The organism is Dokdonella sp. (assembly GCF_035511235.1).
Lineage (GTDB): Bacteria > Pseudomonadota > Gammaproteobacteria > Xanthomonadales > Rhodanobacteraceae > Dokdonella.
The window spans coordinates 173,015-213,846 of sequence record NZ_DATKFQ010000012.1 but is presented as its reverse complement, the minus strand read 5'-3'; the positions used below and the strand labels follow the sequence as shown (position 1 = coordinate 213,846).

Below are 40,832 nucleotides of genomic sequence, written 5' to 3'. Positions count from 1 at the left end.
GATCTGGCCGCCGGACCACAGGGCTTCGTACAAGGCATCGCGCGGGATCACGCGGCGCGGTGCGCGGCACAGCAGCAGGAGCAGGTCGAACACGCGGCGGGGGACCCTGCGCTCATGGCCGTCGACGAAGACGCGCCGGCCCCTTGTTTCCACGACGACATTGCCGAAGCGGTAGCGCTGACTCGGCTCCGCGTTCCAAATTCGATCCATAGATAACGCTATCGTCCCCTGGCGCCAACGACCGATCTTTCCCGCAACGCGCGCACCGGCCAAGAAGCCTCCGCTGCCGGTGCATGCCGGAGAAAGTTTAAGCGGCAAGGCCGGCGCAGTTCGAGCATCGGACGGCCGCGTAGCGGCTCGATCGCATGCGTCGGGCTTGGTGCAGGAGCCGTCTTCGGACCAGGCAGGTGGCGGGGATCCCGGCAGGCGGGCGGGGTGCGTGGCATACACTCTTCGCAGGCAAACCGCATGCTCCAAGTGCAGCGTGACCGGATCACCGGCGAGGCCACTCGGCTTTTGTTCGGAGTAGAGGCCGATGCCGAGGCGCAGGTGCAGCAACGTTCCGATCTGGCGCAGATGATCGAAGGCGAGCTCCGGTGCCTTCGCGGCATCGTTCACGTGGTCATTCTTGACATGACGCGGAAACTGCAAGCGGCTTGAAGCGATCGGGACGGTCCGCTGACGCTGGAATTAAGTCTTTCAGACGGCTCTCGATGGGGAGGCTTGCGTGCTACCTCCTTTCTGAACACGAGGAGCGCGGCGAGGGTTGGGTCTGAATCGTCCCGGGACAGTCCAAAGAATGAACCAACAAATATTTCGTCAAGATTGCCAATGAAGATTTGCTTCGAACCCGTCTCCAAAAACCGACTCGTATTGAATGCTAATGCTGAGCCTCGAGAGCTCTTGCTCCATGCGTATATTCTGGTTGCCGAAAATATGGATTAGCGAAACACCATCCGGCAGCGTCAACGCAATAAGGTCAGCTTCGTCCCCTGGTCGTATCCAGTCGCCCCTCCTAGGAAGGGCATGCCTGTTGTGAACCAGCTCAACGTCGCCGATCATCGTGCGCAAGCGTTCGAGGGCAACTCGCCCCACCTCTGGCGGCTCCCCGCGTATTTCTTCCCTATCAAATCTCACCGTTACCGCTTTAACAACCGCCGGCCCGAGTCCATTATTTCTGAGGGCTATCCTAATGTTTGGCGCGGACATCCCGATGTGCGGAACCATGGATAGATTTGGTCGCAGCGAATCACGTTGCATCTTCTTGGCCTGTCGCGCTTGGCAATACCAAACACCAAGTGACGCGATTATCGCCACCACAGACCCCACAGCTTGTGTCCATGCCGCATAGTCAACCATTCGCTCCCTCCTTCACAATCAGGTTTATAGAATCCGCACCTGGTTGCGCACGTTGTCCATCGTGTTGGCTACGGGGTGCAACGCAAGATCTGCCGGTGCCGGAGTATGTGCGATAACGACGGTGTACATCGTATGCGTAGATCGTGCGCGTCCGTCAACCCGGAGCCATCGGCGCCACGCAACTGGATCGCCAAAAAGCCGCCGAGCGCTCAGGTTTAGGCCGGTTACCCGATGGCGGTCGGGAAGCCGGTGGCGCGACCATGGTGGCTAACGTCGTAGTGAGGTGAGAGGATTTCGAGAGCTGCGCAATTGGTCCCAGAACGATGCCTTCCTCACTTCCTGTCCTCTACACCGAAGTCGAGGCTGCCGCTTACCTCGGTATCGCGTCTGTTACCCTGCGGCGAATTCGCAGCGGAGGCGAGATCGCGTACATCGTGCTGGGTAAATCTCCCCGGTACACCGAGAGGCAGATCCTTGACTACCTCGAGCGGCAGATACAAGTAGCTGGCGCTCCAAAGGCTGGCGTGCCGTCGAGCGAGTTCACCGGAGGGGGAGGCAGGAAGGGGAGAGAGGCCCGCAAGGCGTCTGAAGCACTTCGCCTTGCGCAGGACATCTTGACTAGGGCGGCGGGCGATCATCGCCAGCTGCCAGCAGGCACTCTTGTGGCTCGCAAACGCGGCGAGCGCAACGACTGACGCCGTTTGAAACGAGGGCAGTGACGGCAATACCTCGGTTTGAGACGGAAGAAATCCAGCCGCCCAACTGCCGTTTGAAGCGGCGGTTGGCCAGATGACATTTCAAATGTCAGGTGGGTGCTTTTTGATCACCCCACGCGCTGGCCCGGCCCACCAACTGGCATTTCAAATGTCGGTTTGGCGTTAGCGCTGACGCACGTCGACCGTCTCCGCAGAACTGCGGGCGCGGTGAGTTTCGCCGTTTCAAACGGAGAAGGTGTCCGCTCCGTACTTCGGCGGATCCTGCTGCTGATTGTCCGACCGCAGACCGCCGGCGGCGTTGATCAACTCCATGGTCGTCCAACGAATGCCCCCCTTGCCCCGGAAGAGCCGAATGCCCTGGCTGGTCAGGCTGCGCTCGAGGTCGCCAGCCGTCTTGTAGCCGGTGATCTCAAGAAGGCGGTCAAGGGAGACGAGAGTATCCACGGTTCAGAAGCACCTCAGTGCTGGATTGCACGACGCCGTTTGCTGACAGAGTGCTGACACGAAAAAGCCGGCGCGAGGCCGGCTTCTGCGTAGGACGTTGAATTGTTTGGTCGGGGAGACAGGATTTGAACCTGCGACTTCTACGTCCCGAACGTAGCGCTCTACCAGGCTGAGCTACACCCCGAAGCACCTGCCCGAACGAGCAGGGGCGCGAATGTTAACGACTGAGCGAGGGGCGCGCAAGCGTTCCGGTTCGATCCGGATCGGCCGCGGCGGCGCCGCTCGGAAGCGAACGGGCGGGACATCGGCCAAGGACGCTGCGGTCGACGCTTCTGGTACGCTTTCCGGCTGCGTGCGAGGCGGGTGCCGCCCGCGCGCGACGAACTTCGAGGAACCCGATGGCCCTGACCTCCGCCCGCACGCCGCCCGGCGTGCTCGAACTGCTGCCGCTCGATCAGATCGCCTTCCAGGGCATGCTCGACACGATCCGGCGCAACTACGAACGCTTCGGCTTCCTGCCGGTCGAGACGCCGGTCATGGAGTATGCCGACGTCCTGCTGACCAAGTCCGGCGGCGAGACCGAGCGCCAGGTCTATTTCGTGCAGTCGACCGGCGCGCTCGAGAAGAGCGAACGGCCGGAGCTGGCACTGCGCTTCGACCTGACCGTGCCGCTGGCGCGCTACGTCGCCGAGCACGAGCACGATCTGAACTTCCCGTTCCGCCGCTATCAGATGCAGCGCGTCTACCGCGGCGAGCGCGCGCAGCGCGGGCGCTTCCGCGAGTTCTACCAGTGCGATGTCGACGTCGTCGGCAAGGACGCCTTGTCGGTGCGCTACGACGCGGAGATTCCGGCCGTCATCTACAGCGTGTTCCGCGATCTGGCGATCGGCCCGTTCACGATCCAGCTCAACAACCGCCGGCTGATGCGCGGCTGGTTCGAGGGGCTCGGCATCGCCGACGGCGAACGGCAGATGCTGGTGCTGCGCGAGGTCGACAAACTCGACAAGCGCGGACCCGACGCGGTGCGCGAGACCCTGACCGGCGACGGCTTCGGCCTGTCCGGCGAGGTCGCCGATCGGATTCTCGCGTTCGTGCGGGTGCGTTCGACCTCGCTGGCCGATGCGCATGCCCAGCTCGACGCGCTCGGCAGCGGCAGCGAAACCTTCGAGCAGGGCCGCGCCGAGCTGCGCGAGGTGCTCGATCTGATCCACGCGTTCGGCGTGCCGGAGTCGCATTTCGCGCTGAACCTGTCGATCGCGCGCGGCCTGGACTACTACACCGGTACGGTCTACGAGACGACCTTGAACGATCATCCGCAGATCGGCTCGATCTGCTCGGGCGGCCGCTACGAGAATCTCGCCGGCAACTACACCAAGTCGCATCTGCCGGGCGTCGGCATCTCGATCGGCGCGACGCGCCTGTACTGGCAGCTGCGCGAGGCCGGCCTGATCGGCACGGCGACCAGCACGGTCAAGGTGCTGGTCACGCAGATGACGCCGGAGCATCTGCCGCATTATCTGGCGCTCGCCGGCGAGCTGCGCGACGGCGGCATCGCGACCGAGGTCGTGATGGACCCGTCCAAGCTCGGCAAGCAGTTCAAGTACGCCGATCGCGCCGGCATCCGCTTCGTCGCCGTTCTCGGCGAGGACGAGCTCGCGCGCGGCGTCGTCACCGTCAAGGACCTGCGCCGCGAGGATCAGTTCGAGGTGGCGCGTGCCGAACTGGCCGCCGCGCTCACGGTCGAGCTCGCGCAGGCCGAGATCACCGGCTGAACGTCGCGGCCGCCGGGCGCGGTGCCCGGCGGCGCGCAGACCTGCGCCGACTGCTGCACTCGCCGAGAATCGGCGTCTTCCGCCCGGCACTCTCTTCAGGACATCGCTTCATGCACGCATCTCCGATCCGCCTCGACGGCACGCGCATGACGCGCGCGGAACTGGTCGCCATCGCCCGCGGCAGCGCCGTCGCGCTCGACACGGCACAGCTGACGCGCGTCGAGCGCGCGGCGGCCTTCCTTGCCGACAAGGTCAACTGCGGCGAGCCGGTCTACGGCGTCACCACCGGTTTCGGCAGCAACGCCGACAAGCTGCTCGGCGCGCATCGCGCGCGCGACGAGCTGCCCGGCGGCAATCCCGAGCCGCGCGAAGGCACGCTGCTCGAGGAGCTGCAGTACAACCTGATCGTGACGCATGCCGTCTGCGTCGGCCGGCCGCTGTCGGCCGAGGTCGTGCGCGCGATGCTGGCGATCCGCATCAATACGCTGATGCGCGGCCATTCCGGCGTGCGCGTCGAGACGCTGCAGGCCCTGGCCGAGCTGCTCAACCGCGGCGTCGTGCCGGTGGTGCCGGAGAAGGGCTCGGTCGGCGCCAGCGGCGATCTGGCACCGCTCTCGCATCTGGCGATCGTGCTGCTCGGCGGCGGCGAGGCCTTCGTCGGCGGCGAGCGCCTGTCCGGCGCCGAGGCGCTGCGGCGCGTCGGCCTGACGCCGCTGCGGCTCTCGTTCAAGGAGGGCCTCGCGCTCAACAACGGCACCGCGCAGATGCTGGCGACGGCCGTGCTCGCGCTCGACCGACTCGAGACTTTGCTCGCGACCGCCGATCTGGCCGCGGCGATGACGCTCGACGCGTTCGCCGGTCGCAGCGGCGCCTTGCGGCCCGAAGTCCACGCGCTGCGGCCGCATCCGGGCCAGGTCGAGACCGCGCGCCGGATGCGCGCGCTGATCGAGGGCTCGACCCTGGTCGACATTCCGTACCACCTGGTACCGCGTTTTCGCACCTGGGCGGCCGATGCCTGGCAGGGTCCGGACGCGCAGGCGCGGCGCTTCGACATCGCCTGGGACTGGGTGCCGAGCAGCCAGCGCCACGGCCGCGAGGCGTTCTATACGCGCTTCCTGCCGTTCCGCGGCGGCAAGAAGCACCAGCCGCAGGACGCCTACTGCCTGCGCTGCATGCCGCAGGTGCACGGTGCGGTCCGCGACGCCTGGATGCAGGCCTGCCGCATCGTCGACATCGAACTCAATGCGGTCACCGACAACCCGCTGATCTTTCCGGACGCCGACGATCCGGTCTACGCCGAGGGCCGGGCGGCCGGGCGGCCGCTGTACATCGAGGACCAGGTCGTCTCGGCCGGTCATTTCCACGGCATGCCGCTGGCGCTGGCGATGAGCTACGTCAAGGCGGCACTGCCGGTGCTGGCCTCGATCTCCGAGCGGCGCCTGGCCAAGCTGGTCGATCCGGCGACCAACGACGGCCTGCCGGCGTTCCTGATCGGCAACGAGGACGCGACCGATTCGGGCTTCATGATCGTGCAGTACACGGCCGCGGCGCTCGTCAACGATCTGGCGACGCGCGCGCATCCGGCCAGCGTCTACTCGGTGCCGACCAGCGCGAACGCCGAGGACCACGTCTCGATGGGCACCAACGAGGCACGCCACGTGCTCGAGATGGCCGAGGATTTGGGCCACGTCCTCGCGCTGGAGCTCTACACCGCGGCGCAGGCGCTGGAGTACCGCCAGGACATGCTCAACGCCGCACGCGATCTCGCCGAGCGCGGCGGCTGGCAGGCGCTGGCGGCCAAGATCGGCAACGCGCCGCGCGAGGGCGAGCCCGGCCGCGCGGCGTTCGAGGCGGAGGTTCAGGCGCTGCGCGATGCGCTCGCCGCCAGCCGCGACTTCCATGCCGGCGCCGAAGTGCGCCGCGCGCTGGCCGCGATCCGCACGCACATCGACTTCATGCAGCGCGATCGCGCAATGGACGGCGACGTGCGCGCGATCTGTGCGCTGATCGCGGCAGGCGACCTCGTCTGCTGAGTGCGGGCGAGATCGCGGCCGTCAGCGCGCCTCGAAGCCGTCGGCGAACAGCCGGTCCTCGCCGATGATCTCGATGAAGACCGCATCGGGCGTGCCGGCGGTGCCGCCGTTGCGCGCATTGACGCCCTGGATCCAGACCAGATGCTTGCCGGGCGCGAGACCGGCGGTCGGAATCGTGACCTGGACCGTCTCGGATGTCGCGTCGAAGCTGCCGTCGCCGGCCTGCGCGGCGATCGCGACCGCGCCGCTGCGCCAGGGCGGAACGTCGACGTAGGCCTGCGCGCCGGTCACCGCGTAGCTGGTCTCCGCGCCGTTGTCCTGGTTGTAGCGCGTATCGTCGATCGTCGCGCGCAGCGTCACCGCGGTGCCGGCGGCGACGCGCACGACGTCGACCGTCAGATCGCGCGCGTCGGGACCTTGCGGCCACTGATACGGCCGGCGCGCCGCGCGTGCGGCGTAGAGCAGGGCGGACAGGTTGTGCGGCAGCGTCGCGTTCTCGAACTCGTTGCAGCTCTCGAAGAAGTCGACGCCGAGCTCGATCGTGAACGCCGCGGCGCCGACGTAGCCGTAGACGGTGTCGACCGTCGTGCCGCGGGTCGGATACAGCTCGACCGACTGCATCGGCCAGTAGCCGTTGAACCAGGCCAGGCGCCGGCCCATGCGCCGCAGCGGCGCGTCGTTGGACGTCGCGGTATCGACGTCACCCCACGGCCACAGCACCAGCTGCGAAAAACTGTGGACGTCGAAGAACAGGCCCGAGTAGTCCTCCGGGGCGGGATCGGCCAGGCTCTCGCCGCGCCGGTCGGGCAGGGCGCCGCCGCTGCAGTTGCCGCTGCCGTCGCAGGTGCCGACGGTATAGGCGAGGAGGTTGCGCGTCTCCGGCTCGGAGCCGGCCGACGGTCCGCGGAAGGTCTGGTCGCAGCGTTCGGTGCTCGAGCCGCCGGTACCGCTCCAGTGGAACGGGAAATTGCGGTTGAGGTCGACGCCGGGCTGGCTGAAGCTGCTCGGCGTGCCGGGGCAGAACGCGTCCTCGACGTTGGTGTTCTTGCGCCAGCCGATGCCGGTCTCGGCGCGTTTGCGGCCGTCCGGATTGGCGTGGACGATGAAACGGAAATCGACGTGGTCGACCAGCCAGGTGCTGAGCGGATCGTGTCCGTAGCCGGCGACGAGTCCTTCGGCCATCCGCATCAGCAGCTCGGCCGGCGTGTACTCGCGGGCGTGGATCGAACCGTACATGACCATGCGCGGACGGTCAGGATCGTCGGCCGCCGTGGCGAGGTTGGTCACGCGCAGCGCGCGCATCTCGTAGCCGGCGCCGGGGTTGCGTTCGCGCTCCCAGGTCGGTCCGATCGTCTCGATCGTGGCCAGCGCCGGGTGCGCGGCGACCAGCGCGTCGAGCGAACCGGCGGTCTCCTCGACCGTGCGATAGCAGGCATAGCCCGGAATCGACTGCGGCGTATCGGCTGCCTCCACCGCGGTGTGAAACGCGCGCATCTTGGCGGTCGCGACCATGTCCACGCGCACCTCCAGACCCGCGTCGCTCAGCGCGGCGATGCCGGCCTCGTCGGTGTCGACGCGGATCAGGCGTCGGGCCGGATCGATCTGCAGATGCTGGAAGCGCGCGCCGAGGCGGTCGACGACGGCGCGGTCGTCGAACTGCGCTTCGACGAACCAGTCCGCGGCGCGGACGAGCGGGCTGCCGCCGGCGGCCAGCAGCGCCAGCGCCAAGGTGCACGGTCTGATCATCGATCGATGGACTCTGGGAAAAAGGCGGCCGACAGCATGGTCCCGCGGGCCGGTCCGGTCAACTGGACGCGCCGGCCGGGCCGTGCAGCGGCACTGCAGCAAGAACCGCTGCCGGCAACCTGCTAGGCTGCCGCCGACCAGCGGCACCGGAGACGGGGACATGCACTATCGTGGGGTACTGGTGGGTATGGCGATCTGGGCCGCCAGCGGGGTGGCGCTGGCCGACAGCGAGCCGACCGTCGAGCAGCGACTCAAGGCACTCGAACAGCGCGTGATCGAGCTGGAGCGACGGCTCGACGCGCCCCAGCCGGCTGCGGCGCCGGCGCCGGCCGCACCGGCACGCGCGCCGACGACGCGTGCGGCACCGGCGGCCGCTGCTGCACCGGCCGCCGCCGAGCCGGTGGCGGCACCGCAGCCGACCGCAGCCGACTGGCAGACGCTGCGCAAGGGCATGACCTGGAGCCAGGTCTCGGCCGCGCTCGGCAAGCCCGGCAAGAAGCGCATCGGCGTGATGTCCGAGATCTGGTTCTATCCGGATGCCGACGGCGGCAGCGTCGAGTTCGATCGCGACGGCCGCGTCTCCGGCTGGAGCGAACCGCCGCGCTGACGCGAGGCCGGCGCGCGCACGGAGCGGGCGCGTTCAGTCGCGAGGAGGCCACCGGTCGCCGGGCGCGGCGGCCGACGTTGGGCGCGCAGCCGCATCGGCGCTCCGGGCGCCGATCGCGAACGGCACGGCCGGGCCCGGTTCGAGCCGCTGCTGCCAGCGTGCGAGCTGCGCCTCGATCGCCGGCGCCGTCGCGATCTGCGGCTCGGACGGCGGGTCGATGCCTTCGGCGCGTTCGCGCTCGGCGACGGTCTCGCGGGCCATTTCGAAGGCGTCTGTCAGCGACGCCGTCCGGTTCAGCGCCTCGTCGAACAGGGCCCGACCGAAATAGGTGATGTCGGCATCGGTGCCGCAGCCGAACGAGGTGCGATCGGCACGCGCCGCGGTGATCACCAGTGTGCCCTCATCGCGCAGCGCGTCGAGGAAGCCGCCCGAATAGCAGGCCGAGACGACCACGACGCGCCAGCGCGGACGCGGACTCGCCTCGAGCGCATCGGCCAGTTGTTCGGGCCCGATCGCATCGAGCGGCAGCGGTGGCAGATCGACCAGCAGGTCGTGGGCTTCGCTGCCGTGGCTGGTCACGAACACGAGCAGGATGTCCTCTTCGGGATCCATCGCGGCGGCGACGCCGTCGATCGCCCAGGTCAGATTGGTCAGCGTCGCCAGCGGCGCGGTTTCGAGCGTGGCCGGATGGTTGATCAGCGTCAGCACGCGGCCAACTGCGCCGAAGCGCTGCGAGAACAGCCGCTCGACGTGCTCGACCTCGTTGCGGAACACCGATTCGGTGCCGTCGCCGGCGAATGCGACGACGTACAGGTCGACGATGCCGGGACGCTGCGGCGCGAGGCGTGCCAGCGCCTCTTCCATGTGCTGCGGCTGCGCGTAGAGCACCTGCTCGGGGCTGATCGCATCGAAGCCGACGATGGCTTCGCCGGCACCGCTCGTTCCGGCCATGTCGATGGTGACGGCACTGCTCAGCGGCGAATGCTGCGGCAGCCAATGCCAGGACACGCCGATCAGCAGGCAGGTACCGATCGCCGCCGGCAGCGCGCGCGGCCAGCGCGCGCCGAGATGGTGCGACAGGCGCCAGGCGAGCAGGAACCACCACGCCACGATCGCCGTGTCGAAGATCTCGACGAGGTGCGCCGCACGGGCTGGGTCCATCTCGAAGAACAGGAACCACGTAGCCGCGCAGATGGCCATCTGCATCAGCAGCAAAGCGGCGGCGAGCCAGGCGGCGACCGGCCAGAGCAGGCGCTCGCGCCGTGCCAGCCGCACCAGCGCCCAGCTCGCCGCCAGCAGCAGCGCAACCTGTGCGAGCCAGCTGAGGATGCCGTCGGCCGAGACGCGCCACGGCGGCGGCCACACGGCGCTCGCGAGCAGGCCGCCGAGCAGCAGATCGGCCAGGCACAGCGCGAAGAACACAGCCGGTCCCTCGTCGGCCGGCGCCGCGATCCGTGCCCGCGAGCCGTACGGCGGGGCCAGCAGCAGAATCCGGCCGCCGGCAGCGAGGCTCGCGAGCAGTGCGCTCATCCGCTCGTGACGGCGTCGAAATCGCTCGCGCAGGGATGGGCGACGTCGGCCGGGCAGACCGCCGGCGCGCGCGCGATCAGTGTCGTGCGCAGACCGGCCGTGCGCGCGGCATCGAGCTCCTCGACGACGTCGGACAGGAACAGGATGTGGCCGGGCGCTTCGCCGATCGCCTCGGCGATGCGCAGGTAGGAATCGGGCACGCGCTTGGGACCGGTCTCGGTGTCGAAGAAGCCGGCGAACAGCGGCGCCAGATCGCCGGCCTCGCTGTGCCCGAAGAACAGCTGCTGAGCCGGCACCGAGCCCGACGAGTAGACGTAGAGCCGCAGGCCGTCGGCACGCCACTGGCGCAGCCGTGCCGGGACTTCCGGATAGATGTGTGCCTTGAACTCGCCGGCCGTGTAGCCCTCTTCCCAGATCAGGCCCTGCAGCGCCTTGAGCGCGGTGGACTTGCGGTCCAGGTCGATCCAGTGCTGCAGCAGATCGATCATCTCCTGCTGGGTGGCCGACACCAGCTCGGCCTCCCTGGCCGCCTCGTGCAGCCAGTGCTGCACGTCGGGCCGGTCGGCATGGGTGCTGACGAAGGCCGGCAGGCGCTTGCGCGCGTACGGGAACAGCACGTCCTTGACGAAGTCGATCGAGCTGGTGGTGCCTTCGATGTCGGTGAGTATCGCGCGGATTTCGGGCATGTCCGATCCTGTCTGCAAGGTCTGTCCGAAGCGTAGCAGGAGCGGGCGAACGGCGGCATGCGCGGACGTGACGCCGTTCACCACGAGCGGCACTCGCGGGTTGTCAGAGCAGGCGCGCCGGCTTAAGGTCGCGCCCCCCCCCACGCAACCGGATAACCCTGATGAACAAGATTCCGTTCGCGGCCGCCTTGGCCGCGTTGGCTGCTCCGTCGCTCGTTCTCGCCGGCCAGGCCGACATCTGCTACAGCGCCGCGACGCCGTCGCTGCCGTCACCGCCGCCGCCCGACAACACCACGGTATTCCATTGCCCGCAGGCCGGCAGCCGTACCGTGCCGGAGCTCGCCGGGCTCGGCTGGCAGATCGTGCAGATGTCGCCGGTGACGACACCCGGTGCCGATCCGACGTTTCCGGACATCACCGTGCAGCTGATCGTGCAGAAGCCGTGACGACGCGCAAGGCTTCGATCGCGGCCGCGCTCGTCGCGGCGCTCGCCGCGGCCGGTGTCTCGGCCGCGCGCGTCGACATCTGCTACAGCGAGGCGACGGCGCCGAACGCCGCGCCGCCGACCTCGGCGACCGTATTCGTCTGTCCGCAGGCCGGCTCCAGGAGCGTGGCGCAGCTCGCGGCAGCGGGCTGGCGCGTGATCAAGATGATGCCGGTGACCGCCGGCAGCGGCGGTTTCGGGGTGCAGCAGCAGCTGTTGATCGGCGACGACACGCTGTTCGCGAGCGGCTTCGACGCCTGAAACACGGCGGTCCGCCGGGTGGCGGGCCGCCGGTTCGAAGTGCGCGGATTCTCAGACGGGCTTCGAATCTGCCGGCATGGCCGCGCCGACAGCGAAGTCGCCCCGGGCGTCAACTCGCCGACGTGCGCTGCGGCGTCATTCGCGGAAAACGCTCGGCGATGTCATCGCCGGTGAAGGCGGCGATCCAGCCTTCCTTGTTCGTGAACAGGCGGATCGCGACGAAGTACGGCGATTCGCTCATGTCGAACCAGTGTCGCGTGCCGTCGGGCACGCCGATCAGATCGCCGGCCTCGCAGAGCACGTCGTAGACCTTGCCGTTCAGATGCAGCGTGAACTGGCCGGCGCCGGCGACGAAGAAGCGGACCTCGTCCTCGCTGTGCGTGTGCTCGCTCAGGAACTTCCGGCGCAGCGCGGCGCGGTCGGGATGGTCCGGCGTCAGGCTGATCACGTCGACCGACTGGTAGCCGTTCTCGTTCTTGAGGCGCTCGATGTCGGCGCTGTAGGCGGCGATGACCTCGTCCTGGCTCGCGCCCGGCGCGATCGGGCGCGAGGCCTCCCAGCGCTCGAAGCGGACGCCGACGGTGCCGAGCTCGCGCGCGATCTGCGCGTGATCGGTCAGCGTGAGGACCGGCGCGGCGCCGTCACGCTCGTCGAAGATGCGCAGCTGGCTCATCGGGACAGTCTCCTCAGATCAAGTTCGCAGGCGAGCAGAAACTCGAATGCCTCCAGATGGCGGCGCGTCTCGGCCATGTCAACGCCCCAGGTGTAGATGCCGTGGCCGTCGATCAGATAGCCGTGCAGCGGCCTGCCGGCGTCGAGCCAGGCGTCGACGCGCGCGACCAGCTCGTCCATCGCCTGCGTGTTCGGAAATACCGGCAGGTCCAGCACGCTCTCGTGCGTCGTGTAGCCGGCGATCGCCTTCTGCAGTTCCCAGCCTTCGAACCGCACCAGGCCTTCGCGCGCGTACAGGCGCGAGGCGACGCTCTGCGCGCGCGAATGCGTGTGCAGCACCGCGCCGGCTGCAGGAAAGCGCCGGTAGATCTGCGTGTGCAGCGCCGTTTCCGCCGACGGGCGATGCGCGGTGGCGACCGGCCGGCCGTCGAGGTCGACGACCATGACGTCGCCGACGTCGAGCCGGCCCTTGTCGCGGCCGGACACGGTGACGGCCGCATGGCGCGCGTCCAGCCGCATCGAGAAATTGCTGCTGGTCGCCGGCGTCCAGCCGAGCGCGGCGAGATCGCGGCCGGCAGCGGCGATCTCGCGCGCACGGCGGTCCAGGATCGCGGCGTCGTAGGGAAGGTCGGTCACGGCGGTCTGCGTACGGATGGCCAAATCGGAGCGCGCACTATACCGGAGCGCCATGTCCGGCGCGTTGCGACGGCATCGGTGCGGCCGGGCGCGCGCGCTCGCGACCGGCGCGCCGCCGCCGGGACGGCGGCACGTCGATGCGGCGTATCGTCCGCTGAGACCGGTTCCTGCGAAGATGGCACCCGGATGAATACCGGAGCGGACGGGTGATGGACGGTGGCGTGATGACGGTGGACGGCACGATGGCGGCCTATCTCGCGCTGGCGGCGATCGCCGGGCTGGCGATCGGCTGCGCAGTGACGACAGCGCTGGCGCGACGCTGGCGCCGCGATGCGTACGACGCCGGCGCGCGCAGCCGCGACAGCGAGGTCGTCGCGCTGGCCGGACAGCGTGCCGCGCTCGAGTCGCGCGCCGGCGAGCTCGAGCAGCGGCTGACGCTGGCGCTGCGCGAGAGCGAGACGGTCGAGCGGCGCTTTCGCGAGACGGCCGCCGACGCCGCCGCGCAGCGCGCCCAGGCCGAGCAGCACAGTCACCGCTCGGCCGAGCTGCGCCGCGACCTGGACGCGGTGCAGGCGCGTCTGGCGGGGGTCACGGTCGAGCTCGCGCAGACGCGCACGGCCGCGGTCGAGCAGGCCCGCCACGCCGAGGAGAAGATCGTGCTGCTCGACCAGGCCGAGCATCGCCTGCGCGAGGCGTTCCAGAACCTCGCCCAGCAGATTCTCGACGCCAAGGCCGAGCGCTTCCGCGAGCAGAGCGCCGAACACCTCGGCGGCCTGCTCGATCCGCTGAAGCTGCAGCTGCGCGAGTTCCGCGAGGCGGTCACGCAGACCCACGCCAGCGAGCAGCGCGAGCGCGGCATGCTGACCCAGGAAATCCGCACGCTGAAGGACCTGAACCAGCGCATCAGCCAGGACGCGATCAATCTGACGCGCGCGCTGCGCGGCGACAACCGCGCCCAGGGCGCCTGGGGCGAACTGGTGCTCGAGCGCCTGCTCGAGACCGCCGGCCTGCAGGCCGGCCGCGAGTACGAGACGCAGACCAGCTTCACGTCCGAGCAGGGCAATCGGCAGCGCCCCGACGTGATCGTGCGGCTGCCCGACGACAAGGACATCGTGATCGACTCCAAGGTCTCGCTGCTCGCCTGGGAGCGTTTCGTCGGCGCGGTCGACGAGCTCGAGCGTGCCGCCGCGCTGCGCGAGCACGTCGCCTCGCTGCGCCGTCACGTCGACGGCCTGGCCGGCAAGGACTACAGCGCGATCGCACGCCTGCGCACGCTCGATTTCGTGCTGCTGTTCGTGCCGGTCGAGGCTGCGTTCATCGAGGCGGTGCGCGCCGACGAGGCGCTCTACGCCTATGCGCTCGCGAAGAACATCTCGCTGGTCAGCCCGAGCACGCTGCTGGCGACGCTGCGGACGGTGCGCCATCTGTGGCGGATCCAGCAACGCAACGACAACGCCACCGAGATGGCGCGGCGCGCCGCACAGTTGCACGACAATTTCGCGACCCTGGTCGGCGAGCTCGAGGATGCTTCGGCTCAGCTCGACAAGGCGCAGCGTGCGCAGCGCTCGGCGCTGCGCCGGCTGACCGAGGGCGGCAAGGGCTCGGTGATCCTGCAGGTGCAGAGCCTGGCCGACATGGGCGCGCCGGTGAAGAAGACGCTGTCGCCGCTGCTGCGCGATGCCGCCGGCAGCGACGCGTCGAGCCCGCCGGGCGAAGCGGACGCGCCGTGATCTGAGGTACGGGCGCGCACCACCTGCATCGAACGCCGAGGCCTCACGGTGACCGGATGCCAGCTGCCGCGGCAGCGTGAGCGGCGGGACCGGGCGGGCGTGGGTTGGACGGCGGTGGGCTCCGGCCCGATCGATCGGGCTTCATCGACCGTGGCGACGCGGCCGCCGGTTCACGATCGGCTTCGCGCCGCGCGCGAGGTGAGGGGATCGGCGCTGCCGCACCCGCGCCAGCGCTGCGATCGCCACGAACCGGAGCCGAGAATCTGCTCGGCATCCTTGCGTTTCGCGCCGCACACGGACATGCGATCAGCTCACGCTGGTCGCGTCTGCTCGTGGCCCGTCGCTGCTCGTCTCCTTAGCGGCGCTCAGCGCGTACGTCGCGCGAACCGGTAGATCGTCCAGGCCAGCGCCGTCAGCACGAGGGCGCCGATCAGCATGCGGCCCGGTGAGGACGCCAGCAGCAAGGCGCAGGCGATCAGCGCGCCGAGGCCGAGCAGGCGGTCGCCGGTGGACGGGCGCCGCGCCGGCGTGCCGACCAGCAGGCTGAGGCCGGCGGCGACGTAGGCCATCGTGACCAGCAGCACGGCCATCTCGATGATCGTCTGGAACTGGCCGCCGACCGTCGGCGCCAGCGTCAGGCAGGCGATCGCGGTCATCGCCGCGGCGATCACGGTCAGGCCCCATGCGGCCGCGCCGTTCGTGCGCAGGCGGCCGAACAGCGCCGGCAGATAGCCGCGCTGTGCGGCGCGCGCGCCCGATTCGCCGGTCACCAGCATCCAGCCGCCGAGCGTGCCGGTCGCCTTGAGCGCCGCGGCGGCCGCGATGATCGGAATCGCCCAGGGCCCGAAGATCCGTCCGGCGACGACCGCGAACGGGGCGCTCGAGGCGGCCAGCTCGGCAGCCGGCACGATGCCCATGACCAGGACCGAGGAGGTCAGATAGACCACGCCGGCGATCAGGATGCCGGTGATCGTCGCCAGCGGCACGTTGCGCTGCGGATCGCGCACGACGCCGGCGACCATCGCACCGGTCTCCAGTCCGACGAACGCCCAGAAGATCGGCGCCAGCGAGCTGAATACGACCGCGGCGTCGGAGCGGCCCGAGACGTTCCAGCCGGCCTCGTACAGCGCCGGATCGAACTGCGTCCAGCCGCCGAGCAGGATCACCGCCACCGGCGTGAGGCCGACCACGACGCACAGCGACTGGAAGCGCGCGACCTGCTTGGGGCCGAGCAGGTTGACCGCGTACATCAGCCAGATCAGCGCGATCTGGCCGCCGACCTGGACCGCCGGTGCGTTGCCGGCCAGCGGCAGCAGCGTGACCAGATAGCCGAACGCCGCGACCGCGATCGCGTTGTTGCCGATCCACGAGGACAGCCAGTACAGCGTCGTCGCGAGAAAGCCCATGTCGCGGCCGAGCGCCGGCTGCACGTAGTCGGCCGGGCATTCCAGGTTCGGATAGTCGCGAGCCAGCCGTGCGAAGGCGCTGCCGAGCACGATCGCCAGGACCGTGCCGAGCAGCCAGCTCAGCGCGGTCACGCCGCCGATCTGGGCCAGCGAGGCCGGCAACAGGAAGAAGCCCGAGCCGATCATGTTGTTGGCGACGACGAAGGTCGCCAGCACCGGGCCGATCTTGCGGCTGCTGGAAGTCATCGTTCAGCGGTCCCCTTGCGCTGGCAGGTGATGGCCGATCGAAGAAGCCGGCCCTGGGGCCGGCTTCTTCGGAATCGTCAGGCGCCGTTGCGCAGCTTGCTGCGGCGGTAGCCGTAGCCGAAGTAGATCAGGAAGCCGATGATGGTCCAGCCGACCATCAGCGGCCAGTGCTCGCGGAACGGCTGCCAGAACAGGTACAGGCAGGCGACCACGCCGAGCGGGCAGACCACGATCGCGGCCGGCACGCGGAACGGACGCGGCAGTGCGGGCTGCGTCCGGCGCAGCACCAGCACGCCGGCCGACACCGTCGCGAACGCGAGCAGGGTGCCCATCGAGACCAGTTCGCCGAGCAGGCCGATCGGGAAGAAGCCGGCCAGCAGGCAGGCGAAGAAGCCGACGATGATCGTGCCGACGTACGGCGTCTGGTGCTTGGGATGCACGCGCTTGAAGATCGCCGGCAGCAGGCCGTCCTGCGCCATCGAATAGAAGATGCGCGGCTGGCCCATCAGCATGACCAGGATCACCGAGCTCAGGCCCGCGATCGCGCCGATCTCGACGACGTGCTTGAGCCACAGCAGCGACGGGTAGGCCTCCAGCGCGGTCGCGACCGGCTTGGGCGTGCCCAGCTGCGCGTACGGCAGCATGCCGGTCAGCACGGCCGAGACGATGATGTAGATGATCGTGCAGATGAACAGCGAGCCGAGGATGCCGATCGGCATGTCGCGCTGCGGATTCTTCGCTTCGCCGGCGGCCGTGGAGACCGCGTCGAAGCCGATGTACGCGAAGAACACCACCGCCGCGCCGCGGACGATGCCGTCGAAGCCGTATTTGCCGGGGCCCTGGTTCTCCGGAATGAACGGCACCCAGTTGTCGGGGTTGACGTACTGCACGCTGAAGGCGACGAACAACAGGATTACCGCGACCTTGATCGCGACGATGATCGAGTTGACGAAGGCCGACTGCGTGATGCCGACGTAGCACAGCCAGCTGATCGCCGCGACGATCGCGACCGCCGGCAGGTTGAACAGGCCGCCGGTGTAGACGATCGAGCCGTCGACGACGTTGAGCGGCGCGGTCGAGAGCGAGGCCGGCAGGCCGATGCCGATGCTGGTCAGCAGGCTGTTGAAGTAGCCCGACCAGCCGACCGCGACGGTCGAGGCCGCGAACAGGTATTCGAGCACGAGGTTCCAGCCGATGAACCAGGCCACGAATTCGCCGAGCGTCGCATACGCGTAGGAGTAGGCGCTGCCCGAGACCGGCAGCATCGAGGCGAACTCGGCGTAGCACAGGCCGGCCAGCGCGCAGGCGACGCCGGCCAGCACGAAGCTCAGCACGATCGCCGGGCCCGAGTGCTCGGCGGCGGCATGACCGGTCAGCACGAAGATGCCGGCGCCGATCACCGCGCCGATGCCGAGCATCGTCAGCTGGCGCGCGGTCAGGGTGCGCTTGAGGGTCACCTCGCCCTGCAAGCTGCCCTCGACCGGCTCGCCGGCATCGACGTGCGGCGATGCCTGGATCGGCTTGGTGATGAATAAGCCTTTGGACATGAAGCTCTCCCCTTCGAGAACGCGAGATGGGCCGGCGACGAGGCGAGCGAAACGGTCCGCGGCCGGCAGCGGCGCTGCAACCTTGCCAAAGCGCACTGCCGAGCACAAGGCCGGGTGCAGCGCGTCCGCGTGCGTTTCGCCGTGCGAGACCCGGCGGACGATCGGCGCGGCCGCACGGCGGCGGGCGAGGATCGCGGCGCGGGACGCGCGCGCCGCGTCCGCACGCGTACCGGTCCGCCCGCATGCGATCATGGCGGCCCGTTCCGGATGACCTCATCGCCCGTGTCGACCGATCTCCTGCTCGCGGCGCTCGCTGCCCATGCCGAGGCCGGCGGCGAGCCGGCGCTGGTCGCCGCGTTCGCGGATTTCGCGCGCGCCCATGCCGACGGCTTCGAGCGATCGTGCCGGCCCGGGCATTTCACCGGCTCGGCCTGGCTGGTCAGCGCCGACGGCCGGCGCGTGCTGCTGACCCACCACCGCAAGCTCGGACGCTGGCTGCAGCTCGGCGGGCACGCCGACGGCGATCCCGATCTGGCCGCGGTCGCGCTGCGCGAGGCGGAGGAGGAATCGGGCCTGTCGGGCCTGACGGTCGAGGCGCCGATCTTCGATCTGGACCGCCACTGGATTCCCGCGCGCGGCGACGAGCCGGGCCATTGGCACTACGACGTGCGCTACATCGTGCGTGCGACCGCATCGGAGGATTTCGCGGTCGGTCCCGAATCGCTGGCGCTGGCCTGGCGCGAGATCGCCATGCTCGCCGCCGACCGCGACGCGGATGCCTCGCTCGGCCGCATGGCCGCGCGCTGGCTGGCACGAACCGGCTGAAGCGCTGCGCCGCGCGGGCGGTGCAGCGATCGCGGCCGCCTCAGGCGCGGCCGGAGAACTCGCCGGTGGTCGTGTTGACGTAGATCTTCTCGCCGGTCGTGATGTATTCGGGCACCTGCACCTCGATCCCGGTCGACAGCGTGGCCGGCTTGGCGCGCTTGGTCGCGCTGGCGCCCTTGAGCTCCGGCGCGGTTTCGGCGACCTCGAGCACGACGGTCTGCGGCAGCTGCAGCGCGACCGGCGCGTCGTCGATCAACTGCACGAAGCAGCCTTCGATGCCATCGACGATGTAGCCGGCCGCGTCGCCCACGGTCGCCGCATCGAGCGTGTACTGGGTGTAGTCCTCGCTGTCCATGAAGACGAACGCGTCGCCGTCCTTGTACGAATAGCTGACCGCGCGCCGCGTCAGCTCGGTTTCCTTGAGCTCGTCGTCGGCGCGCAGCGAGATGTCGAGCTTCTGTGCGCCCGGCACGCTGTACATGACGAAGCGATAGGTCACGTTGCCGCCGCGCCCCTGCGGCGCGCTGCGCTCGATGTCGCGGACCTGCCAGACCCGGCCTTCGTGCTCGACGACGTTGCCGCGCTTGATTTCGTGGGCTCTCATGGGGAACTCGCGGAAAGGAGAGGGGAAACGGATGTCACTTCGGCGCCAGGCGAACCGCGCCGTCGAGCCGGATCGTCTCGCCGTTGAGATAGCGGTTGCCGACGATGTAGGCGACCAGATCGGCATACTCCTCGGGCCGGCCCAGGCGCGACGGGAACGGAATCGACGCGCTCAGCGAGGCCTGTACGGCCTCGGGCATGCCGTCGACCATCGGCGTCCAGAAGATGCCCGGCGCCACCGTGACCACGCGGATGCCGAAGCGTGCCAGCTCCCGCGCCATCGGCAGCGTCATGCCGACCACGCCGCCCTTGGACGCCGAATAGGCGGCCTGGCCGATCTGGCCGTCGTAGGCCGCGACCGAGGCGGTATTGACGATCACGCCGCGCTCGCCGTCCTCGCCGGCGCCGTTGTGCTGCATCGCGTCGGCGCAGGCCTTGGCGACGTTGAACGAGCCGACCAGGTTGACCAGCACCGTGGTCCGGAACTGCGCGAGCGGCATCGGCGCTTCCTTGCCGAGCACGCGGCCGGCACCGAGGATGCCGGCACAGTTGACCGCGACGTTGAGGCCGCCGAGGAACGACTGCGCGGCGGCGACGCTGGCCGACACGGCCGCCTCGTCGGTGACGTCAGTGCGGAAATAGGCGGCGCGCTCGCGGCCGAGCGCAGCCAGCGCGCTCTCGGCCTTGGCGTCGTCGACGTCGAACAGGGCGACCTTGGCGCCGCGCGCGAGGAGATGCTGCGCCGTGGCCAGGCCCAGTCCCGATACGCCGCCGGTGATGACGGCCTTGACCTGATCGAGCTGCATGGAAGTCTCCGGTATCGTGCCGCGGTCGGCGCGGGGCGCGCATTGTAGCGGCGCGGTCCGCGCCGCGCAGCCCGCGGCGCTCAGGTCACCGCGCGGCGGAAATCCAGGTCGTAGCGGGTGCCGGCGGTCAGCGCGTGCAGGCGCAGGTTGGTGATGCGGATCGGCGCGCCGTCGCTGACCGCGGCGGCGTTCGATTCGTCCATCTCGGCCGGGTCGAGCACGGTGATGCCGCCGCTGCCGACGACGTCGAGCACGTTGTCGGGGCCGATCACCGCGGCCGTGCCGGCGTCGATGCCGAGGCCGAGCGCGAACGGATTCAGCGACAGCGCGGTCAGCAGGCGGCCGAGCCGGTCGCCGGCCGAGCCGCCCGGATCGACGACGACGCGGTTGGTCAGGCCGAGGCCCGGCGCCAGCGAGGCGGCACCCTGGCGCGGCGTCGCGCCCTCGGCACCGTGCGCAAGCATGTGCTCGGACAGGATCGCCGCGGCTGCGCCGATCGCGCCGATCGCCACGCCGTCGGCGCTGCGCCGGCGCAGCGTGCGCGCCAGCTGCGTGCCGCCGATCAGCGTGGTCAGCCGCAGCGGCGCGTGCGGTGCGATCACGATCAGGTCGACGTGGTCGATCGCGTCGAGCAGGGTCGGCTGGGCGGCGTCGGCGCGCACGCGCAGCGTGTGCACGCGCACTTCGCCGGCACCGGCGGCGAGCAGGGCCGGCTCGAGCCAGTAGTCGTCGTCGAGCGCCGCCTCCGGCGCGGTCAGCACCGCCACCCGGGGATGGACGCCGACGAACGACATCAGGCGCATCAGCAGCGCCGCCGAACGGTCGTCGGCGGCGACGTCGCCGCAGGCGATGATCAGGCCGCGCGTGCGGTCCGGAGCGATATGGGCGGGCATCGGCGGGCGCGCAGCGGAAGGGTCGCCGATTATACGGCCGGCTCGCCGCGTCCGCTGGCGCGCGCGACCTTGCTCGAGGTCTCGCGCTGCAGCTGGCGCGACAGCCACAGCCCGGTGTCGATCAGCCGGTCCAGGTCGACGCCGGTGCCGAGCCCGAGGCCCTCGAGCATGTAGACCACGTCCTCGCTGGCGACGTTGCCGGTGGCGCCGCGCGCATACGGACAGCCGCCGGTGCCCGACACCGCGCTGTCGACGACGCGCACGCCTTCCTCGAGGCAGGCCAGGATGTTGGCCAGCGCCTGGCCGCGCGTGTCGTGGAAATGCACCGCGAGCGCCGCGATCGGCACCTCGGCCGCGACCGCGCGCAGCATCGCGCGCGCCTTGGCCGGCGTGCCGATGCCGATCGTGTCGCCGAGCGAGATCTCGTAGCAGCCGAGCGCGTACAGGCGCCGCGCGACGCGGACCACGTCGGCGACCGGCACCTCGCCCTGGTACGGGCAGCCGAGCACGGTCGACACGTAGCCGCGGACCGCGATGCCGTCGGCGGCCGCGCGCTCGAGTACCGGCACGAAGCGCAGGATCGATTCTTCGATCGTCGCATTGATGTTGCGCTGGTTGAACGCCTCGGACGCCGCCGTGAACACGGCGACTTCCTCGGCGCCGGCGGCGCGCGCGCGCGCATAGCCGGTCTCGTTCGGGACCAGGACCGGATAGCGGATGCCGGGACGGCGCGCGATGCCGGCGAATACCTCGGCCGCGTCGGCCAGCTGCGGAATCCATTTCGGACTGACGAAGCTGGTCGCTTCGATCGACTCGAGCCCGGTCGCCGACAGCCGGTCGATCAGCTCGATCTTGGCCGCTGCCGGGATGATCGTCTTCTCGTTCTGCAGGCCGTCGCGCGGGCCGACCTCGACGATGCGGACGTGGTCGCCGCCCTCGTCGCGCCGGTCGGAACGGATTGGATCGGAACTGCTCATCGCGCGCCTCACTCGAACCGGACCAGGATCGCGTCGGCCTCGACGAAGTCGCCGGCCGACGCCTGCACGGCCGATATCGTGCCGTCACACGGCGCGCGCAAGGTCAGCTCCATCTTCATCGCCTCCATCACCAGCAGTTCGTCGCCCTCGGCGACCTCGGCACCGGCGGCGGCCTTCACCGCGACGATCCGGCCCGGCATCGGCGCGAGCACGCGGTCGGCGCCGGCGCCGGCGTCGACCGTATAGGCGAACGCCGGTGCCGGCTCGAACGAGACGCGGCGCTCGCCGTCGTGCACCGACAGCCGCTGCGCGGCGTCGAGGATGCGGTGGCGCCGCGCGACGCCGTCATAGCGCGCGCTGAGGACGCCGTCGGCAAGCAGGGCCCCGGCTACCTCCACGGTCGTGTCGCCGGCCTCGATGCGGTAGCAGCCGTTCGCGCCGTGCGCGGCCAGCTCGTGGCGGCGGCCGCCGTGCAGCAGCGCGACGATGCGCTTGCCCGGATGGCCGAGGCGCCAGCCGTCGGCCCGGCGCCACGGCGAATGCGGATCCTGCGCGGCGCCGAGGCCGGCGGCGGCCTGTTCCTCCTCGAGCAGGCGCGCGACAGCGGCCGCGAGCAGGGTCGGCTCGTCCGCCGCCGCCGAGCCGTCGACGAACGCCTCGAGGTGGCGGTCGAGGTAGCCGGTGTCGATGCTGCCGTCGATCACGGCCGGATGGCGGACCAGGCGCTCGAGGAAGGCCACGTTCGACTTGGGCCCGGCGATGTCGACCTCGGCGAGCGCCTCGCGCATGCGCTGCAGCGCGGCTGCCCGGTCCACGTCCCAGACGATCAGCTTGGCGATCATCGGGTCGTAGAAGATCGTCACGGTATCGCCCTGGACGACGCCCGAATCGATACGCACATGGGCCGACGGCGCCGGCAGCCGCAGCCGTTCGAGCGTGCCGGAGCCCGGCAGGAAGCCCTGCTCGGGATCCTCGGCGTAGAGCCGCAGCTCGATCGCGTGGCCATGCGGCACGATCGGCTGTTCGCCGCTCAGGGCGGCCGGCAGGGGCTCGCCGGCGGCGACGCGCAGCTGCAGCTCGACCAGGTCCAGCCCGGTGACCAGCTCGGTGACCGGATGCTCGACCTGCAGGCGCGTGTTGATCTCCATGAAGTAGAAGTCGCCGTCCTGGCCGACGATGAATTCCACGGTGCCGGCGTTGACGTAGTCGAGCGCGCGCCCCGCCGCGACCGCGGCCTCGCCCATGCGTGCGCGCAGGGCGGGCGAGACGAACGGCGAGGGCGTTTCCTCGAGCACCTTCTGGTAGCGGCGCTGCGCCGAGCATTCGCGCTCGTTGAGATGCACGATCCGGCCGTGACGGTCGCCGAAGATCTGGAACTCGATGTGGCGCGGCCGCTCGACGTAGCGCTCGAGCAGGACGCGGTCGCGGCCGAACGCATTGGCCGCCTCGCGTTGGCACGAGGCGAGATTGGCCGCGAACTCGCCGGCGTCGCGCACGATGCGCATGCCCTTGCCGCCGCCGCCGTAGGCGGCCTTGATCATCAGCGGGAAGCCGATGCGCTCGGCCTCGCGCGCAAGATGCGCCGGATCCTGCCGTTCGCCGGTGTAGCCGGGCACCACCGGCACGCCGTGCGCGCTCATCAGCTCCTTGGCGCCGGCCTTGGAGCCCATCTTGCGCATCGACGCGCCCGGCGGACCGACGAAGCGGATGCCGGCGGCCTCGACCGCGTCGGCGAAGTCGGCGTTCTCGGACAGGAAGCCGTAGCCGGGGTGGATCGCCTGCGCACCGGCGCGCCGCGCGACCTCGATGATCGCATCGCCGCGCAGGTAGGAGTCGGCCGGCCGCGGTCCGCCGATCGGATAGGCCGCATCGGCCTGGCGCACGTGCTGCGCGCCGACGTCGGCATCGGAATAGACCGCGATCGTGCGGATCCCCAGGTGCCGGCAGGTGCGGATGATCCGGCAGGCGATCTCGCCGCGGTTGGCTATCAGAAGCGTGTCGAACATGGGCGCTGCATCCTTCATTCGGCCGCGTGGCGGACGGCCTCGACGAGGTGGCCGTCGGGACCGGTCACGAGAGCGGCAGGGGCATCGGCGGGGTGGCGCGTCATCGCGACCGCTCAGGCGGCCGGCGCATGGCAGACCACTTCGACGTTGTGGCCGTCCGGGTCCAGTACGAACGCGCCGTAGTAATCCGGATGGTAGTGCGGACGCAGGCCCGGCGCGCCGTTGTCGGTGCCGCCGGCGGCCAGTGCGGCGCGATGGAACGCATCGACGCCGGCGCGGTCGCTCGACGCGAACGCGACGTGGACGTGGCCGATCCTGGCGTCGCCGTCGCCGATCCAGAAGGTCGGCTTGCCGGCATGGCCGAAGCCGGCATGGTTGCCGGCACCGGTTTCGGCCGCGCCGACCTGCATGACCAGGCCGATGCCGAGCGGCGCCAGTGCGCGCTGGTAGAACGCGAGGCTGCGCGCGAAATCCGAAACCGAACATCCGACGTGGTCGAGCATCGTTCACTCCCGTCCGGCCCAGGCCGGCGCACGTTTGTCGAGGAAGGCGGTCAGGCCCTCCTGGCCTTCGGCCGAGACGCGCAGGCGCGCGATCAGGGCGGCGTTGTCGCGGTCGAGCGCCTCGGCGCCTTCGCGCGTGATGCCGGCGGCGCGCAGGGCCAGGCGCTTGGCCTCGTTCTGCGCGACCGGTCCGCATTTGCCGAACATGTGCAGCAGGCGTTCGACCGCCTCGTCGAGCGCGTCGGCCGGTACGCAGTCGTGCAGCAGACCGATGCGGCGCGCCTCGGCGGCGTCGAAGACCTCGGCTCCGACGAAATAGCGCCGCGCCTGGCGCACGCCGATCGCCGCGCAGACGTACGGCGAGATCACCGCCGGCACCAGGCCGAGCTTGGCCTCGGACAGCGAGAACTTCGCCGAATCGACGCCGACCGCGACGTCGCAGCACGCGACCAGGCCGACGCCGCCGCCGTAGGCCGAGCCGTTGACGCGCGCGATCGTCGGTTTCGACAGGAAGTTCAGCGTGCGCATCAGGCGCGCCAGGCGCAGCGAGTCCTCGCGGTTGTCCGCTTCGCCGGCCGCGGCCATGCCGCGCATCCAGTTGAGGTCCGCGCCGGCGGAGAACGTGCTGCCGCTGCCGGTGACGACGACGGCGCGCACCGCGCGGTCGGCATCGACCTGGTCCAGCGCCTCGGTCAGTTCGGCGATCAGCGCCGCGTCGAAGGCGTTGTGCACGCCGGGCCGGTCCAGGATCAGATGGGCCGTGGATCCGCGTCGTTCGATCTGCACCGCTGTCGGCATGGGCGTCGGGGTCGGTCGGTAAACCGCCATGATAGCGGGCCGCTGCGCCCCGGGGCGCGCGCCGCGCATCGGTCTGCGGCGTCGCCGGGCCATGTCTGTGAGAATGCCTATCGTTTACACTCGTCGATCCGATGTTCGCGCGTGCCGCCGCTGCGCGCAGTCGCCCGCATTCCTGGAGATGAGCACGATGCGAACGATGAGTCGCTTCCCGTGGCTGTGCCTGGCTATCGTCGCCGGCACGCTGTCCGCCGCCGAGCCGGCGCCGCCGAAGACCGGATCGAACGCTCCGACGGCCGAGGCCGTCGTCACGCAATACGCCGCGATCGCGCTGGCCGGCTACGAGGACGCGCTGGCCGGCGCGCGTGCGCTCGGCCGCTCGATCGATGCCCTGGCCGCCGGGCCGACGCCGCGCACGCTGGCCGCCGCGCGCCAGGCCTGGATCGACGCCCGCGTGCCGTACATGCAGACCGAGGTGCTGCGCTTCGGCAACCCGGTCGTCGACGCCTGGGAGGGGCGCGTCAATGCCTGGCCGCTCGACGAGGGATTGATCGACTATGTCGACGCGTCCTACGGCAGCGAGTCGGACGCCAACGCCTGGTACGCGGCCAACCTTATCGCGCAGACGCGCCCGCGCATCGGCGGCCGCGAGATCGACGCGACGACGATCACGCCGAAGCTGCTGTCGGAGACCCTGCACGAGATCGGCGGCATCGAGGCCAATGTCGCGACCGGCTACCACGCGATCGAGTTCCTGCTGTGGGGGCAGGACCTCAACGGCACCGGCCCGGGAGCCGGCCAGCGGCCGGCCACCGATTTCGACCTCGAGCGCTGTACCGGCGGCCACTGCCAGCGCCGCGTCGATTATCTGAGGGCGGCCGTGGCGCTGCTGATCGCCGATCTCGAAGAGGCGGTCGTCGACTGGAAACCCGGCGGCGCGGCGCGGGCGCATGCGCAGCAGGCGGGGCTCGCCTCGATGCTGACCGGCATGGGCAGCCTGTCCTACGGCGAACTCGCCGGCGAGCGCATGAAGCTCGGCCTGATCCTGCACGATCCGGAGGAGGAGCACGACTGCTTCTCCGACAATACGCACAACTCGCACTTCTACAACCAGATCGGCATCCGCAACGTCTACCTCGGCCGCTACCGGCGTCCCGGCGGCGCGGCCGTCGAGGGGCCGTCGCTGTCCGATCTGGTCAAGGCCGGGGATCCGGCGCTGGACCGCGAGATGCGCAGCCGGCTCGATGCCACCGTCGAGGCGATGACCGTGCTGAAGCGGCGCGCCGAACGCGGCGAGCGTTACGACCAGATGATCGGCGAGGGCAATCGCGACGGCCATGCCGTGGTGCAGGCCGCGATCGACCGCCTGATCGAGCAGACGCGGTCGATCGAGCGCGTCGTCGCCGCGCTCGGCATCGGCCGGATCGAGATCGAAGGCTCCGACAGTCTCGACCAGCCGGCGGCCGTGTTCGAGTAGGCCATGCGGTCACGGCGCTGGCGCTACCTATGCTGGGCGGTTCCGGGGTGGGCGGCGATCGTCGCGGCCGCCGCGAGCGGGCCGCGCCGTCCGGATCTGGATGCCGCCGATCGCGCGCGCGTCGAGGCGATCGTTCGGCCGGCCGCCGACTTCGCCGCGGTCGAACCGTTCGAGACGCTGCCGGCCGGTGCCGCGACCGTGCGCGGCAAGCCGCTGACGCGTGACGTGTTCTCGTTTCCGTCGGCGAATCTGGACTTCGCGGCCCGCCAGCGCTTCGCGATCGGCAACGGCCTGTTCCGCAAGGACTGGGTGTCGGCACCGGCGTCGACACAGGCCTCGGACGGTCTGGGGCCGCTGTTCAACGCGCGCGCGTGCCAGGGCTGCCACCTCAAGGACGGCCGCGGCGTCGTGCCGGCCGACGGCGAGCCGGCGGTCTCGCTGTTCCTGCGCCTGTCGGTACCGCCGCGCAGCAGCGAGGAACGCCGCTTGCTCGCCGAGCGGCGCGTTGCGGTGATCGCGGAGCCGACCTACGGCACGCAGCTGCAGAACTTCGCGGTGCCGGGTCTGGCCGCCGAAGGCCAGCTGCGCATCGACTGGGAGGCGGTGCCGATCGCGCTGGCCGGCGGCGAGACCGTCACGCTGCGCCGGCCGGCCTATCGCATCACCGATCTGGGCTACGGGCCGATGCGCGAAGACGTGATGGTCTCGCCGCGGATCGCGCCGCCGATGATCGGGCTGGGGCTGATCGAGGCCATCGACGAGGGCGACATCCTCGCCCGGGCCGGACGCCGCGACGATCCCGACGGCATCGTCGGCAAGCCGAGCCGGATGCGCGATCCGGAGAACGGACGCATCGTGCTCGGCCGCTTCGGCTGGAAAGGCGGCCAGCCCGACGTACGCCATCAGGCCGCGCATGCGTTCTCCGGCGACATGGGCCTGTCGAGTCCGCCGGCAGCGGACCACTGGGGCGACTGCACCGCCCGGCAGGCCGCCTGCCGTGTGCTGCCGCACGGTGCGCAGCCGGCATTCGGTCCGCACGAGGTGTCCGGCGAGCTGCTCGATTTCGTCGCGTTCTATTCGACCCATCTGGCGGTACCGGAACGTCGCGACGCCGACGTGCCGCGGGTGCTGGCCGGCAAACGCCTGTTCTACGAGGCGCGCTGCGCGCAGTGCCACGTGCCCAAATACGTGACGCGCCGCGATGCGGCCGATCCGGCGCATCGGTTCCAGCTGATCTGGCCGTACAGCGATTTCCTGCTGCACGACATGGGCGAGGGACTGGCCGATGGCCGCCCTGAGGGCGACGCCGGTCCGCGCGATTGGCGCACGCCGCCGCTGTGGGGCGTCGGTCTGGCGACGACGGTCGAGCCGCGCGCGACGTTTCTGCACGATGGCCGCGCGCGCAGCGTGCTCGAGGCCATACTCTGGCACGGCGGCGAGGCACAGGCGGCGCGCGATCGCGTCGTCGCGATGACGCCGGCTCAGCGCGCCGATCTGATCCGTTTCGTGGAGTCGCTATGAACGTCGCGCGCGTCTTCGTCCTGCTGTGGGCGGCCGTCGCGGCGATCGCGCCGGCGCGTGCGCAGCCGCTGCCGGCCGATCTGGGCGAGCGCTGGATCACCGGCTACATCAGGCCGGCCAGCGCCGCCCTGGTCGCCGCCGCTTCGAATGCCGGACGGGCGGTCGACGCCTACTGCGCCGCGCCGGCCGACGCGTCCCTGCGGGACGATCTGCGCACGCAGATCCATGCGCTTGCCGGTGCCTGGGGACGGGTCGCGTTCCTGCGCTTCGGCCCGCTGGTCGAGGCGAACCGGTTCGAGCGGCTGTTCTTCTTTCCGGACCCGCGCGGCCTGGTCGTCAAGCAGACCGCCGCGGCGATCGCGACGGCCGGTGCGCAGCCGCTCGACATCGACGCGCTGCGTGCGCGCAGCGTCGCGGTGCAGGGGCTGGGCGCACTCGAATACGCCTTGTTCGACGGCGAAGCCGGCGCGACGATCGCCCGCGGCGAGGCCGATGGACGCGCGCGCTGCGCCTACGCCCGCGGCGTCGCGGCAGCGCTGCAGCGCACGGCCGAGGAGCTGGCGCAGGGCTGGCAGGCGACCAGCGCGTTCGCGCGCGAGTTCGGCCGGCCGGGCAAGGACAATCGCCTGTATCGCACGTCCGCCGAGGTCGCGGCCGAGGCGATCAAGGCGAGCTCGGGCGGCATCCGCTTCGTCCGCGACATCCAGCTGCTGCCGGCGCTCGGGGCCGATGCGGCGTCGGCGCGCGGGCAGCGCCTGCCGCTGTGGCGCAGCGGCGCCAGCGCGGCCCTGCTCGCCGGCACGATCGAGGGTCTGCGCGATTTCGTCGCGGCCGGCCGCCTGACGCCGGCGCTCGCGCCGGAGCAGCGCTGGGTGCCGGCCGCGTTCGCCGACGAGGCCTCGCGGATCGCCGCGCAGTGGCGTTCGCTATCGTCTCCGCTCGACCATGCCATCGCCGACTCGGCGCTGCGTGGTCCGATCGAGCTCAGCGTGCTGCAGCTGAAGAACCTGCAGGACATCAACGATGCGTATCTGGCGCCGGCGCTCGGCGTCTCGATCGGCTTCAACGCCTTCGATGGCGATTGACCGGCGCGCGTTCCTCGGATGGGCGGCCGCCGCGGCCGCCTCGCCGCTGCTCGCGGCGGCGCCGGCCACGGCGCCGGAGCGGTTCGTCGCGGCACGCCGCCGCGACGGCCGCCATGAGGTCGCGATCATCGATGCGGCCGGCCGCGATCTCGCCGCGTACGCGCTGCCGGAGCGCGGACACAGCTTCGCGATCGACGCACGGCGCGGACGCCTCGTCGCGTTCGGCCGCCAGCCCGGCTACTTCGCGCTCGCCTTCGATCGCGACGGTGCCGGCGTGCGCCTGCCGCTGCCCGAGGGCCGCCACTACTTCGGGCACGGTGCGTTCTCGGCCGACGGCGCGGTGCTGTACGCGACCGAGAACGACTACGAGGCCGGGCGCGCGGTGCTCGGCGTCTACGACGCCAGTCCGGGCGGCCGCTGGCGCAGGATCGGCGAGTTCGACTGTGCCGGCATCGGCGCGCACGAGGTCGTGCTGCTGCCGGACCGGCGCACGCTGTGCGTCGCCAACGGCGGCATCCTGACCCATCCCGATTACGGCAAGCGCGAGCTCAACCTCGACTCGATGGCGCCGTCGCTGGCCTATCTCGACGCTCGAGACGGTCGCGTGATCGAGTCGGTCGCGCTCGATCCGGCCCTGCACCGGCTGTCGATTCGGCATCTGGCGCTCGACGCCGCCGGCGCGGTCTGGTTCGGCTGCCAGTACCTGGGTGCGGCGCTCGATCGGCCGCCGCTGGTCGGGCGGCACCGCCGCGGCGAGGCGCCGCGGCTGTTCGCGGTGCCCGATCCGGTCCTGGGCGGACTGCGCAACTACATCGGCTCGGTCGCGGCCGATGCGGCCGGTTCGGTGATCGCGACCTCCAGTCCGATCGGTGGCCGGGTCGCCTACTGGGACGCGGCCAGCGGCCGCTGTCTGGGCACCAATGCGATCGCCGACGGCTGCGGCGTGGCCGGCGCCGGAGCGGGCCGCTTCCTCGTCAGCGACGGGCACGGCGCGATCACCGAGGCCGGCCCGAGCCGGCCGCTACGCGCATTGCGCGAGACCACGGCCGCACTCGAATGGGACAACCATCTGCGCCGCCTCGGCTGACGCCGTCTCAGCGACGCACCATCGTGCGGACCAGGTGATCGAGCGCCTGCGCGGGCAGGGCGCAGTAGCCGGTGTGCACCGCCGAGGTCTGGATCATCGCGCTGCGCGGCGCGACCAGCCAGTGGAAGCGTTCGCGCTGGCCGAGACGGCCGATCGGCCCGGCATCGGCGGTGCCGGCGCAGACCCGCGCGATGCCGTCGAGGTGCGCCCGCAGCACGTCCAGATCCGCGTCCGGATCGAGCGCGCGCACGCGCGCCTCGTCGAGCTCGATCCGCGCCTCGAGGAACTTCAGCGCCGGGCACGAGACGATCACGCCGACGTTGACGAACTCCTCGCGCTCGGGCCGCGGCACGACCCGCACGACGACGTAGTCATACAAGTGCCGATCGCGCACGAATCGCTTCCTCCACGAACGCATGCGGCGGCTGCAGCCGCGCCAGCAGATAGTCGACGTAGGCCTGCCGGTGCGCGGCGGCGCTCGCGAACGGCGTGTCGCCGCAGAGCCACGACTCGGGAATCTGCGCGGCCAGGCCGGCGATGAACTCGGGCGTGATCGGCGCGCTCATCGACGCGTCGACTGCGGCCAGCGCGGACGCGAACGGCAGCAGCACGTGGTCGCGGATCGCCGTGAACGGCAGGCGCGCGCGCGCCTGCGGATCGTCCCAGGCATGGTGGAAGTACAGCGCCGCGCCGTGATCGATCAGCCATAGCCGGCGATGCCAGACCAGCAGATTGGTGTTGCGCGCGGTGCGGTCGACGTTGGTCACGTACGCGTCGAACCAGACCACGCGCGAGGCCAGGTCGGCATCGGGCTGCCACGCGGCCGGGTCGAACGTGGCCGCGCCGGGCAGGTAGTCGAGCGCGAGATTGAGGCCGCTGCTGGCGCGGATCAGATCCTGGATCTCCGGATCGGGTTCGGTCCGCGCGAGTTCCGGATCGAGCTCGACCAGGACCAGCTCGGGCACCGGCAGGCCGCAGGCCCGCGCGATCTCGCCGGCGAGCAGCTCGGCGATCAGCGCCTTCGGGCCCTGGCCGGCACCGCGGAACTTCAGTACGTACAAGCCCTGATCGTCGGCCTCGACGATCGCCGGCAGCGAGCCGCCTTCGCGCAGCGGGGTGACGTAGCGCGTCGCGGTGACGGTGCGCAGCGTCATGGCCGCGATGCCCGGGGGCCGGGCAGGGCGGTCGATCTTCTCCAGGCGCGTCTCATGCGGATGCCGATGCCGAAAACGAGAACGGCGCCGATCGTACCAACGATCGGCGCCGCTCCGGTATCGACGGCAGGCCGGACGGCATGCCGCCAGGGGCTTACTTGGCTTCCTTCTCCATGAGCTTGTCGACCAGGTGCGAGGGCACTTCCTCGTAGTGGTCGAACGTCATCGAGAACGTGCCGCGGCCGCTGGTGGCCGAGCGCAGGAAGTTGATGTAGCCGAACATCTCCGCGAGCGGCACGAAGCCCTTCACGAAGGCCTGCGGGCCGCGCTGGCCCTGCTCGGCGATCGAGCCGCGGCGACGGTTGATGTCGCCGATGACGTCGCCGAGGTAGTCGGCCTCGGTCACCACTTCCAGGCTCATGACCGGCTCGAGCAGCTTCGGACGCGACATCTTCTGCGCTTCGCGGAAGCAGGCGCGGCCGGCGATCTCGAACGCCAGCGCCGAGGAGTCGACGTCGTGGAACTTGCCGTCGACCAGGCGGGCCTTGAAGTCGACGACCTCGTAGCCGGCGATCTGGCCTTCGCGCGACTCGACCTCGATCGCGTGCTCGACGGCCGGGATGTACTCGCGCGGCACGCGGCCGCCGACGATCTCGTCCGCGAACACCACGCCCGAACCCGGCTCGCCCGGCTCGAAGATCATCTTGACCTCGGCGAACTGGCCCGAACCGCCGGACTGCTTCTTGTGCGTGTAGGTGTGCTCGACGCGGCCGCCGAACGCCTCGCGGAAGCTGACCTTGGGCTTGCCCATGTTCGCCTCGACGCCGAGCTCGGTGCGCATGCGGTCGATCGTGATTTCCAGGTGCAGCTCGCCCATGCCCTTGAGCACGGTCTGTCCGGTTTCCTTGTCGACCTCGAGCTTCAGCGACGGGTCGGCCTTGACCATCTTGTAGAGCGCGGTCGACATCTTGTCGACGTCGTTGCGCGACTTCGGCTCGACCGAGACGCTGATCACCGGATCCGGGAAGCGCATGCGCTCGAGCAGTACCGGCGAGCCCGGATCGGTCAGCGTGTCGCCGGTCTCGGTCTCCTTCAGCGAGACGAACGCGCAGATGTCGCCGGCGCGCACCTCGTCGATTTCCTTGGTCGCGTTGGCCTGCACCTCGACGATGCGGCCGATGCGCTCCTTCTTGTCGCGCGTCACGTTGAGCAGGGTGTCGCCCTTCTTGATCACGCCCGAGTAGATGCGCGTGAAGGTCAACGTGCCGAACTGGTCGTTGATGACCTTGAACGCCAGCGCGCGCGCCGGTGCATCGTCGGTCACTTCCTGGACGCCGACGATGTTGCCGTCTTCGTCGACCATCGAGATGCCGCCGTTCTCGCCCGGGTACGGCATGTAGTCGATCACGCCGTCGAGCAGGTGCTGCACGCCCTTGTTGCGGTACGAGGAGCCGCAGAACACCGGCACCAGCTTGCCGGCGACGCAGCCCTTGCGGATGCAGGTCTTGAGGGTCTCGAGGCTCGGCGTCTCGCCGGTCGACAGGTAGGCTTCCATCGCCTCGTCGTCCATCTCCACGGCGGCCTCGATGCTGGCCTCGCGCAGCGCGGCGAGGTTGGCGACCCATTCCTTGTCGGCGGTCGTCGTGAACTTCTGCACCTTCGGGTGGGCGGCGATCTGGTCGAGCGGGATCGTCTCCCACTTGCTGTCCTTGTCGTCGCCGAGCCAGACGTAGCCGACGTTGGCGATCAGGTCGGCGATGCCGATGAAGTCGTCGTGGCTGCCGAGCGGGACTTCGCAGATCACCGCATTGGCGCCGAGGCGGTTGCGGATGCCGTCGACGGCGTTCTTGAAGTTCGCGCCGATGCGGTCCATTTTGTTGATGTAGCACATGCGCGGCACGTTGTACTGGTCGGCCAGGCGCCAGTTGGTCTCGGTCTGCGGCTCCACGCCGGCCACGCCGTCGAACACGACGACCGCGCCGTCGAGCACGCGCAGCGAGCGGTTGACCTCGATCGTGAAGTCCACGTGCCCGGGCGTGTCGATGACGTTGATCTGGTGACCCTTCCACTCCGCGGAGACGGCAGCCGACTGGATCGTGATGCCGCGCTTGCGCTCCTGCTCCATGTAGTCGGTCGTGGTCGAGCCCTTGCCGTCCTTGGTATCGTGCACGTCCACGATCTGGTGCTTCTTGCCCGTGTAATACAGGATGCGCTCGGTCGTGGTCGTCTTGCCCGCGTCGATGTGGGCGATGATCCCGATGTTGCGGTAGAGCTTGAGCTCTTTCTGCCTGGCCATGCTGTGGTTCCTGAACCTTAAGAAATGAGTTCTCGCCGGAACGGGCCCGGCGATGCGCCGAGCCCGCTTCGGTCATGAGGTTTTCGACTTCGGTCGGGGCGCGTTGTCGTCGCCGTCGACGGCTGGCTCTCGACGTCATCGCGGAGCCGGCCCGTGCCCGTCCGGCCGCCGGGGTCCGCCGCGGCGGAAGATCGGGACGATCGGGAACAGGCGCGGGATTCTACACGACCGGCGCGTCCGGCGGGCAGTTCGGCCGACGCTACCCCGGCCGACGGCTTCCGGCGTCGCGCCGGGGCGTGGCATGCTCGCCGCTTCGTCCGTTCCGGCCAGGCGCCGAGGCTGCCGCATGCTGTTCCTCGCTTCCCGTTCGCCGCGCCGCAGCGAGCTGCTGCGCCAGCTCGGCCTGCGCTTCGAGGTGCTCGAGGTGTCGATCGAGGAGATCCGCCGCGCCGGCGAGCCGGCCGAGGACTACGTCAGCCGGGTCGCGCGCGAGAAGGCCGGTGCCGGCCTGCTGCAGGTCGGCGCGGTGGCCGGCGCCGTGGTGCTCGGTGCCGATACCGAGGTCGTGCTCGACGGCGAGGTGTTCGGCAAGCCGGTCGACGCCGCCGACGCAGCCGGCATGCTGCGGCGCCTGTCGGGCCGTACGCACCGCGTCGTGTCGGACCTGTGGTGTCTGACCGCGGCCGGCGAGACGCACCGCTCGTGCCGGTCCGAGGTCAGCTTCCGGACGCTGACGCAGACCGACATCGCGGCCTACGTCGCCACCGGCGAGCCGTTCGGCAAGGCCGGCGGCTACGCGATCCAGGGGCGCGCGGCCGCGTTCGTGCGCCACCTGGCCGGCAGCTATTCCGGCGTGATGGGGCTGCCGCTGTTCGAGACCGCCGACCTGCTGCGGGAGGCCGGCTGCTGGCCGCTCGACGGCGAGGCGGCGGCCCGGTAACGTGACGGCCTGCGCCGGCCCGCCGGCGCAGGGCCCGGCGGTTCGAGGCCGTCGTGCCGCGACCGCGGCCGGACCCGGCCTACGACGTTCCACCAGGGGAGTTCCATGCGCATCACCAGTCTTTACGCGGCGCTCGGCGCGCTGCTGCTGATCGTGCTGTCGGTCCGCGTGATACTGCAGCGTCGCCGTGCGCGCGTCGGCATCCACGACGGCGGCGACCACGTGCTGGCCAAGCGCATCCGCGCCCACGCCAACGCGACCGAATACCTGCCGATCGGCCTGCTGCTCGTGCTGCTGCTCGAGGCCAATCAGACCCAGGCCTGGCTGCTGCACGTGGTCGGCGCCTGCCTGATCGCCGGCCGGATCCTGCACGCCTGGGGGTTGTCACGCACCTCGGCGGTCAGCGTCGGCCGTGCCGCCGGCATCGTACTGACGCTGCTGTCGATCCTGCTCGCGGCGGTGCTGCTGCTCTGGCAGTACCTGGTATTCGGCCCGCGCTGAGGCGAGGGCGCGCTCAGCCCGGACCGAACAGGGTCTCGCCGTGCTCGAGCAGGTACAGGCCCGCGAACATCTTCGGGTCGATCGAGTAGCCGGCGCGGATCTTCTCGACCAGCCAGGCCGCCGCCTCGCGGCGCGGTACCTCGTGGACGAGAATGTCTTCGGTCTCGTCGCCGCCGCCGCAGGCGGTGCGCGTGAGGTCGTAGGCGCGCACGAAGGCCAGGATCTCGTTGCTCATGCCCGATGAGGTCGGGCCCGCCATCAGGAACGTGATGCGCCGGGCCGCGTAGCCGGTCTCCTCGAGCAGCTCGCGGTCGGCCGCCTCGACCGCATTCTCGCCGGCGTTGTCGGCGACGTCACCGACCAGGCCGGCCGGCATCTCGATCGTCATCGCCTGCAGCGCGGGGCGGTACTGCTCGACGAACAGCAGCCGGTCCTCGGGCGTCACCGCGATGATCATGACTCCGCCACCCGGGTTCGTGCGCTCGGCGTACTCCCAGCGTCCCCGCCGCATCAGGCGCAGCCATTTGCCGTCGTAGAGGGTTTCGGTATCGCTCATGGGGTCGTTGTAGAATGGGGATTGCCTATTCTAAGGGCGCGTCGTCCTGCGCCGCGCATTCCATCGAAACTTTCCGGCGTGCCGCGCGGTCTCGTGCCGGCCCCCGAAGGAACCCAATCGCCTCATGAAGATCAAGTTCTTGCTGCTGTGCCTCGTCCTGGCCGTTCCCGTTCCGGCAGTGCTGGCCCAGCCGGCGCCCGCGCCCAAGCCGGCCGGACAGAAGGACCTGGACATGGCCACGCTGACCGAAGCGCAGATCAAGCAGGTCGAAGTGCCGGCCGTGCTCGGCCGGCTCGCCGGGTTCTACCAGGAAAAGGAAGACATGCGCCGCCTGACCTGGACGCTGGAGCGGCTGAGCCAGCTGCGCCCGAGTTCGGGCGAGGTCAAGCTGGCGCTGGCGGCCGCCTACGCCAACCTCGACGACAAGAGCCGTGCCTACGACGTGCTGCTGAAGATGCAGCAGCAGGGCTTCGGCTACAACCTGACCGACGACCCACGCTTCAAGAAGGTCTCCGACACGCGCGTATGGACCTATGCGGTGGAGAACCTGCGCGCCAATCTCAAGCCGTTCGGCGAGGGCAAGGTCGCCTTCACGCTGCCGCAGGGCGACTACCTGTTCGAATCGATCGGCTGGGATCCCAAGCGCAAGCGGTTCCTGGTCGGCAGCGTGCGCGAGGGCAAGGTCTATCTCGCCGACGACAAGGGCAAGCTGACCGAGTTCATCGCGCCGAGCGCGCAGAACGGCCTGTGGGGCGTGCACGGACTGGCCGTCGACGCCGAGCGTGACGCGCTGTACGTCGCCAGCACCGCGTCGGTGTACTACAAGGGCTTCAAGGCCGAGGACAACGGCCGCGCCGGGATCTTCAAGTTCAAGCTCTCGACCGGTGCGTTCGTCGAGAAGTACCTGCTGCCCGAGGCCGGTGCGCCGCATACGCTCTCGTCGGTCGTGGTCAGCCGCAAGGGCCAGGTCTTCGCCACCGACGGCGTCAAGAATCTGCTGTTCCGTCTGGACGGCAAGACGCTCAAGCCGCTGCTCGACGGTTCACGGTTGACCAGCCTGCGCGGCGTGACCGTCAGCGACGACGGCAAGCTGCTCTACTACGCCGATTTCACGCATGGCATCGCCGGCCTCGATCTGACCACCGGCAAGGGTTTCGGGCTGGCGTTCGACCCCTCGCTGCTGGTGCTGAGCGGCATCGAGGGCCTGTACTGGTATGACGGCACGCTGATCGCGATCGAGCCGGGCATGTCGCCCAAGCGCGTACTGCGACTGCACCTCACGCCCGACGGCAAGGGCGTCACCAAGGTGATGCCGATCGACGCCGCCAAGCCGGAGTTCGATTTCCCGACCGTCGGCGTGATCGCCGACGATGCGCTGTATTTCATCGCCGACAGCCGGCGCACGCACTATGACGCCTACGGCGTGCCCAAGGATCCGGCTGCATCGGCGCCGTTGCAGATCTATCGCAGCGATGCGCGATTCGCCTGGGACCAGAAGGGCATCGCCGTCAGCGGCAGCGTGCGGGAGCTCGCGCCGATGGCGCCGGGCGAACGTTCGCTGGACGCCTCGGGCGTGAAGTTCAGCCCGCCCAAGACGGCGCCCGAGAAGAAGACCGAACAGAGCGAGCTGGAAAAGGCGCTCGACCAGAAGGGCGGCGACTGACCGCGGTCGCTCAGCCCGCTGCCGGGTCGATGCGGTCCGGCGGCGCGGCGGCGCCGAGCGCACGGATGCGCGTGCGCGTCATCGGACCCAGCCGCAGCCGATCGCAGATCGGTTCGATCTCGTCGAAGACCGGCCGCCGGTGCCGGTAGTCGTCGCTGTGCGCCGGCACCGGCGCATCCAGCGCGATGCCGGTGAGCTGGCGCGACAGGCGCGCCAGATCGGCGTGCTCGCGCAGCCGGCGCGCGACGGTCGCCGCGCCGCGCATGCGCAGGAAGGCCACTTCGTCGGCGCGCGCGAGCAAGGCCTCGAGCGTGCCGAAATGATGCAGCAGGCTCGCGGCGGTCTTCGCGCCGATGCCCGGCACGCCCGGGATGTTGTCGATCGCATCGCCGGTCAGCGCCAGGTAGTCGGCGACCTGGTCCGGCCGCACGCCCAGGCGCGTGCGCACGCCGGTTTCGTCCCAGCGCAGGTCGCGCGAGAAATCCCATTGGCTCGCGCGCAGCGAGATCAGCTGGCCGAAATCCTTGTCGGCCGACACGATCACGACATCCAGATCGTGCGCATGCAACCGTGCGGCCGCGCTGCCGATCAGGTCGTCCGCTTCGTACTGCGCGTCGGCCAGCACGGTCACGCCGAGCGCCTGCGCGACCTGCTTGCAATAGACGAACTGCCGCTCCAGTTCCGCCGGCGGCAATGCGCGATTGGCCTTGTAGGCCGGATAGAGGCTGTTGCGGAACGATCGCGTCAGCGACTCGTCGAACGCCGCTGCCAGATGCGAGGGGCGCACGCGCTCGAGCAAATCGAGCAGGAAGCGCGTGAAGCCGTGCACCGCGTTGAGCGGCTGGCCTTCGGCGTCGAGCGTGTCGGGCGGCAGTGCGTGCCAGGCCCGGAACACGTACAGGCTGGCGTCGATCAGATGGACCGCGGCGGTCACGGCCGCCTCAGCCGTTCCACTCGCCGAGCAGCTCGGCCAGGGCCGGCCGCGCGTGCTCAGCCGCCGGAATCCGCACGTTGCCGATGTGGACGAAGCCGACGATCTCCTCGTTGTCGCCCAGGCCGAGCAGGGCGGCGACCTCGCGCGAGTAGGCCGGCCATCCGGTCAGCCACTGCGCACCGTAGCCGAGCGCCTGGGCGCCGAGCAGCAGGTTGTAGGCGACGCAGCCGGCGGTCAGCCGCTGCTCGGCCTCGGGCACCTTGTGGCCGCGCGTCAGCCGCGCGACCACGGTGACGACCAGCGGCGCGCTGCCGAAGCGTTCGCGATCCTTGGCGAGCACGCCGGCCGCGATGCCGGGCTCGGTGCGTGCGTGGATCTGCGCGAGCTGCTCGCCGAGCCGGCACCCCTGCTCGCCGCGGATCAGCAGCAGGCGGAACGGGTTCAGCCGGCCGTGATCGGGGACGCGGATCGCGGCTGTCAGCAGGGCCTGCAACTGCGCCTCGTCGGGACCGGGACCGGTGAGCTGGCGCGACGGGACGGACAGGCGTTCGTTGATCGGGCGAAGATCGGACATGGACGGCTCGTGGCGAAGACGGAAAGCGGCCCAGTCTAGCAATTCGCCCGATCGCCGATCGACCGCCGTGCAGGCGCGCTGTCACATCGGCGGGCAGTTCGGCTAGGATGCCGATCTCTCGAACACCGCGGGGAGAGGACATGCCGGTTGCCGTTGTGGTACTGCGCGAAACCGCCGAGGGCGAGCGGCGCGTCGCCCTGACGCCGGACGTCGCCAAGAAGCTCAAGTCGCGCGGTGCCCAGATTCTGATCGAGTCCGGTGCCGGCGAATCGGCGTACTTCTCCGACGCCTCGCTCGGCGCATCCGAGGTGCTCTCGCGCAGCGAGGCGCTGGCGCGCGCCGACGTGCTGCTCGCCGTGCAGCCGCCGCGGATCGAGGACATCGCGGCGCTCAAAGCCGGCGCCGTCGTCATCGCGCAGCTGCAGCCGCACCGCGATCCGGCACGCGTCCAGGCGTTGCGCGACCGGCCGATCACCGCGTTCGCGATGGAGCTGCTGCCGCGCACGACGCGCGCCCAGGCGATGGACGTGCTGTCCTCGCAGGCCGCGGTCGCCGGCTACAAGGCGGTGCTGATCGCCGCCGAGGCCGCACCGAAATTCTTCCCGATGCTGACCACGGCGGCCGGCACGATCCGGCCGAGCAAGGTGCTGATCGTCGGTGCCGGCGTCGCCGGTCTGCAGGCGATCGCGACCGCGCGGCGTCTCGGTGCCCAGGTCGAGGGTTTCGACGTGCGTCCGGAGACCCGCGAGCAGATCGAGTCGCTCGGCGGCAAGTTCGTCGATCTGGGCGTCAGCGCGGCCGGCAGCGGCGGCTATGCGCGCGAGCTGACCGCCGAGGAGCGCGAGCGCCAGCAGCAGGCGCTCGCCGAACATCTCAAGGGTGTGGACGTGATCGTCACCACGGCGGCCGTGCCCGGGCGCCAGGCGCCGCGCATCATCAGCGCGGCGATGGTCGCCGGCATGAAGCCCGGCGCGGTGATCGTCGACATCGCCGCCGAGACCGGCGGCAACTGCGAATTGACCGAGGCGGGGCGCACCGTGGTGTCGCCGAACGGCGTCAGCGTGATCGGCACGGTCAACCTGCCGGCGTCGGCGCCGATCCATGCCAGCGAGATGTACGCGCGCAATCTCTACAACTTCCTGGAACTGTCGCTGGCCGACGGCACGCTCTCGCTCGACTGGGACGACGAACTGATCGCCAAGACCTGCCTCACCCGCGAAGGCCGGATTCAGCACGAACCGACCCGCCAGTTGGTCGAAGGAGTCACGCCATGATCGACGGTTTCCTCGCGCTGTACATCTTCATGCTGGCCGCGTTCACCGGAAAGGAGATCATCTCCCGCGTGCCGGTGATCCTGCATACGCCGCTGATGTCGGGGTCCAATTTCGTCCACGGTATCGTCCTGGTCGGCGCGATGATCGCGCTGGCGCACGCCGACACCCCGCTGGCGAAGTTCATCGGCTTCCTCGGCGTGGCGCTCGGCGCCGGCAACGCCGCCGGCGGCTACGTGGTGACCGAGCGCATGCTGGAGATGTTCAAGTCGAGCAAGGACAAGAACGACTGAACCGGCCCGCCGGACGGGGCGTTGAAGACGGCGCCGCGACGCGCGCACACCACGAGAGGGGTTCATGGATACACAAACGGCATGGGTCTGGCTCGCCAAGGCCTCTTACTTCCTGGCCGCGGTGATGTTCATCCTGGGCATCAAGCGCATGTCCTCGCCGGTGACGGCGCGCAAGGGCATCGTGCAGGCCGGCATCG

41 protein-coding genes and 1 tRNA gene (1 of these 42 cut by a window edge) are annotated in these 40,832 nt (G+C 70.1%); 18 read left to right on the top strand and 24 right to left on the bottom strand.

What is annotated here, in order from left to right:
* A partial coding sequence (locus VMR06_RS07390) for a winged helix-turn-helix domain-containing protein (protein ID WP_414648086.1) occupies positions 1–618 on the bottom strand: 618 nt, incomplete at its 3' end.
* Between the two features lie 201 nt (positions 619–819).
* On the bottom strand, positions 820–1,359 hold the full coding sequence (locus VMR06_RS07385) for a hypothetical protein (RefSeq protein WP_325374653.1): 540 nt from the start codon (positions 1,357–1,359) through the stop codon (positions 820–822).
* A 323-nt stretch (positions 1,360–1,682) separates the two neighbouring features.
* Here VMR06_RS07385 and VMR06_RS07380 point away from each other — a divergent pair, with 323 nt between their 5' ends.
* On the top strand, positions 1,683–2,054 hold the full coding sequence (locus VMR06_RS07380) for a helix-turn-helix domain-containing protein (protein ID WP_325374651.1): 372 nt from the start codon (positions 1,683–1,685) through the stop codon (positions 2,052–2,054).
* Positions 2,055–2,297: 243 nt separating this feature from the next.
* On the opposite strand, the gene VMR06_RS07375 is transcribed toward VMR06_RS07380, so the two are convergent.
* Both VMR06_RS07375 and VMR06_RS07370 read right to left on the bottom strand, forming a co-directional pair.
* Positions 2,298–2,519 carry a hypothetical protein gene (locus VMR06_RS07375; protein WP_325374650.1) on the bottom strand — a complete coding sequence of 74 codons (222 nt, stop codon included), beginning with the start codon at positions 2,517–2,519 and terminating at the stop codon, positions 2,298–2,300.
* A gap of 107 nt (positions 2,520–2,626) precedes the next feature.
* Positions 2,627–2,703: transfer RNA gene (locus tag VMR06_RS07370), tRNA-Pro, on the bottom strand.
* 214 nt (positions 2,704–2,917) lie between these two features.
* Here VMR06_RS07370 and hisS point away from each other — a divergent pair.
* A complete protein-coding gene (gene hisS, locus VMR06_RS07365) occupies positions 2,918–4,291 on the top strand; it encodes a histidine--tRNA ligase (RefSeq protein ID WP_414648084.1) in 1,374 nt (457 codons plus the stop codon).
* A gap of 110 nt (positions 4,292–4,401) precedes the next feature.
* Entirely contained in the window at positions 4,402–6,324 is a 1,923-nt protein-coding gene (locus tag VMR06_RS07360) for an aromatic amino acid ammonia-lyase (protein ID WP_325374649.1), read from the top strand.
* Positions 6,325–6,345: 21 nt separating this feature from the next.
* On the opposite strand, the gene VMR06_RS07355 is transcribed toward VMR06_RS07360, so the two are convergent.
* Positions 6,346–8,070, bottom strand: a complete 1,725-nt coding sequence (locus VMR06_RS07355) for a M14 family zinc carboxypeptidase (protein ID WP_325374648.1) — start codon at positions 8,068–8,070, stop codon at positions 6,346–6,348.
* A gap of 160 nt (positions 8,071–8,230) precedes the next feature.
* On the opposite strand from VMR06_RS07355, the gene VMR06_RS07350 reads away from it, so the two are divergent.
* Entirely contained in the window at positions 8,231–8,677 is a 447-nt protein-coding gene (locus tag VMR06_RS07350; RefSeq protein WP_325374646.1) for a hypothetical protein, read from the top strand.
* A 33-nt stretch (positions 8,678–8,710) separates the two neighbouring features.
* Here VMR06_RS07350 and VMR06_RS07345 read toward each other — a convergent pair whose 3' ends face one another.
* A complete protein-coding gene (locus VMR06_RS07345) occupies positions 8,711–10,207 on the bottom strand; it encodes a C13 family peptidase (protein WP_325374644.1) in 1,497 nt (498 codons plus the stop codon).
* Positions 10,204–10,893, bottom strand: coding sequence for an acireductone synthase (gene mtnC / locus VMR06_RS07340; RefSeq protein ID WP_325374642.1), 690 nt, complete (start codon positions 10,891–10,893; stop codon positions 10,204–10,206). The genes VMR06_RS07345 and mtnC overlap by 4 nt, the downstream gene beginning before the upstream one ends.
* Positions 10,894–11,054: 161 nt before the next feature.
* Between mtnC and VMR06_RS07335 the strand changes: the two genes are divergently transcribed.
* Positions 11,055–11,339 carry a hypothetical protein gene (locus tag VMR06_RS07335; protein ID WP_325374640.1) on the top strand — a complete coding sequence of 95 codons (285 nt, stop codon included), beginning with the start codon at positions 11,055–11,057 and terminating at the stop codon, positions 11,337–11,339.
* A complete protein-coding gene (locus tag VMR06_RS07330; RefSeq protein ID WP_325374638.1) occupies positions 11,336–11,638 on the top strand; it encodes a hypothetical protein in 303 nt (100 codons plus the stop codon). The genes VMR06_RS07335 and VMR06_RS07330 overlap by 4 nt, the downstream gene beginning before the upstream one ends.
* A 109-nt stretch (positions 11,639–11,747) precedes the next feature.
* Here VMR06_RS07330 and VMR06_RS07325 read toward each other — a convergent pair whose 3' ends face one another.
* Together VMR06_RS07325 and VMR06_RS07320 are read right to left on the bottom strand one after the other, a co-directional pair.
* A complete protein-coding gene (locus VMR06_RS07325; protein WP_325374636.1) occupies positions 11,748–12,311 on the bottom strand; it encodes an acireductone dioxygenase in 564 nt (187 codons plus the stop codon).
* Entirely contained in the window at positions 12,308–13,000 is a 693-nt protein-coding gene (locus VMR06_RS07320; RefSeq protein ID WP_414648083.1) for a methylthioribulose 1-phosphate dehydratase, read from the bottom strand. The genes VMR06_RS07325 and VMR06_RS07320 overlap by 4 nt, the downstream gene beginning before the upstream one ends.
* A 155-nt stretch (positions 13,001–13,155) precedes the next feature.
* Between VMR06_RS07320 and VMR06_RS07315 the strand changes: the two genes are divergently transcribed.
* A complete protein-coding gene (locus VMR06_RS07315; RefSeq protein ID WP_325374632.1) occupies positions 13,156–14,676 on the top strand; it encodes a DNA recombination protein RmuC in 1,521 nt (506 codons plus the stop codon).
* A 365-nt stretch (positions 14,677–15,041) separates the two neighbouring features.
* Here the strand turns inward: VMR06_RS07315 and VMR06_RS07310 are convergent, their stop codons facing one another.
* Together VMR06_RS07310 and VMR06_RS07305 are read right to left on the bottom strand one after the other, a co-directional pair.
* The gene (locus VMR06_RS07310) at positions 15,042–16,328 is read right to left on the bottom strand and encodes an amino acid permease (protein ID WP_325374630.1); all 1,287 of its coding nucleotides are present in this window, start codon (positions 16,326–16,328) and stop codon (positions 15,042–15,044) included.
* A 77-nt stretch (positions 16,329–16,405) separates the two neighbouring features.
* A complete protein-coding gene (locus tag VMR06_RS07305; RefSeq protein WP_325374628.1) occupies positions 16,406–17,875 on the bottom strand; it encodes an amino acid permease in 1,470 nt (489 codons plus the stop codon).
* A gap of 267 nt (positions 17,876–18,142) precedes the next feature.
* Here VMR06_RS07305 and VMR06_RS07300 point away from each other — a divergent pair, with 267 nt between their 5' ends.
* Complete coding sequence (locus VMR06_RS07300; protein ID WP_414648082.1) at positions 18,143–18,700, top strand: NUDIX hydrolase; 558 nt, start codon at positions 18,143–18,145, stop codon at positions 18,698–18,700.
* 40 nt (positions 18,701–18,740) lie between these two features.
* Here the strand turns inward: VMR06_RS07300 and yeiP are convergent, their stop codons facing one another.
* The 7 genes from yeiP to VMR06_RS07265 all read right to left on the bottom strand — a co-directional run bounded on the left by yeiP (position 18,741) and on the right by VMR06_RS07265 (position 25,286).
* Positions 18,741–19,304 (bottom strand): elongation factor P-like protein YeiP, encoded by a 564-nt coding sequence (yeiP, locus tag VMR06_RS07295; RefSeq protein WP_325374625.1) that lies wholly within the window; start codon positions 19,302–19,304, stop codon positions 18,741–18,743.
* A gap of 34 nt (positions 19,305–19,338) precedes the next feature.
* On the bottom strand, positions 19,339–20,109 hold the full coding sequence (locus VMR06_RS07290) for an SDR family NAD(P)-dependent oxidoreductase (RefSeq protein ID WP_325374623.1): 771 nt from the start codon (positions 20,107–20,109) through the stop codon (positions 19,339–19,341).
* Between the two features lie 80 nt (positions 20,110–20,189).
* Positions 20,190–21,002, bottom strand: coding sequence for a cyanophycinase (locus tag VMR06_RS07285; RefSeq protein WP_325374621.1), 813 nt, complete (start codon positions 21,000–21,002; stop codon positions 20,190–20,192).
* A gap of 29 nt (positions 21,003–21,031) precedes the next feature.
* The gene (locus VMR06_RS07280; protein ID WP_325374619.1) at positions 21,032–21,979 is read right to left on the bottom strand and encodes a hydroxymethylglutaryl-CoA lyase; all 948 of its coding nucleotides are present in this window, start codon (positions 21,977–21,979) and stop codon (positions 21,032–21,034) included.
* Between the two features lie 8 nt (positions 21,980–21,987).
* Positions 21,988–23,985, bottom strand: a complete 1,998-nt coding sequence (locus VMR06_RS07275) for an acetyl/propionyl/methylcrotonyl-CoA carboxylase subunit alpha (protein WP_325374617.1) — start codon at positions 23,983–23,985, stop codon at positions 21,988–21,990.
* 113 nt (positions 23,986–24,098) lie between these two features.
* Positions 24,099–24,488, bottom strand: coding sequence for a VOC family protein (locus tag VMR06_RS07270; protein ID WP_325374615.1), 390 nt, complete (start codon positions 24,486–24,488; stop codon positions 24,099–24,101).
* A gap of 3 nt (positions 24,489–24,491) precedes the next feature.
* Complete coding sequence (locus VMR06_RS07265) at positions 24,492–25,286, bottom strand: enoyl-CoA hydratase-related protein (protein ID WP_325374613.1); 795 nt, start codon at positions 25,284–25,286, stop codon at positions 24,492–24,494.
* A 196-nt stretch (positions 25,287–25,482) separates the two neighbouring features.
* On the opposite strand from VMR06_RS07265, the gene VMR06_RS07260 reads away from it, so the two are divergent.
* The 4 genes from VMR06_RS07260 to VMR06_RS07245 are packed head-to-tail and all read left to right on the top strand — an operon-like array spanning position 25,483 to position 30,453.
* Positions 25,483–26,760, top strand: coding sequence for an imelysin family protein (locus VMR06_RS07260; RefSeq protein ID WP_325374611.1), 1,278 nt, complete (start codon positions 25,483–25,485; stop codon positions 26,758–26,760).
* A 3-nt stretch (positions 26,761–26,763) separates the two neighbouring features.
* A complete protein-coding gene (locus VMR06_RS07255) occupies positions 26,764–28,281 on the top strand; it encodes a di-heme oxidoredictase family protein (protein ID WP_325374609.1) in 1,518 nt (505 codons plus the stop codon).
* The gene (locus VMR06_RS07250; RefSeq protein WP_325374607.1) at positions 28,278–29,366 is read left to right on the top strand and encodes an imelysin family protein; all 1,089 of its coding nucleotides are present in this window, start codon (positions 28,278–28,280) and stop codon (positions 29,364–29,366) included. The genes VMR06_RS07255 and VMR06_RS07250 overlap by 4 nt, the downstream gene beginning before the upstream one ends.
* A complete protein-coding gene (locus tag VMR06_RS07245; protein WP_325374605.1) occupies positions 29,356–30,453 on the top strand; it encodes a DUF1513 domain-containing protein in 1,098 nt (365 codons plus the stop codon). Before VMR06_RS07250 ends, VMR06_RS07245 begins: the two co-directional genes overlap by 11 nt.
* Positions 30,454–30,460: 7 nt before the next feature.
* Here the strand turns inward: VMR06_RS07245 and VMR06_RS07240 are convergent, their stop codons facing one another.
* The 3 genes from VMR06_RS07240 to fusA all read right to left on the bottom strand — a co-directional run bounded on the left by VMR06_RS07240 (position 30,461) and on the right by fusA (position 33,903).
* Positions 30,461–30,847, bottom strand: a complete 387-nt coding sequence (locus tag VMR06_RS07240) for a DUF3037 domain-containing protein (protein WP_325374603.1) — start codon at positions 30,845–30,847, stop codon at positions 30,461–30,463.
* The gene (locus tag VMR06_RS07235; RefSeq protein ID WP_325374667.1) at positions 30,825–31,601 is read right to left on the bottom strand and encodes a HipA family kinase; all 777 of its coding nucleotides are present in this window, start codon (positions 31,599–31,601) and stop codon (positions 30,825–30,827) included. The genes VMR06_RS07240 and VMR06_RS07235 overlap by 23 nt, the downstream gene beginning before the upstream one ends.
* A gap of 160 nt (positions 31,602–31,761) precedes the next feature.
* Positions 31,762–33,903, bottom strand: coding sequence for an elongation factor G (gene fusA / locus VMR06_RS07230; RefSeq protein ID WP_325374601.1), 2,142 nt, complete (start codon positions 33,901–33,903; stop codon positions 31,762–31,764).
* Positions 33,904–34,249: 346 nt separating this feature from the next.
* Between fusA and VMR06_RS07225 the strand changes: the two genes are divergently transcribed.
* Positions 34,250–34,843, top strand: a complete 594-nt coding sequence (locus tag VMR06_RS07225; RefSeq protein WP_325374599.1) for a Maf family protein — start codon at positions 34,250–34,252, stop codon at positions 34,841–34,843.
* A 105-nt stretch (positions 34,844–34,948) separates the two neighbouring features.
* Positions 34,949–35,344, top strand: a complete 396-nt coding sequence (locus VMR06_RS07220; protein WP_325374597.1) for an MAPEG family protein — start codon at positions 34,949–34,951, stop codon at positions 35,342–35,344.
* Positions 35,345–35,357: 13 nt separating this feature from the next.
* Here VMR06_RS07220 and VMR06_RS07215 read toward each other — a convergent pair whose 3' ends face one another.
* Entirely contained in the window at positions 35,358–35,900 is a 543-nt protein-coding gene (locus VMR06_RS07215; RefSeq protein ID WP_325374595.1) for an NUDIX hydrolase, read from the bottom strand.
* Positions 35,901–36,024: 124 nt separating this feature from the next.
* On the opposite strand from VMR06_RS07215, the gene VMR06_RS07210 reads away from it, so the two are divergent.
* A complete protein-coding gene (locus tag VMR06_RS07210; RefSeq protein WP_325374591.1) occupies positions 36,025–37,563 on the top strand; it encodes a hypothetical protein in 1,539 nt (512 codons plus the stop codon).
* A 10-nt stretch (positions 37,564–37,573) separates the two neighbouring features.
* Here VMR06_RS07210 and VMR06_RS07205 read toward each other — a convergent pair whose 3' ends face one another.
* Both VMR06_RS07205 and VMR06_RS07200 read right to left on the bottom strand, forming a co-directional pair.
* Positions 37,574–38,497, bottom strand: coding sequence for a 5'-3' exonuclease (locus tag VMR06_RS07205; RefSeq protein WP_325374586.1), 924 nt, complete (start codon positions 38,495–38,497; stop codon positions 37,574–37,576).
* Positions 38,498–38,504: 7 nt separating this feature from the next.
* Positions 38,505–39,071 carry a nitroreductase gene (locus VMR06_RS07200; protein WP_325374583.1) on the bottom strand — a complete coding sequence of 189 codons (567 nt, stop codon included), beginning with the start codon at positions 39,069–39,071 and terminating at the stop codon, positions 38,505–38,507.
* Positions 39,072–39,211: 140 nt separating this feature from the next.
* Here VMR06_RS07200 and VMR06_RS07195 point away from each other — a divergent pair, with 140 nt between their 5' ends.
* The 3 genes from VMR06_RS07195 to VMR06_RS07185 form a co-directional block, all read left to right on the top strand.
* Entirely contained in the window at positions 39,212–40,345 is a 1,134-nt protein-coding gene (locus tag VMR06_RS07195; RefSeq protein WP_325374579.1) for a Re/Si-specific NAD(P)(+) transhydrogenase subunit alpha, read from the top strand.
* On the top strand, positions 40,342–40,635 hold the full coding sequence (locus tag VMR06_RS07190) for an NAD(P) transhydrogenase subunit alpha (RefSeq protein WP_325374575.1): 294 nt from the start codon (positions 40,342–40,344) through the stop codon (positions 40,633–40,635). Before VMR06_RS07195 ends, VMR06_RS07190 begins: the two co-directional genes overlap by 4 nt.
* Before the next feature lie 64 nt (positions 40,636–40,699).
* Positions 40,700–40,832: the start of an NAD(P)(+) transhydrogenase (Re/Si-specific) subunit beta gene (locus VMR06_RS07185; RefSeq protein ID WP_325374573.1), read on the top strand. Its footprint extends 1,280 nt past the window's final position; the window shows 133 of its 1,413 coding nt (coding positions 1–133); it begins with the start codon at positions 40,700–40,702; the stop codon falls past the right edge of the window.

Coding starts and splice junctions, on each gene's coding strand:
- VMR06_RS07385 (WP_325374653.1), bottom strand. CDS start 1,359: ATGGTTGACTATGCGGCATGGACACAAGCTGTGGGGTCTGTGGTGGCG.
- VMR06_RS07380 (WP_325374651.1), top strand. CDS start 1,683: ATGCCTTCCTCACTTCCTGTCCTCTACACCGAAGTCGAGGCTGCCGCT.
- hisS (WP_414648084.1), top strand. CDS start 2,918: ATGGCCCTGACCTCCGCCCGCACGCCGCCCGGCGTGCTCGAACTGCTG.
- VMR06_RS07360 (WP_325374649.1), top strand. CDS start 4,402: ATGCACGCATCTCCGATCCGCCTCGACGGCACGCGCATGACGCGCGCG.
- VMR06_RS07355 (WP_325374648.1), bottom strand. CDS start 8,070: ATGATCAGACCGTGCACCTTGGCGCTGGCGCTGCTGGCCGCCGGCGGC.
- VMR06_RS07350 (WP_325374646.1), top strand. CDS start 8,231: ATGCACTATCGTGGGGTACTGGTGGGTATGGCGATCTGGGCCGCCAGC.
- VMR06_RS07345 (WP_325374644.1), bottom strand. CDS start 10,207: ATGAGCGCACTGCTCGCGAGCCTCGCTGCCGGCGGCCGGATTCTGCTG.
- mtnC (WP_325374642.1), bottom strand. CDS start 10,893: ATGCCCGAAATCCGCGCGATACTCACCGACATCGAAGGCACCACCAGC.
- VMR06_RS07335 (WP_325374640.1), top strand. CDS start 11,055: ATGAACAAGATTCCGTTCGCGGCCGCCTTGGCCGCGTTGGCTGCTCCG.
- VMR06_RS07325 (WP_325374636.1), bottom strand. CDS start 12,311: ATGAGCCAGCTGCGCATCTTCGACGAGCGTGACGGCGCCGCGCCGGTC.
- VMR06_RS07320 (WP_414648083.1), bottom strand. CDS start 13,000: ATGGCGCTCCGGTATAGTGCGCGCTCCGATTTGGCCATCCGTACGCAG.
- VMR06_RS07315 (WP_325374632.1), top strand. CDS start 13,156: ATGGACGGTGGCGTGATGACGGTGGACGGCACGATGGCGGCCTATCTC.
- VMR06_RS07310 (WP_325374630.1), bottom strand. CDS start 16,328: ATGACTTCCAGCAGCCGCAAGATCGGCCCGGTGCTGGCGACCTTCGTC.
- VMR06_RS07305 (WP_325374628.1), bottom strand. CDS start 17,875: ATGTCCAAAGGCTTATTCATCACCAAGCCGATCCAGGCATCGCCGCAC.
- VMR06_RS07300 (WP_414648082.1), top strand. CDS start 18,143: ATGACCTCATCGCCCGTGTCGACCGATCTCCTGCTCGCGGCGCTCGCT.
- yeiP (WP_325374625.1), bottom strand. CDS start 19,304: ATGAGAGCCCACGAAATCAAGCGCGGCAACGTCGTCGAGCACGAAGGC.
- VMR06_RS07290 (WP_325374623.1), bottom strand. CDS start 20,109: ATGCAGCTCGATCAGGTCAAGGCCGTCATCACCGGCGGCGTATCGGGA.
- VMR06_RS07285 (WP_325374621.1), bottom strand. CDS start 21,002: ATGCCCGCCCATATCGCTCCGGACCGCACGCGCGGCCTGATCATCGCC.
- VMR06_RS07280 (WP_325374619.1), bottom strand. CDS start 21,979: ATGAGCAGTTCCGATCCAATCCGTTCCGACCGGCGCGACGAGGGCGGC.
- VMR06_RS07275 (WP_325374617.1), bottom strand. CDS start 23,985: ATGTTCGACACGCTTCTGATAGCCAACCGCGGCGAGATCGCCTGCCGG.
- VMR06_RS07270 (WP_325374615.1), bottom strand. CDS start 24,488: ATGCTCGACCACGTCGGATGTTCGGTTTCGGATTTCGCGCGCAGCCTC.
- VMR06_RS07265 (WP_325374613.1), bottom strand. CDS start 25,286: ATGCCGACAGCGGTGCAGATCGAACGACGCGGATCCACGGCCCATCTG.
- VMR06_RS07260 (WP_325374611.1), top strand. CDS start 25,483: ATGAGTCGCTTCCCGTGGCTGTGCCTGGCTATCGTCGCCGGCACGCTG.
- VMR06_RS07255 (WP_325374609.1), top strand. CDS start 26,764: ATGCGGTCACGGCGCTGGCGCTACCTATGCTGGGCGGTTCCGGGGTGG.
- VMR06_RS07250 (WP_325374607.1), top strand. CDS start 28,278: ATGAACGTCGCGCGCGTCTTCGTCCTGCTGTGGGCGGCCGTCGCGGCG.
- VMR06_RS07245 (WP_325374605.1), top strand. CDS start 29,356: ATGGCGATTGACCGGCGCGCGTTCCTCGGATGGGCGGCCGCCGCGGCC.
- fusA (WP_325374601.1), bottom strand. CDS start 33,903: ATGGCCAGGCAGAAAGAGCTCAAGCTCTACCGCAACATCGGGATCATC.
- VMR06_RS07225 (WP_325374599.1), top strand. CDS start 34,250: ATGCTGTTCCTCGCTTCCCGTTCGCCGCGCCGCAGCGAGCTGCTGCGC.
- VMR06_RS07220 (WP_325374597.1), top strand. CDS start 34,949: ATGCGCATCACCAGTCTTTACGCGGCGCTCGGCGCGCTGCTGCTGATC.
- VMR06_RS07215 (WP_325374595.1), bottom strand. CDS start 35,900: ATGAGCGATACCGAAACCCTCTACGACGGCAAATGGCTGCGCCTGATG.
- VMR06_RS07210 (WP_325374591.1), top strand. CDS start 36,025: ATGAAGATCAAGTTCTTGCTGCTGTGCCTCGTCCTGGCCGTTCCCGTT.
- VMR06_RS07200 (WP_325374583.1), bottom strand. CDS start 39,071: ATGTCCGATCTTCGCCCGATCAACGAACGCCTGTCCGTCCCGTCGCGC.
- VMR06_RS07195 (WP_325374579.1), top strand. CDS start 39,212: ATGCCGGTTGCCGTTGTGGTACTGCGCGAAACCGCCGAGGGCGAGCGG.
- VMR06_RS07190 (WP_325374575.1), top strand. CDS start 40,342: ATGATCGACGGTTTCCTCGCGCTGTACATCTTCATGCTGGCCGCGTTC.